This window comes from Clostridium drakei, from assembly GCF_000633595.2.
Taxonomy (GTDB): Bacteria; Bacillota; Clostridia; order Clostridiales; family Clostridiaceae; genus Clostridium_AM; species Clostridium_AM drakei.
On sequence record NZ_JIBU02000059.1, the window covers coordinates 1 to 45,935 of the forward strand.

Genomic DNA, 45,935 nt, shown 5'->3' on the forward strand with positions numbered 1-45,935 from the left:
GAGTTTTCCTTCACAGCATATATCAGCCGGAATACAGTTGAAAGTTACTTCGCTTACATATGCTTACGTCGTAATATGCTTATTCTATTACTTCAAAATTTGAGAAAATATATAAATAATTTTTAGTTATTATAATCTAATCCTAAGTTTTTATACTTTTGTTTATTTTCATACATTTTTGCATCTGCTTTTCGTATAATTTCATCAACGCTTAAATTACTATCATAATCCACTTCAAATATTCCATAACTGAAGGAAATATAATAAGGTTTCAACTTTTTTTCATTTTCCATACTTATATTAGATCTAATTCTTTCTACAATATTTTCTACATTTTTAACTTCACCATTTGAAAAAAGAACTAAAAATTCATCTCCACCTAATCTGCATAAAATATCCTTTTCTCTTACGGCTTTCTTAATAGATTTGCACATGGTTACAATGAGTTCATCACCTTCAAAATGACCAAAATTATCATTAACATATTTCAATCCATTTACATCTATATAACAAATGGAAAAAATACCTTTGTTCCTTCTTATACTTTTTATTTCATTCTCTAAAAGAGCTATTCCCATGCCCCTGTTGTAACAACCTGTAAGTGTATCTATAGCTGCAAAATATTTTAGTTTTTCTTCTGCTCTTATTCTATCTTCAATTTCTTTTTTTAAATCACTTTGAATTCTATGAAGATATTCTTGCTGACCATCGCTAATTTTGATTATCTTTTCAGCATCTCTTATCATCTTATCAAATCTTTCAATAACTTGTGAAAAATTTTCAATTAAAACTTTCTTATCATGTTTTTCACTTTTAATTAATTCTTTTGATTCTTTAATTAGTGTCTTTTCTGCTTCAAAAAAATCATAATCAATGGACACTACATTTTCCCTCCAATACTATAATTATTTGATTTTAAATGCAAAAACAGTAATGTCATCTCTTTGCTCATTATCATTCATATACTGTTGCAGAGTGTTCTCAAACTCAAGCTTCATTGAAGCTAAATCTTTAGCTTCACATTTTTCAATCATATTATACAAACGTTTCTTTCCAAAAGGGTAATTTTTTTGACCTCCATTTTGATGAATAAAGCCATCAGTAGTAACTATAAGTACGTCTCCTTCTTCAATTGATATATTTTCATTACATAAATTTTCTTTAAGTTCTATGTAATTGTACCCAACTCCTTTAGTTTGAGGTTTAAGAGTTTTCACTTCTTCACCATCTTTAATATACAGCTCTAAGTTAGCACTACAGTATAGCAAATTAGATTTTTTACTTATACAAAAAATTGCTATATCCAATCCATCATCAACACTTTCTGGATTAGAATTTTTGTTTAAAGTCTCCTTAAGCCTAATATGAAGTTCTTTTAATATTATACTAGGATCATCTTTATTTACATTACTAACTATATTATGAAGTATTGCATTTACTGTCATAGTCATAAGAGCACCTGGAACACCATGTCCTGTGCAATCTCCTACTGCTAATATAGTTACATCGTCAATCTGTCTTAGCCAAAAGAAATCTCCTCCAACTATGTCTCTAGGTTTCCAAATTACAAAACTATCTTTAAATGCTTTTTTTATTTCACTATTTAAAGGTAAAATAGATTCTTGTAATCTTTTAGCATATTCAATACTATCTCTTATTTTTTCATTAGACTCTTTTAACTCCTTAGTTCTAATATTAACCTTATAATCAAGTTCGCTATTCAACAACATAACTTGTTTATATGGATTTGCAATTTTTTTAGAAATAAAATAGTATAATAACATAAAAAATATTAAAACTAAAATTACAGTTATAATAGTATTTACTCTTAATGAGTCAATTAAAGAAATACTTTCCTTTCTTGGAATTTTATAAAACAAAGTCCAATCAGTTGAATTTAGCTTACTATAGGCATAATCTACAATTTCATTATTGGAATCATAATATTGTGCCACTCTAACTTTCTCTATTTCGCCCTTAGGCTCACTTTCAATCTGTTTTACAACATCTGTTGGTAAAATTCCTTCAACTTTTTTTCCTATATCTTTCCTTTTATCAGAAAGCTTAATTATACCTTTATCATCCACCATCCAAAGACTGCTTTTTTCTCCTACCTTAAAGTTTTTAAATTCTTTTGTTATGCTATTTAAGCTTAAAGCAACACCAGTTATTCCAACAGGATTTTCTACACTTCCCATAACAGTATTTACAAAAATGAAATCATCATTCATTGCTCTATCATAATTCACATTAAAGCTCATTTCTTTTTTTGATTTAAGCATTTCATAAAACCATCTATCTTCAGGATTATTTTCTGATAAAACTACATAATTTTTGTTATTTATCTTCTTATTTGTCTTTTCTCTAAAATAGTATTTTTTTGTCTTTACTTCTGCTAAAAAAAAGTAGTTATAATCATAAGAAGTTGCAATATTTTTTAGATTATTTAAAACTAAATTTCCAAGTGCTTCATCCTTTTCTTCTCCCTTTACCCATTCTATATTTAAAGGATCTCTTGAAAAAATATAAGAAGTTTCCACTGCTCTATTAATGCGCCCATCTATCTTAGCTGCCATTGATTTTACCATAAAAATAATATCCTGTGACTTAGCTTTCTTTATAAGAGAATTTTTGGTATTTACATATCCTAAAAAAGCTGTAATAATTACTGCAAAGGATATAATTATGTTAGATACAAGAAGTATTCTAGAAACATTTTTTATATAAGAACTGCTAAATTCCTTGGGTGCTTCTTTTCCTTTCATTTCTTATTCCTCATCACTAATTGAAATAAAATTAAAAGGAATATCTATATCCATTTTAAAATCTTGTCCCATATCATAATCGAATCCATTATCTTCATCATAATACCAATTTATAGTAATATCATTTCCATTATTATAATTAGTATTTAACTTGTCAAATAACATAATTAAACATTTTATGCTGCTAGTATTTATATAGGAAAGTTGAATATCTGCAGTCAGTTTTTCAAATTCAACAAAATATTCATCTATCAAATTATAAATAGGCTCGTAAAAACCATAAGCATTTTCTGGATAAGATTCACCTTTAAAAATCAATTTATTATGCTCCAGATCAACCTCCACATAAGGAGTACTTTTAGTATTTTCAATAACAAAATTATCCATTTTCCACCTCATATCCTAACAGTCATTGTATAATAAGAATATCTATCATCTATTTTTGCAAAGTTATATTCTATTTTTTCAGTAGATTTTCTTGCAATTTGGATCAAGCCAAGACCGCATGTACCTTTATTCATATCAATTTCTTTTCTTGATACTTCTCTAAAATAATTAGTAAGCTCTACATTGTCCATTGCTACTATTTTATCTAGTTTATCTTTCAAAACTGAAATATCTTCATTTAAAATAATATTTCCTGAATTTATACAATATCCAGATTCAGTTTTTGAAATAGCTATTACACCAGAACCAGCTATAGTCAAAAATTCTTCTGTATTTTCCTTTGATACTTCATATTGCTTAATATTTTGAGTTTGTTCAATAAATGTAAAAAAAACCGAGCTAATTTTACTCTTCTTGGCCTGCTGAAGCTGCATTCTCTGCTTTAATGCTAGTCCAAGTTCTTCTATTAATCCTTGAGAGAATGTTCCTGAAAATATGAATTCAATGTTTGACTGTCTCAACTTTTTTTGAAGCACATATATTGTATTTTCCAATGTGTTCACTCCTTTTTAATGAATATTTTACAAATTATTTACTATAACGATTTATCTTGATAAAGTTTAACACTATAAGTTTTTTATAATTTTTAATGGCTGTTTTTCTTATAGAATTTATCAAGAACTACCATTATAAATAATTTTTGAATTTATTATACCACATTTTTATTACAAACCTATTACATTATCAGCGATTTATTTATTTTAAAATTTAGATAACAAAAATTAACTTATGACTATTTCAAAATATATTTACAAATAAACTTGAAATAGTCATAAGTTATTAATTTTACCAACTTCCTGAAGAACCACCTCCACTAGAGCTTCCTCCTCCGAATCCACCTTGGTTACCTCCACCAAAGCCTCCACTGCCTCCTCTCGGGCCTCCCCCAAAAGAATTCCAAAACATCAAATAAAATAGGAATTTAGTTATCCTTGCTTTGTTAAATAAAACATCCAATGCAAAAGCACCTAGAATATAGTATATTATTAAAGGATTTATAGAAACTGATTTTTTCTTTTGTGTAATTTTATTACTTCCTTGTAAACTAATATTATATTCTTTGGCTATATCTGTTGCAAAGATTGAATATGCATTTTTTAAACCTTCTCCATATTTTCCCTCTTTAAAAAGTGGAACTGCTTCACTATTCATTACTCTAGAAGAATATATATCTGTAATTACACCTTCCAGTCCTCTTCCTACTTCCACTCTCCACTTTTTATCATTTATTGATAAAAATATTAAAAGCCCGTTATCCTTACCTTTTTGTCCAATTCCCCAATTTCTGAAAAGTTCATTAGAATAAGATTCTATACCTTTTCCTTCAAGTGAATTAACTACAACAATTACTGTTTGTGAACCAGTCTTATTTTCCAATTCACTACCAAGTGATACAATATAATCTTTAGACTCCTCATCAACAACACCTACATAATCATTTACATATTTTAATTTAGTTGGTACAGGTATATTTGCAGCTCCTTTTACAAAACAAGGCAAAATCAAAATTAGCACAGAAATTATTATACCTAAAGATGATAAAATCACCTTTAACTTATTACTTACTTTGTTCATTTAAATTTCCCATTTTAAATTATCCAAAATAGCTTTTTTACAACCTAGTCTATCAATCAATAAATCTTAGGTTGTAATCTAAACTATCTTGTAAAATTCACCTTTGGAACTTCCTGTGCTCCTTCACTAGCCTTATAATATGTTTTTTGAGAAAAACCAAACATACCTGAAATTATTGAATTTGGAAACCTTCTTATGGATGTATTATAGTTATTCACAGCAGTATTATAATCTTGTCTAGCAATTCCTATTCTATTTTCTGTGCCCTCCAAAGCAATAGATAAATCTTTAAAATTTTGATTGGATTTTAAATCTGGATATCTTTCAACAATTACCAAAAGTCTTGAAAGTGAGGATGAAAGCTCTGCATCTGCATTTGCTCTATCAGTAACTGTCTGTGCTCCAGCAAGCTTAGCTCGTGCATTTGCCACATCTGTAAATATTGTTTTTTCTTGAGCTGCATAACCTTTTACAGTTTCAACTAAGTTTGGTATCAAATCTGATCTTCTTTGCAGCTGAGTATCAATATTAGCCTGTGCTGCACTAACTTTCTGCTCTAATCCTACAATAGAATTATAACTACCTATTAAAGGTAAAAATATAATTAACAATATTCCTATGACAATTAAAGACGTTTTTAATCTTCTACTCATTTGATGCACCACCATTTTTTATAATAGTATATTTATTTTAAGGAATTCTTTTAATAAATATACTAGTGTATCAAATTTTAATTTCTTCAACCAAAATAAGCCCATATATTTAAAAAACATATGGGCTTGTAATTATTCATTATATCTAACTCTATCTATTACAGATTCTTTTCTAAGTGATCTTTCTCCAATATAGGTTATGACACCTTGAATACATACAAGTGCCATAACAACTAATATTACAGGCATGAATGGCAATTTATATCCGCTGCTTTTTGCAAATTCCATATTCAAATAAAGCACATAAGAAAGTGAAATTCCTAAAATAACAGATACTATTATGCTTATACCTGAATAATACAATCCTTCTATTTGCAGCAATTTTCTAAGCTGAGTGCTTGAAAGTCCTACAGCTTCCATCATTCCAAATTCTTTTTTCCTTGCCATTATGCTTGTAAACATAGTATTTATAGAATTTAAAATTCCTATTAAACCTATGATGGATATTAAACTGACAGCAGCAAGTCCCATCCCCTTATACTCTAAGTCCTGTTTTTGTTTATACTCTTTTCTATCAAAAAATATGGCATTATCATTTTCCTTTGATATACTCTCCAAGCTCTTTTTTACATTGCTATAACTTTCATTATTAATATCAATACATAGCTTTCCTATTCTATTATCATTAAGAATCTTTGAATAAGCTGCTTCATGGGTTATAAATTGTGGTCCAACAGCAATATAGCCAAGCCATCTTGTATTATAACTAACTATAGCTGATATAGTAAATTCTCTTTTTATTGAATTATTTTCATTTTTATCTTCTAATGTGATCTTATCTCCAACTTTAAGAGGATTTCCAGTAGTGTGATTATCTTTATTATAATTTACCATAACAACTTCATCTTTATTTTTTAAACTTTCTTTAGAAATTTCACCCTGTAAAAGATTGTTTTTTAACTCCTCTAGCATAGAGTCATCGAAACCAAAAAAGTCACAATTTATATAAGAAAAATTTTTCGTATCATCACTTTTAACTTCATTATTAACTTTATTTAGTATCCTCTTATCTGCTGTAAAAAGCTGTTCATGCTTAAGTATATTTATTTTTTCAATTCCCTTTATTGCCTTTACTTTACTTAATACATACTTATTTAAAGGATCACTGCCATCATCCCTGCCGTGAAGAGTTAATCTAGATGAAGTTAGCTCAAAGTCACTAGTTACATGATTATCTTGATTGTTCTTTAAACTAGAAAACATTGAAAAAAACACTATGAACAGTATCCCTGTTAACGACATTGACACTATAGTAGTAATGGTTCTCTTTTTACTTCTCCAAAGATTCAAATAAGCTAACCTTCTTAATGTAATTATTCCTTTAGACTTTCTTTCTTTTTTCTTTGAATTTAACTCTACTCCACTATACCGGATTGCTTCAATAGGAGATACTTTAGCTGCAATTTTACTTGGCTTTCTAAGAGATATTGCTACTGTAACTAAACTTACAAAAGCAGATAATATAACTATATATGGTGAAGTTTCTAATGTCAGCTTTACATTTAAAGGAATCAAAGGTATTATAAGCAAGCTTAAAAGATGTCCTAAAATAATACCTCCAGGAATTCCTATAAGTGCCAACATCAATCCTTCCCTAAATATAATCCTTTTGATCTGTTTCTTAGTTGCTCCTAAAGCGGATAATAATCCAAACTGAGTTATTCTCTCTTTAATGGAAATGTAAAAAATATTATATATTACAAGTACTGTTGCCAGCACTACTACAACTCCGGCAATACCTGCAGGTATAAGAACATCTTTAGATAGTCCTAATGCATTTATATACATTTTATTTACACTTATATTTTTGTCACTAAGTCCTACACTATGCCCTACTTCATAAGCAGTATTTGAAATGTTTCTTCCCTTTACCTTTGCAGTTACTTGATTAAATCTGTATTCAGATTTTACATTTTTTAAAATATAATTTTTTGAAACTACAGCTATTGCTTTATATAGCTCTGTTCTCATAAGTTCACTATCTTCTAAAATTCCACAAAGAACAAATTCTCCTTTGCCTTCATATTTATATTCGTTATTTTCCTGACTATAAGAAAGATTAACCTTCTCTCCAATTTTGGGTTTAACATCCATCTTTTCCAGCATCCATTTAGGCATAGCTATATCATTTTCTTTTTCAGGCCACTTACCTTCCTTCAATCTGAAATAATCGGTTGTATCTCCTGTAGACTTATCTACATAACACATTTCAATTGAATAAGGTATATACTTACTATTGAATCCTAACCCTATATATTCATTTACCGAGGTAAGTTTCTTATTATTTTTTAGCATTTCAATCTGCTTTTCACTGACATTCTCATACTCAACATGCAAATCACCAGTTTGAGCTGCAATTTGTTTTATTTCCATTTGCTGAATACTGTAAGATAAAATACCTATTGTAGCTATTAAGCAAGTAGACAGCATTATAGCTATAATAACTAGTACATTTTTTAACTTATTTACTTTTAAATTTTTTCTTGAAAGGTTTGATAAACTATTCATTTCTCAAACCTCCCACTATTTTTCCATCTTCTATTCTTATTACCCTATCAGCCATTTGAGCTACTTTATCATTATGAGTTATCATAACTAAAGTTTGATGATACTTTTTTACAGACAATTTAAGAAGATTCATAACTTCCTGTCCCGTTTTAGAATCAAGATTTCCTGTAGGTTCATCAGCTAAAATAATTGAAGGCTTAGTGGATAAAGCTCTTGCTATTGCAACTCTCTGCTGTTGTCCTCCTGACAGTGCATTGGTGAGCATATTCTTTTTATTATAAATACCTAAAGTCTCCATTAATTCTTCTATATAAACTTCGTCCACATCTTTTCCATCTAACCCTATTGGAAATACCACATTTTCCCATACATTTAACACTGGAATTAAGTTAAAGGATTGAAAAACAAAGCCTATTTTTCTCCTTCTAAATACAGCAAGCTTATCATCCTTCATTGAATAAATATCCTTACCATCAATAAACACTTTGCCAGCTGTTGGTCTATCCAGTCCTCCTAGCAAATGCAAAAGTGTACTCTTACCTGAACCTGAAGTTCCAACAACAGCTGTAAACTCGCCTTCATTTATATCTAAATTTACATTATCTAAAGCTTTTACTAGGCTTTCACCTTTTCCATAGTATTTCTTCAATTCACTTGTCTTTAATATTTCCATAGTATTACCTCCACTTTACATTATAGATTTGCAATCAATTTAGCCTATATCTATAATTAAAGCATAGCATCATATTCTTTCATTTTGCTTTCAACTTTCATAACAATTTTGTAAGAAAAGACTAAAGGTAGTTCCTATGTCCTTTTGGGATTGAACCGTTATGCAGCCTCCCTGTCCTTCCAGTATCTTTCTCGTAAGATACAAGCCTACACCAGAGCCTTCTGATGCCTGTACTACTTTCGATTTTCCTCTATAAAATCTCTTAAAAATATTATTAATTTCTTCTTCTTCTATCCCTATTCCATTGTCTTTTATGTCTATTCTTGTACAAGTTTCCATTTTATTTATAGTAATTTTTATTTTCCCTCCTTTTTTTGTGTATTTAATTGCATTTTCTATAACATTAATAATTGCTTCCTTTGTCCATTTACAATCATAAAAAGTAAAAATGCTTTTACTCTCTTCTAATCTTATGTCTATATCCTTTTCTTCCGCCTTTAAATACACATCATTAACTGCTCTAAATATAGTTTCTTTTATGTCCACTTTTTCCTTTTTCAAATTAATCATACCTGCTTCTAGTCTCGATAATTTTACTAAAGAACTAGTTAACCATTCCAATTTCTTTATATCTTCTTTACTTCTATTTAAAAATTCCATTCTTTCTAAATTTTCCACACCATCTTCTAATAAAAGTGAATTGAACATCTTTATAGATGATAGAGGGGTTTTCAATTGATGTGATATATCCGTTATTAAAGATTTTATATTTTCCTTTTCTTTTTCTAAGGACTCAAAGCTTATTTTAAGTCTTCTTGACATTTGCTCAAATTGAGTAGAAATTCTTGACAATATCCCTTCTTCTTCATCACATATATTTACTGAGTAATCTCCATCCATTAATTTATCTATATTACTTGAAAAAGCTTCTAATGTTTGTTCAAAACATTTGCTTCCTTTCAAAAATAAAATAACATTTAACATAATCATAATTAAAAAAGCTGCAATATTTAATTTTGCAAATTTATAAAAACTATCTCTAAAAATATCATCTTGAAAAGCTCTTGTATCCATATTATATCCATATTTTATCAAAGTTTCATTTCCTGTCTTTACAAACTTTTCATCATCTTTATTTATAACTGTTTTTACTATTTCTACTTCTTTATCTGGATATACACTTACAAGCTTTCCTACTACATTTTGATTTAACTGAATTTGATTTCTGTGGATTTGCTCTAAAAAATAATACTGTATAGCTAAAAAAATGAAACACATGGAAAATAAGCTTATTACTAATGTGATAAGCAGCCTTTTTAGTAAAGGTTCTTTTTTTATATAATCAATCATTTCACACCCCCCTCAGACCATATATATCCTATACCTCTCACAGTTTTAATATACTTAGGTTTGGAAGGATTTAACTCTATCTTTTCTCTAAGCCTTCTTATATTTACAGCAATTGTATTGGAATCCACAAAATCTCCATCTAAATCCCATAATTCATTCAAAAGCTGTTCCTTCTTGATAATTTGTCCATTATTAATCATTAAGTATTTTAAAAGCCTTAATTCTGTTTTGCTTAAATCAATTTGTTTTTCATCCTTTAACACCTTCATCTCCTCAGTATAAAAAGCTATATTCCCCGAAACAATTTTAGAGCTGCTGCTACTGATGTTTCTTCTAAGAAGTGCATTTATCCTTGACATTAAAACCATAAAACTGAAAGGTTTTGTAATATAATCATCTGCACCCATGTCAAGACCAGTAACTATATCCACTTCCTCATCACAAGCAGTTAAAAATATAATTAAAACTCCACTTTGCTTTCTTATTTCACTGCAAAATTCAAAACCATTTCCATCAGGAAGCCCTATATCTAATATAATCAAATCTAATGATGTGTTATTAAATATTTCTCTTCCTTCTTCTAAATTTTTAGCAGTAAAAACCTTCATACCTTCCTTATTCAGTTTAAAACTAATTCCTCTATTTAAGGATTCATCATCTTCCACAAGTAAAATATTCTTCATATAAACCTCCTAAGCACAAAACATTTTTTCAGAGGACAATTAACAGTGAAGGTTGATTTTTTGCTAACACAGAAAAATCCTCCTTCACTGCCCTCTGTTAATTGTCAAATGTCCTCTAAAAGTACTCTAGATAAATTTCTTAATGCAGCATCCCATATTATAATTAGCCTTTTAATTTATCTTTTAATTCTGAAGCTTTATATACCACAAAAGCAATAACTCCTATAGCCCAGTGTAATCCAAAGAACGCTCCACCAAAACCATACAATTTAAGTCTATTAAAATACTTTTTAGCAAAGGAATTAAATAAATCTTCTATTTCCTTAGCATTCATTTTGTTTATTTGTTTTTCTGTAATTCCTCTAAAATCAATACTATCAATTACATTTGAAAAGTTATCTTCTGCTGCATCTATACCTGATTTAATTATTATGCTAAGTATATCCTTCTTAGTATCACTATCTACAATATTTAAATTATTTTTTGTAATATCTTCAATTATATGTGCAATGGACTTTTTAAGCTCTTCATCAATTTCTTCGTCTTCCATAAGTTTTTCTATAACACACAATATAGAATTATTAAATTCCTTTAAATCAAAGAATTCACTAATACCTTTTTCAGTTATTGCACTGTTTGCCAATACTTCTATAAAGCTTTGCAAATTTTGTTGTACATCACTGCTTCTAAATGCTAGATTGCTTAAATTTTTAGCTATATCTTCTACATATTCAGTTTCAATTTTTCTTGTAAAATTACTAACTTTTCTTGATAAAATTAAATCTTCAAAAACTTTATAACCAAGACTACTATATTCATTTACTATTAAATCCTTGTGTTCATTTATACTGTTTGCCATTTCTTTATCTACAAATTTAATTTCTTCTTCAAACACACTGCATAAATCTTTTATATTGGTAATGGATATATCCTTTAAATAGCTTTCTATTTTAATTTCCGTTAAAGAATTAATCATTTCATTTGCAGTGTTCATAAAATTATTTTGTATTGCACTCATACATTCTTCGCTGTTAGCAATATTGAAAATTTCTTTGCTTTCAACAGTAACATTTAAGTCAGAAACTGTACTTCCTAAAACTTTGTCTCCTGCAAAGTTAGCTATTACTTGATATAACTCAACCTTTTTATTTTCTATAAAATGTGGAAATTGTTTATTTATCACATTGCTAACTACATCAGCTACTATTGCATCTCCACCTAGCATACTATATCCTAACTTTTCGAAAAAACCTAAGCCTTCTTGAATTGTAGCTGAAGCACTTTCTACTATGATTTGCTCATTATCTGTCAGCTTCTTTGAAGCATATGCAATTATACCTTCCACTATAAAATTAAATTTGTATCCTAACATTTTTACAAATAAACCATTAAATAATTCACTTATTTTTTTATCAGAAGAAATCTCCTTAGAAATAACAGCTTCAATAAAATTAAAAATCTTATCTTCAGTTTCCTTAGAATATAGTTTATCTTTTATTAATTCACCAAAAAATTCACTCCATTTTATTATATATTTAGATTCTATCACTTCATTAACTGACTTATTTGCTATTTCGTTGTACTCACCTTGAAATTGTTTCATAAAATCATTTTCTTCACTAAAGTAATTTGATAAATTATTTACTACTTCTTCAATCTTATAATTTAATTTATTTTGCAATGATATTTTAAAGCTATCTGGAATCACCTCTGAAATACTCTTTTCTGATTTTAAAAATTCTTCTAAGCTACTTCTTATTATTTCATGAGATTCCTTTATTTTTTCCAAAGCTTCTTTTACTAACTTCTCTTCAATATGAGTACAAAAAACTATAGAAGGAGTAAAATTACTTAATTCTCTTGCTAGCGAATTCGAGATTTTTTCTTTATTTTTATTAATAATCCCTTTAATATAATTGTAACTCATGTTATTTATGGTGTCTGAATATTTATTTAAAACATCTACAACTATCTTATAATCATTTTCAGAAACTTTTTCTTCAAGTTTTTTGTAAATAGTATCCTGATTTTTATTGAATAAATACTTCATGCTATCTTTATCCAATAAGCTATTATCAACAAAAGCACTCATGGATTTTGCAAATTTAGGTTTCCTTGCAGCTACTACACCAGGGGTAAAAGGTATTTTTATACCAAAAATTCTTTTTTCAGTATAAGGTCTAAAAAGCATTGCTATTGCCTGAACATTTGTAATCCAGCCAACAAATCCATATACAATTAAATTAATAATAGTTACAGTCAAAAAGTTATAGCCTACTGTAGATTTATCATAAAAGTACATTCCTATCCCAGCAATTGCTCCAAGAAGTGCACCAATTAATGTAATTGGCTTCATTTCTTTTCCCATAAACTCCTCAACAGCTACTTTAAGTTCCTCATCCTTTAATTTAGATAAATTTTTTGAAATTGTCTCCTTTATATTTCCTTTTACAACGTACTCCAAATTGTCATTTAGCCACAATTGAATATTATTGCTTAAAATTCCATCTATATTTTCTATTTTATTTATACCATCACAAAGCTTTTTAACTTCTAATTGTTTTAAATTATCAATGGCATCATTAGCTTTATCTAATATGTTATCTACAGCTTCATTTAATATGTTTTTTCTTTCGCCTTCATTTAAACTGTTGTATAAATTTCCATCACCTATGGAATTTACTAATTGTTTAGAAATTAAATTTACTATATATCCTTTATTATCATTTAGCTTTTCTATTATTGACTTTTTAATAATACTGCTATTTTCATGAATAATTTCTTCACTTATAAGATCACTGAATTTTGAAGCATTAATATTGTTTAACCCTTTAATAATTTCATTTTTTATTAATTTAGTAACATTATCTGAATATACATATTTATTTTTTATTGTGCTTAACAAAGGCTTCTTAATATATGTTTTAAAAGCACTCACTAAATCCAATTTACAAACATCCCCTATTTTTTTATTGGAAATTTCTAAAACATATGCCTGTAAACTTTCATTTAAATAATTAATAAAACTACAACTTATAAAATTTTCAATAGTCTCTCCATTAAATACGTTATTTTCTCTTAACATTTCTATAACATTAGATATTTTCTGTTCTTTAACATACCTAATTATTTTATCTGTTATTTCTGTGCTTACAGAATCTATATCCACATTGTTATCTAAATATCCTGTTATCTTTGATACCATACCAAATCTGCTTGCTGAACCACTTAAGAACTTATCTTTAAGTGAATTTAAAGTTCCCTTTTTCATTTCATCATCCATTGCATTTATAGTATCATTTAAAGCATTTTCCACTAGACCTTCTATATCATTCTTGTTATTTTGTATCCAAAGTATTAATTCTTTTACTCCATATTGAAGCTTATCCTTTATAAAAATTTCTATATTTTCTTCTGCATCTTCTGAAAGCAAATCATAAATAGATTTATCCATAGATTTTATAGCACTAAATAATTCAATAATAAAGTTATCTATTAATTTTTTTCCTTCATTCCCTTTTAAGAATTCTTCTATTTTAGCACTTAAACTTCTTGAAAATTTATTTATATCTTCACTTTTAACAAAATCTACAATTGTCTTTTTAGATACTTTTTCTTGTAATTTATTTAAAACTTCATCTACTTTTAAAATTTCAATTGTATTTTCAAAAGAACTATCTATAGAAGTACTAAAATTATTTTTTAAATCTATATGAAAATTGCTGAGATTATCTTCAAAGCTTTCACCTAAGCATTCTACTATTTTACTTCCAAGAAACTCTTCAAAACTTAAAGATCTATTTTCATTATAAAAATCTACTATAGCTTTTTCTATAAAATCATCAGTGTTTAATTTATCTAATGCATATTTAAATACATTTTCACTTATACTTTCAACTTGTTTATCATTTAATATATCTTTTAAACTAACATTCCTGCAAACACCTTCAAATATATTAGAAAAGTTTTCATCTGCATGTTCTCTTATATAATTTTCTGTTTTATCTATTGTAGAATTAACCCCCTTAATTTCACCTAAGGATAAATTCAAAGTATTTTTATAAATTTTATTTTTTAACAAATCATTAGAAAATCCTTTAATACTTTCTTTAAAAGACTCCTTTTCCAATTCTCCTTTTAAAGTATGAAAGTTTATTATATCATTTTCAACCAATGAACTCACATTGTCTATAAATTCATTCCTAGTCTTTACTACCATTCCTCCAACTTTAAATTTTCCAATACCATACTCCCTAAATATCATTTTAATTGCTAAAGCATTAGTTATATATCCTGTTATTGAACCTGTCAAAATTTCCTTTATTAAATTAAATTCCATAATATCCTCCTTACAACGCTGTTATCAATGTTTTTTGTCATACAAAATTATAACATAAATTTTATGTAATGAGCACATTACGACACAACTTTTTCATATGTCAGAAAACTCACCTTCATTGTCCTCTGTCCTCTGTCAATTGTCCTCTAAAATAATACTAGTCAAAATCAGACTATATAACCACATTTCCTCTTTTATATTATGTACTTCAATATTTTTAAAATTTTCTCATGAATTAATATCTTAACATTGACTAAAACTAGAATTAAGATTTATTTAAGACTTTATTTCCATATTTTGTGATATAATTTATATGCAGCGTATTAATATTAGAAAGGATGTGATGTTAAAATGAACCTTAAAAAAACAAAGAATATTATTTTTACCTTTTTTCTAAGTTTCTTCACTGTGTGCTTAATAAGCAGTGGAATTGTTAAAGCTTCAGGTCTTCCTGCAAAATATAATATGGATTTGGATTTTAATGCAAATACTAAAACTGTAACTGGAAGTGAAGAAGTTAAAATTAAAAATAGTACTAGTACAGACTTAAAAAACATGATATTCCACCTTTATCCAGATTCTTATAACAAAAAAGAAACTATGCCTTCTCAAGTTGGAATATCTAGCACTCAAAACTTAACCGAAGCTCAGAAGGGGGACATATCCATAAGTAAAGTTCTTGTTAATGATAAACAAGTAAACTTTACTCAAGATAACCAAGTACTTAAAATCAGCTTAGATAACAATTTTAAGAGCAATGAAGACATAAAAGTATACATGGAGTTTAAGTTAAAATTACCTATGAGTACTTCAAGACTTGGATACATAGATAATGATGTTTCATTGACTAATTGGTATCCTATACTTTCAATGTATAATGAAAAAGAAAATAAATGGGATGAAAATACTTTCAACGTAGTAGGAGAATCAAATTACAGTGATATAGGCGACTATAATGTAAATTTAAAAGTTCCTAAAAATTATGTTGTTGCATCTACTGGAAAAGAAAGTGAAAAATCCTCCGAGAAAGACACTAAAGTAATGAATTTAAATGCCAGTAATGTAAGAGATTTCATTATTATAATGAGTCCTAATTATAAAGTTTTATCTAAAGAAATAGATGGAATAAAAGTAAACAGTTATTATATCTCTAAATCAGGTGAAGATGATTCTGCTACAGCTCAAAATGTTCTTGATTCAGCTGTAGGCGCAGTAAAATTTTTTAGTCAACAATTTGGAAAATATCCTTATGATGAATTGGATCTAATGGAAACTCATCTCTCTGGTGGAGCAATGGAATATCCTCAAATAATTCAAATGCCAATGTACCCTCAAAAAATACAAAATTCTAGTAATGATGATGTTTCATACGAAGATTCTTTTATATCACAAGCTGCAGTGCACGAAGTAGGTCATCAGTGGTGGTATGTAACTGTAGGTAATAATGAATTTAAAGAACCTTTCTTGGACGAATCTATTACCTCTTTTTCTACAGCTTACTATTTTGAAAAAACTTCAGGTGAATACTCATCAAACAGTATAATCCCTATGATTAGTTCTTATAATGGTGCAAATGTTGCTAGAATTGCATCTCTATATAAGTTTCCAAGTATAGCTTCTGGAGTAGATAAATTCGATAATGATTCTACTGGTGCAGGATATAACTTAGTTATATATGGTAAAGGTGCTCTTTTAATACAAGATCTAAGAAAAAGAGTGGGAGATACTGCCTTTTTAAATATAATGCAAACTTACTTTAAAGAATATAAATTCAAAAATGCATCAATAGATGATTTCTTAGGTGTAATAGAAAAAGTATCTGGAAAAACTGTAAGTAATTCTATTCGTACTTGTCTAAATTCTGACAACTATACTGCAGACAATTTAAAGCTTACAGATGATCAAATTCAAAAAATATCAGACCAACAAAAAAAAGATAGGCTTAAAAGCTTGGAAAAAAATAAAGGATTGGTTCTTGGTAGTATTTTGCTTAGGCAATTAAATGGTGAAAAAACTATACTAGTAACACCATCTAATTTAACTAATGATGAAAAGAAGTCCATAGATGCTATTACCAAAAATAAAATATTTGACATCAACAAAATATCTTTAAAACAAGATAAAGATTTAACTGATAATGATATAAGCAATAACAACATAATACTTCTTGGAAATCCATGGGGAAATAAAGCTTTTAATTCTATAAAAAGCTCTCTTCCTGTAGCTATAAGCAAAGACGGTATTTCTTCCAATGCTTTTTCCTTTAAAAGCGAAAATATAAATGGAGCATTTACTATTAAAAATCCTAAAAATGCTAATAAATTGATATTTGTATTATTCTGGACAAAGGATAACTCAATTTATACAGATTTAGATTGGTACACAAGTTCTCAATTTACAATATCTATAGATAATAAACAATTTTTCAAAGGCAATTTTTAAAATAAGACATGCTTCTAATTTTTGACAAAACAAGCATAATGCAACAGTATTATGCTTGTTTTTTTCTTTTTTTTAAATTGCTAGGAAGAAATAATGCTAATATTAAACAAATTATAGAAATTAAAATAAATATAATAAATAATATATGAACTCCAGAAAATATTGAAGCTTTTATATGGCCGGAATATGCTGATAATGATGATGAAGTACTATATAAATTACTTGAATTTACTCCATTAATGCCTAAATTTTTAAAATATTTATCTATGTTTAAATTAAATACTACTCCAAGCACACTTATTCCTATAGTCTGACCTAATGTTCTAACTAGAGCATTAGAGGCTGTGGCTGCTCCTCTTTTATCATAATTAACAGATGTTTGTATTACTATAGTTAATATAGTAAAACATCCTCCAAATCCAAACCCCATTATAAATCCATAAACTATAACTGCAAATAATGATGAATTTATAGTTAATGTAGGTAATAGAGCAGTGCTTACTATTAAAATTATTGTAGATAAGCTAGTTATCACCTTTTCCCCATACTTAGGTATAGCCTTTGCCAAAACAACAGAAGATATTAGCCATGATAAGGACATTGGAGCTAATGCAATTCCAGCAACCGTTGGTTTAAAGCCTAAAACATTTTGTATATAAATAGGCATATATGCATCTATACCCATTAAAAAGGCAGAAATTAAAAAGCTGATTATATTAACAATAATGTTAGTTTTTGTAAAAATATCAAAAGGCATAATAGGTTCTCTTGCCTTCTTTTCTATAAAGTAAAAAGCAATAAAAAACACTATTGTTGCTATAACACACATTGCAATTATGTATAAAGAAACACCTTCACTTTTTCCCATTGATAAAAATAAATATAAAAGAGCCATAATAGCCAAACTTAATACCATTGCACCTGCATAATCTATTTTATGCTTCTTTTTTTCAAATTTCTCGACAAGATTTTTTTGAATAAGAATTATAGAAAATATACCAAAAGGTATGTTTATGAAAAAAATCCAATGCCATGAAAGATTATCTATTAAAAAACCTCCCAAAAAAGGTCCTATTAAACTTGCTATTCCCCAAACTGTTCCAAGCCATCCTTGAACTTTTCCTCTTTCTTCAAGAGTAAATACATCTCCTACAATAGTATAAGTAACAGTAAATATTGACCCTGCCCCCAATCCTTGAACTGCACGAAAGAATATGAGTTGGTACATGTTACCAGATAATCCACAAAGAAAACTACCAATTAAAAAAATTATTATACCAATAGAAAGAATATTTTTTCTTCCATATAAATCTGATAATTTTCCATATATAGGAGTACTAATAGCTGATGTAAGCAAGTACAAAGAAAAGACCCAACTTATAAGTTGAAACCCATCTAAATCTTTAACAATAGTTGGCATGGCAGTAGTTACTACAGTCCCTTCTACAGCAGCAAGAAACATAGAAACCATCAGTGCACTAATTATACTTTTTTTCTTAGAATCCATAATCAATAATACTTCCTTTCTATATTCCTTATGCTAAATAAACATCATATATAAATCAAGCAATTCTTAGAGGAACTTATCTAAGTACGCAGCAGTGCTTATCCCCATTTTAAAAAAGTGGAGTAGCTATGGGATAAACACAGTATTATTATTTTATCATTAATATATATTACTGCCAAGTTTTTAAATTTACGCAATCAATTAAAAAATACTGTACCAAAATCAAATTTACTGATTTTAGCACAGCATTAATATTTGTGCTTACTTATTCAAAAACTTAAACTTACTTATCACGTCTAAAAAAGCTTATTGATTTTTTCAATTCTTCAGATAACAATAAAAGATCTTCTGTTGAATTTGAAATATCCTGAAGGTTTGCAGCTTGTTCTTCTGATGCTGCATTTACTTCTTCCGTAGCTGCTGTAGCTTCTTCTGAAATAGCTGCTACTTCTTCTATTTTTGTAATTACAACTTTTTTATTTTCATTCATATTTTTTAATGCTTCAACTACAATGTTAATATGATTTTTAAGCTCATCTATATTTTTTTCTACTTGCACAAATCCATTATCTACTGTAAGCATATTTCCTTTTGTATTCATATTAGTTTCTTTTGTATTTTCTATCTTTTCTGTTACCATTCCTACACTATTTTTCATTTTACCTATTACTATTTCTATTTCACCTGCGAAAATGGTGGACTGTTCTGCTAAATTTCTAACTTCTTCAGCAACTACTACAAAACCCTTTCCGTACTCTCCTGCTCTTGCAGCTTCAATACTAGCATTTAATGCTAATAAATTTGTTTGTTCTGCTATATCTTTAATATTATTTATTATACCAACTATTTCTTGAGAATTACTATTTAACTCTTCTGCTTCTTTTATTAATTCTTCATTAACTTGAAATCCTTCTTCAAGATTGTTTTTTAAGTCGCCAACTAATTTCATACTATCTTCTATAACTTTATTAGCTTCACTTGAAGTTTTTTCCATGTTTTCAGCACTTTTTAATGTATTATCTACCAATTCTCCAAGATTTTCAGAACTTGTTAAACTTTCTTGCAAATGGTCAGCTTGATTTGAAGCTCCTTGTGTTATTTGGCTTATAGATCCAGAAACTTCTTCTGCTGATGAGCTAACCTCCTGAGTAACTGAAGCAAAATGCTTTGCAGATTCATTTAGCTTTTGAGAAACCTCTATAGTTTTATCTGTAATAGATACAATTTCTGTTTTCATTATATTAATTTCTTCTTTTATCATTGATACTTCTTTTAATTCGTTATCCTTACATTCTATTTCTACACTTAAATCTCCTTTACCTATTCTCTTAAGAATTTCCATAATTTCATAAATAGAACTTATCATATATTTTGATATTAATATTGAAATTATAATACCTAAAACTGCACATATCAAACCTACTATAATATTAGGTATAATTAAAGATTTAATTTTACCACTTAACTCTTGATTAGGCACAAAAGTAATTGTTAGCCATCCAGTTTCAGTATTTTGAGATTTTAATGTTAAGTATTTTTGTCCATCTATACTTACTATATTACTATTATCTTTTGATTTAATTATTTCATCAAGCCATTTTAAATCTTTACTTTTTTTGCTTACAAGTTTCTTATCCTTATGTGCAATAATAGTCCCTGTTTGATCTACAACAGCAGCATATCCACTACTTCCTATTTTTATATCAGAAATTTCCTTAGTTATAGTATCTAATGGTATATCTTGTCCTATTACTCCTAAAGTTTCTTTGGTATTAGGATCTTTAACAGTTTTTGCAAAAGTAACTACATAAGTCCCTGGTTTAACTACATCCTCATAAGGATCAGTCAAAACTACTTTTCCATCATCTTGTACTGCTTTTGTATACCATGGTCTAATTGTTGGATCATAGCCTGCTGGTGTTCCTGAAGTTGCATGATGAGTTTTTGAAGCTTCTCCATAGTAAATTACCCTTACTTCTTTATGATATTTTATGTAATCGTTAAAGGTTTTCATCATAGATGCTTCTAATTCTGGCTTTTGTTTTAATCTTACTACATCATCATTTGCAGAAAGCATATCAATAGTCTTTTTATTATTATTATACATATCTGCTATTATATTAGATATTTTGCCATTACTTGCACTCATTAAATCATAAAAATTCCTTGTTTGATTATCTTTAACCTTAATTCCATTAAAAGTAGAAATTATTAATATAGGAATTATCACGAATAATGGTATAAATGTCATAAGCAATTTTTTAACACTTAATTTAATCTTACTTTTCATACCCTGTTCCCATCCATTCATAATTAAAATTGATATTGATCAATACTATATCATAATATCACAATTTGTCATATCTTCCAATAATAATATTTAGTCCCTTAAAGTAGCTTTTATTCTAGCCTTTTTCATTATCATATTGAATACATCTTTTATATTTTTTACAGTTATATTGGAATTCATTATGGCTTCTGAAGCACATCCTTCTTCCTCAATGACTGCTATAGATAAAGCTGATACTTTAAACATTTCCACATCATTAAGACCATTACCTACAGTCATAGTAAATTTTGCTCCTATTTTTTCCACAAACTGTTTTTTATAAAAAGTTGCATTACCTTCTGAAAAGGTTTCTACTATAACTGGTAATCCTTCGCATTGACTTCTTACATTTCCATAGGTATCTGCTGTTATTATGTATATATTTAAATATTCACTTAATTCTTTAATCATTTCCTTAATTTTTACATTCATTACCCCATCCACTGCTACAGTACCATTATAATCAAAGACAACATTTTCTATTTTTAAATCTTCTCTTCCAGGTATATCTATTTCTATCATCTGTATTTCTCCTCTCAAAATTTTTAAATTTCACTAATAAATTTATCCAATTAATCCTCCAATATATTTTTGTGTACTTTCTTTTAAAGGATTTTTAAAAATTTCTTCCGTTTCACCATATTCTTCTATGTTTCCATCCATCATAAAAGCTGTATAATCTGATATTCTTCTGGCTTGAGCTAAGTTATGAGTTACTATTACAATGCTATAATCACCACTTAATTTTTTAAGTGTTTCCTCTATTTTCATAGTATTATTTAAATCTAATGCCGAACAAGGTTCATCCATTAAAATGATCTCTGGATCCATAGTAAGAGTTCTTGCTATACACAGTCTCTGCTGCTGCCCCCCTGATAGTTTAAGTGCTGACATATTTAAGTGATTCTTTACTTCCTCATAAAGGCCAACCATTTTTAACTTTTCTTCAACAATACTCTTAATATCATCATTACTATATGTATCATGGTATTTCAATGCATATATCATGTTTTTATATATAGAAAAAGGAAATGGTGTTGGTGCCTGAAAAACACATCCTATATTTTTTCTTAAAATATTCTTGTCCATTTCTTTAATATCTTGATGCTTAAATTCAATAATTCCTTTCACCTTAGAATTCTTTTCTTCATCTATTATCCTATTTATAGATTTTAATAATGTAGACTTTCCACATCCTGAAGGACCTATTATTGCTGTTATCTTACACTTTTTTATAGAAAGATCTATATTTTTAAGTATTAATTTATCATCCAGCCACACATTTAAATCATGGATTTTTAATATGTTATCCATAGCTATCCTCTCTTTCTTTTACCTAAAAAACCTGCTAAAAGGTTTAATAATACAAGCATTATAACAAGTATAAGAGCAGTTCCATAAGCCTTTTCCAGTGAAATTCCTTGGCTTATTAATATATACAAATGATAAGGTAGTGCCATTATCGGAGAAAAAAGGGAGTCTGGATTAGGTGCAGATACCACAGCTGAAGTAAGCATAACTGGTGCTGCCGCTCCTATGGCAAATCCTCCCGACATTATAATTCCTGATATAATTTCTCCCTTGCACTGCTGCAATATTATGTGAATAAAAGTATATGATTTATCTATTCCAAGTGCATAGGACGAAAGTATTAGATTTTTGTCCACTTCCCTTATAGACTTTTCAGTTAACACTTCTATATATGGAAAAATCATTATTCCAAGAGTAATGCCTCCTGATATAAGACTTACTCCAAAATTACAAAAGTAAACTAAAAAAGAATATCCAAAGAGCCCTAAAACAATTGAAGGCACTCCTGCAATAGAACTCACCATCAAATGTATAAAATTCTCAATTCTTTTATTACTACAATATAGACACAAGTATACAGCTGTGCCTATTCCTAAAATTGCAGAATTTATACAAGCCAAAAACATTAAACAAAGACTACCAAGTATAGCTGGTAATATTCCTCCCTCCATACCTAGTGGAGTACCTTTTGGACTATCAAATATAAATCCAATATTTACAGAAGTATATCCTTTAATAAATATGTAAGAAAATATAAATATAATTATGGAAACTACAATAAAACTACTTATAAAATACCATAATCCAAGCATTATATTTTTAAAAAAACTATTCATGTACACTCCTTCTTTAAACTTGAATTTTTCTATTTATAGTATAAAAAATTATATTTATCAATAGAATTAGCATCATAAGTACAAACCCAGAAGCAAAAAGTCCATGATAATGAAAACTACCTATTTGAGCTGAGCCCATTTCCAAAGCTATTAGTGCAGGTATTGTTTCTCCTTTCCCAAATAAGGTTGGCATTACAGGGCTATTTCCTATAACCATCATAACCGCCATAGTTTCCCCCATTGCCCTTGCTGTAGCAAGTATAGTTGAACATAATATACTTTTTTTACAAACGGGCAATATTAAATTGCTTATCATATACCACTTTGATACTCCAAGTGCCTTTGAATAAACTTCATATTTTTCATAAGCTTTACTCATAGTTTCATCACAACTTGAAACTATATAAGGCAATATCATAATGCTTAAAAGTATAGCTGCACAAAGTATAGATTCCCCTGTAGAAAAGAAAAGATATTTTTCGAAAAATTTTACTATAACTGAAAGTCCTATAAATCCATAAACTACAGAAGGTATACCTGCCAACATATTTACAAAAGCTTTTAACACATATTTTAATCTTTGATTTACTAAAATGGACATAAATATAGAGAAACCTATACCTATAGGCATAGCAATTAAAACTGCTATAAAGGATACATATAAAGTTGATAAAAGAAATGGCATTATTCCAGCCTTATTAGAATTTAATGGCTGCCATTCAGTTCCAAAAATAAAACTTATAAAAGATACTTTGCTAAAGACTCCTATACTTTCTTTTAGTATAAATATTAGTATTAAGCTTAAAATACTCACAGCCGCAAAAGCTATAAATTTTACTAAAACACAAAAGGTTTTCTCCATTCTATTTCTTCTATTTTTCATTTAACTCACCTTTTAATTAAAACAACTCCTCAGGTAATAATCCCGAGGAGCTTGTCCATTTATTGTTTAGAATTACTTACAGGTACAAATCCTAATTCCTTAACTACTTTTAATCCTTCCTCCGAAGTTACATATTTTATGAAAGCGTTTTCTTCTAGATTTAAATCTCCATCCTTCACTATTAGAAGAGGTCTTGCTATTTTATATTTTCCTGATAGTATATTTTCAGATATTGGAGTCACTCCATCAACATCCATAGGAACTATTTTTCCTTTATTTTGATCTACTATACCTACTGATGCATATCCAATAGCATCTTTATTCTCCACAATTTTTTGACCTAATGCTCCCATAGAAGGTGCTTGTATCGCTTCTTTACTTATTTTTTTACCATTCATTATGCTTTTATCAAATACCTCACCTGCACCACCACCTGCATCTCTTACTACAATTACTATTTTATTGCCAGGTAATGATGAATCTATATCGCTCCAAAGCTTCGCTTCTCCTGAAAATATTTTTTGTATTTCTTCTTTAGTTAAACCTTTCTTCTTTTGCAAAATAGGATTTTGTGAATTAACAGATATAGTAAGTGCATCCATACCTATTTTAAATTCCTTATATTTATTCATTTTAGCCTTTTCATCTTTAGACACTTCTCTAGATACCAATCCAAAATTACTTGTCTTTTCAACTGCAGCTTTAACTCCGGTTCCTGAACCTCCAGAAGACACTGTTATTTGTATAGGCTTATCTGGTAAACTGCTATCAACTTTATTCCAAGTCTTATTTTTCTCTGTAAAATTATTTGCTATCTTAGATATAGTTGGTGCCATTGTTGAAGAGCCATTAAACATTATTTTTGTTTCTTTAGAGTCTCCGCCATTTTGTGAAGCCTGCTTGCTTCCGCATCCTACAAATGCCATACCTGCAGCTAAAAATAAGCTTAACAGTACACTTGAACTTTTTTTCATAAGTTGATCCCCCTTAATATATAGTATATTACTTATGGTACCATTCTATCATTTAATGCAATTATATGCTCTATATATTACTTTTTTTAATAAATATGCTACATTTAATAGGAATTTGTTATACATGACATACATACAAAATTCTTCCTTAATATCAAAATTTCTATTGCAGTACACTTAAAGTATGAAATTTAACCAATTAAAAAACTGTAAGAATAATTCTTACAGTTTTTTTTAAGATAATATTATCTTTGATATCCTCTTTGTTGTTTTCTAGCTTTTCTGCATTCTGGGCATCTTACTGGTTCATTTTCGAAACCTTTTTCCTTATAGAAAGCCTGTTCTCCTTCAGTGAAAACAAACTCTTTTCCGCAATCTTTACATACTAAAGTCTTATCTGCCATTTTAAACATTTCTCCTCTTTGATTCAGATTAAGATTTAATTACATTAAATCTCTTATTTCATTGGCTAATCATATTTTGATTCCAACATGTGTAATTATAGCATACATATGATTAGTAAGCAATAATTTTTATATTAATTTTTTAAACATTTTTTAATATTTCTAAATTTTAAATCTATTTATTGTATCCTTAAATAATTTTTTAATTGAAGAATACATTTTTTCGATTAACTACATATTAATACTTATTTTAATTATGAGGCATAAGCATTTTCAAATTGACTATTGTAAAGTGAAGCATAAAAACCATTTGCCTCTAATAATTCTTGATGACTACCTTGTTCTACAATATCTCCATCATTCATTACAAGTATCAAATCTGCATCACGTATTGTTGATAATCTATGAGCAATAATAAAGCTTGTTCTTCCTTTCATTAGGTTTTCCATAGCCTTTTGAATAAGCACCTCTGTACGAGTATCAATAGAACTTGTAGCTTCATCAAGTATTAATATTTTAGGATCTTTTAAAAGTGCACGAGCAATGGTTAATAGCTGCTTTTGTCCTTGAGATACATTGCTTGCTTCTTCATTTAATTCCATGTTATATCCCTTTGGCAAGGTTTTTACAAAATGGTGAACATGAGCTGACTTAGCTGCTTCAACAACGTCTTTATCCAAAGCATCAAGTTTACCATAACGTATATTCTCCATTATTTCACCATTAAATAACCAAGTATCTTGAAGTACCATACCAAACATACTACGCAAATCTTCTCTAGTAAAATCTTTTATATCATGTCCATCAATTAATATAGATCCACTATTTAAATCATAAAAACGCATTAAAAGTTTAACTATTGTGGTCTTTCCTGCTCCAGTTGGTCCTACTATAGCTACTTTTTGACCAGGTTTAATATGAGCTCCGAAATTATTTATTATCATTTTATCAGAGTTATATCCAAATTGAACATCCTTAAAAGTAACTTCCCCTTTAACCTCTTGAAGTTTAACTGGATTTTCTGATTCTTTTACTTCTTCTTCCTCTTCTAAAAATTCAAAAACCCTTTCTGCAGCAGCTGCTGTGGATTGAAGTACATTAGCTATTTGAGCTACTTGAGATATTGGCTGTGTAAAACTTCTAACATACTGAACAAAGGATAAAATATCTCCAACTTCAATAGTTTTCTTTATTGCAAGCCATCCACCTAAAATGGATACAGCTACATAACCTATATTACCAATGAAAGTCATAATTGGCATCATCATCCCAGATAAAAATTGAGATTTCCACGCTGAACTATAAAGTATATCATTAACTTCTTCAAAGTTTTTAACCGCTTCCTCTTCTCTATTAAAAGCTTTTACTATATTATGACCACTATAAATTTCTTCTACTTGTCCATTAACATGTCCTAAATATTCCTGTTGAGATTTAAAATACTTTTGTGATTTTTTTATTACCCATGTAATTAAAATCATTGATACTGGCAATATTAAAAGTGCAACTAACGTCATTTGCCAACTTATTGATAACATCATAATTAATACACCTATTATTGTAACAACTGATGTTATTATTTGTGACATACTTTGATTTAATGATTGACTCACAGTATCTACATCATTAGTAATCCTAGATAGTACTTCTCCATGTGTCTTCTTATCAAAGTACTTAAGTGGCATACGATTAATCTTTTCATCAATTTCTTTTCTGAAATTATAAGATACCTTTTGTGCTACTCCTGAGACTATATATCCTTGTATAATTGAAAACACAGCACTAACAATATATAATACAAGAAGCAAGATTGCAATATACCCTATATAACTAAAGTCAATGGCTGCACCTTCTACCCCCATTACCTTATTTACCAATCCTTCAAAGAGCTTGGTCGTTGCCTTACCTAAAATTTTAGGACCTATTATAGAAAAAGCTGCACTTCCTATTGCAAAAATAATTACAATAATTATTGATAACCTATATGGTTTTAAGTATTGCAACAATTTATTCATAGTAGTTTTGAAATTCTTCGCCTTTTCACCATTTCCCATACCTCCCATATGACCACCGCCAAAGCCACCTTGTCTCTTATTTTCTATTTTTCTATCACTCATGCTGAAAGTTCCTCCTTTGAAAGTTGAGATAAAGCAATTTGCTTATAAACCTCACAATTTTCCATAAGCTCCTTGTGAGTACCAGTTCCTACTATTTTTCCCTCATCAAGTACAATGATTTTATCTGCATTCATTATTGTACTTATTCTCTGTGCAACCATTATAATAGTACTTGCTGAAATTTCATTTTTAAGAGCCTTACGTAATGCTGCATCAGTCTTAAAATCAAGAGCTGAAAAACTATCATCAAAAATGAATATTTCAGGTTTCTTAGCAAGGGCACGAGCAATTGAAAGCCTTTGTTTTTGTCCTCCTGAAACATTAGCACCACCTTGTGATATTTCTGTATTAAAGGTTTCAGGTCTAGTATTAATAAATTCTATAGCTTGAGCTATTTCTGATGCTTTTATTATTTCCTCTTTAGTTGCATTTTCCTTACCATATTTAATATTACTTTCTATGGTACCTGAAAATAAAACTCCCTTTTGTGGTACATAACCAATTTTTTCTCTCAATTCCTTTTGAGATACTTCTTTAACATTAGTACCATCTATCAATATTTCTCCACCTATTGCATCATAAAAACGTGGAATTAAATTTATTAATGTTGATTTTCCACTTCCTGTACTTCCAATAAAGGCTGTAGTTTCCCCTGGTTTTGCTGTAAAACTAATATTTGAAAGTACATCTTCTTCTGCCCCTGGATATCTAAAGCTAACATTTTTAAATTCAACATAGCCCTTCATGTCTAAAGAGAACTTTTTAGTTTCTTCTAAATCAGTAATTGTAACTTCAGTATCTAAAACTTCTGCTATACGCTGAGCTGACACGGAAGCTCGTGGAAGCATAATTGATACCATAGAAATCATCAAAAATGCCATAATTATTTGCATTGTATACTGCATGAATGCCATCATATCACCAACTTGTATACGTCCCATATCAACCTGATGGGATCCAATCCAAATTATAAGTAAAGAAACTCCATTCATTATGAACATCATTAATGGCATCATTAATGTCATCAAACGACTTATAAATAAATTTGTTTTTGTTAAGTCCTTATTTGCTTTTTCAAATTTACTTTCTTCATATCTTTCATTATTAAAGGCACGAATTACTAGCATACCTGTTAAAGATTCACGAGTTATTAAATTAATCTTATCTACTAGCTTTTGTACACTCTTAAACTTAGGCAAAGCTATACTAAATAAGATAATAACTAAAGTTAAAATGGCCATAACTGCAACTGCTATGATCCATCCCATAGAAAGATCTGTGTTAAGCACCTTAATAACCCCACCTATACCTAATATTGGTGCATAAAATACTATTCTGAGCAGCATAACCATAAGTGTTTGCACTTGCTGAATATCGTTTGTACTTCTTGTGATTAAAGAAGCTGTTGAAAATTTATCAAATTCTGTATTAGTAAAACTTGTAACTTTTCTAAATACTTTTTTTCTAAGATCTTTTCCTAATCCTGCTGCTACTCTTGCTGCTAATAAACTAACTATTACTGTAGCAATCATACTAACTAAAGCTAGAAGAAGCATTTTCGCCCCAGCCACAAAAATGTAATTAGATTGAAGCTTGTCTGTATTTATTCCTATAACTTTATATTCATTATGAATAAAACTGACTGCTGATTGGGTTATCATACTACCTGGCATATCCTTAAATTTTTCATCTGACTTTTCCTTTATTGCACTTATTTGACCTTGTGGCAACTTAGAAATTATTACAAAAGGATCTGTATTTGCTGGAAGCTTTGTTTGTGGTTTGCTTTCTTTACTTCCTGACATACTAGAGTTCAAAGCAGATATTCCACCTTTTTCAATTCCCTGCGTAATTAATATGGGTTTCCCAAAAATATTATTAAGTTCACTAATTGTATTTTTATTTTTTGTATTTAACTTATAAAGTGCCTCTTTATCAAGCTTTGGATAATCCTTTAAATAGTCATCTAACTCACTTTGAGAAAGATTTTCCTTATTTAAAAGAACATAATTTTCATCTATTTCTTTTTTCTCATTTTCATTCATAAATAATTTAAGTTTATCAAGTTCACTTTTACGAATTACACTTGGAACTGCATTTTCCACTCCCCCTTGTTGAATCCCTACATTAACAATATTGGACATATAGTCTGGTAGTGATAAATCGCATACCGCTTGTACAAACAAAAGGCATACCACTACAACTATGGATGTTATAAAAGGTTTTAAATGTTTTATTATTTTTAACATTAAACTCATTTCTCCATTCTATTTTTATAATTTTATTTAGTTTCTTCTTTATTCTTTAAATTTTTCAATAACTAATTACAAATACATCTTAATATACCTCCAACTATAATTTAGTTATGATTTTATAACTATTATATTATGATAATTTTTATATGTCAATAACTTTTATATTAATATAACTTTTCATATTGTATAATAATTATAAATGTATTATAATATAGGAAATTATATTATTTACCTATGGAGGATAAAATGGATAATGATCAACTAAATAATATATCCGGAAACTTATATAATTTAATGTTATATTTACATAGTAAAATTTTTCATCCAAACGATATTTCAAAGACTCTTCCCATACCCCATTCTCATTTTAGGGTTATAATTTACCTTGCTCGTACAGGAACATCTTCCATTTCTGAAGTGGCAAAAAAACTTACGATATCAAAGCCTAATATGACTCCAATCATCGATAAGTTAATTGATGAAGGAATGCTTAGTAGGTATAATGATGAAAACGATAGACGAATCCTTAGAATTGAATTAACAGATAAAGCTTACGATTTTATAAAAGAACAAGAAGAAATAATTAAAATTAATTTAGCTAAAAGAATATCTTCTCTTACTGATGAGGATTTAAAATCTCTTGGGGAGCATGTAGTAGGTATTACAAAAATAATTTCAAAACTAGAATAACTTTTCAACCTATATCAAGATACTCTAGGAAATAAGAAAACAATGAACTTTATAAAAATTGTTTCATTTATCCAACTAGTATGAAAATGTTTTCAAATTAGTAATGTGAATAAAATTAATACTCTATTATATAAAAATTTTAAAGAATGTAGAGAAAGGAAGTGAATACTTTAGTGAGTTTAGTACTTATTATACACTGAACCACTAAGAACTATAAATGATTAATAATGATAATATCAATAGTAAACTTCCTGCAATTAAAGTTATAGGCATAGAAAAATGTACAAGCTGTTTTGGATGTGCTAATGCTTGTAAATTTAATGTAATTGAAATGAAAATTTCTGAGGAAGGATTTTTTAAGCCAGAAATTATAGAAGATAAGTGTGTAAATTGTGGTCTTTGCTCTAAAAATTGTCCTGTTATAAGCTTTGAGTCAAATAATTTTACAAAAGAAGAAATAAAAACTTATGCTGCCTTTTCTACAAATGATACTACAAGGCTTGCAAGCTCTTCTGGTGGAATTTTTACTGAAATTGCAGAAAGCTTCATTGAAGAAAGTGGTATTGTATCTGGTGCTGCCTGGGGAGAAAATTTAACTGTAAAGCATATATGTATAGATAATAAAGATGATCTTTCAAAGCTTAGAAGTTCAAAATATATTCAAAGCAATTTAGATACTATTTATTCAACAATTGTAGACTTAGTTGAAAATCAAGGCAGAAAAGTGTTATTTACAGGTACCCCTTGCCAAGTAGCTGCATTAAAAACTTTTACTAAAAGTGAAAATTTATTTACAGCAGATGTACTGTGTCATGGTGTTCCTTCTAAAATCATATTTGATGAATACATAAATTCCATTGCTAAAGGACATAAAGTAAATTCATATACCTTTAGAGATAAAAGTAATGGCTGGTCAAAGTACAAAGTAAAAATAAATATAGATAAGATGAAGTCTTATGAATGTATTACGAGACAAGATCCATTTTTCCATGGCTTCATATGTGATCTTTATTCAAACTTATCCTGCTACAACTGCAAATTTGCAGCTGTTCCACGCACTGGTGATATAACTATGGGGGATTTCTGGAAAATATCTGAAGATTTAATGGATGAACGTGGAGTTTCCGTAGTACTTGCAAACAATGTTAAAGGCCTTTCACTTTTACATGAACTTGAAAGACAAAATAAAATTAAGCTTTTTAATAAGGATTTAAAGGATGCAATAAAAGGTAATCCCCGTATTCACGATGGCTTCTTAAATATGCGTAAAAAAAGATCTGAAATTTTATCTAAAGTAAAAGAAGAAGGCTTCCAGTACATTTATGAAAATTACATAAAAAATACTGATAGATATATACCTGATTAAGCATTAATTTGGCATATAGTTATTGTTTATTGAGCATTTTAAACACATTGCGACGCAAAAATGCAGTGAAAGTTTGGATTTTAACTTTTACTCCGTGATATATGCTGTTAAGGAAGATGCAAACAAATTTTAGAAGTTCTTTGCTTGAGATATTGAAAAATTTCGTAATTTTTGCCAGGACGGCAAAAGCTCCAAAAGCGACAGGACGTCGCATTTGAGGAGGTAAAAATTTTTCAATATCTCAAGCATTATAACTTCTTAATGAAGTGAGTTTTCCTTCACAGCATATATCAGCCGGAATACAGTTGAAAGTTACTTCGCTTTACATACGCTTAAGTCGCAATATTTTTATATCACTCATTTAAAATGTTTTTCACTGTATAAATTAATCATATCTTTATCCAATACTTTCATTTATAGGTGCTCCTGGAGGTACTATTGGGAATACCTTTTCATCTCTATTTATAGCACACTCTATCAACACTGGTTTGTTCATACTCAATGCCTTTTTAAGTGCATCTTCTACTTGTGAATCTTCAGTTATTTTAAATGCTTCTATATCATAAGCAGCTGCAAGCTTCACAAAATCTACATCAGGCCCCAATTTTGTATTGCAGAATCTTCCTTGATAAAATAAATCCTGCCATTGATGTACCATACCTAAAGCTTGATTATTAAGTACTAATTGAACCATAGGTACTTGATATTTTGCTACAGTTGCTAATTCTGTAGAATTCATTTTAAAGCTTCCATCACCTGCTATGTTTATAACCTTTTTATCTGGATTGCCTATAGCTGCCCCAATTGCTGCACCCAGACCAAAGCCCATAGTTCCAAGTCCGCCAGAAGATACAAAAGTTCTTGGCTTCAAATATTTAAAATATTGTGCAGCCCATATTTGATTTTGACCTACTTCTGTAGTTATGATACAATCCCCTTTTGTAAGTTCATAAAGCTTTTCTATTATAAATTTTGGACTCAAGCTTCCAACTGGAGCATTTATAGGTTTTATATCTTTCCATTTGCTAATTTGAGAAAGCCATTCTTCATGTTCTTGCTTTTCAAGTTTCTCATTTAGCAAAGTTAAAACTTCTTTTATATCACCTTTTACTGCTAAATTTATATCTACATTTTTTCCAAATTCTTTAGGGTCAATATCAATATGAATTATTTTTGCATTAGGTGCAAAAGCTTCTACCTTGCTTATTACACGATCACTGAAACGAGCACCTACTGCAATTAAAAGGTCACATTTAGTTACTGCATAATTTGAACAATGACTTCCATGCATACCTAGCATACCCATATAGTTTTCATGATCTCCTGGAAAAGCCCCCATTCCCATAAGCGAACATGATACAGGCGCATCTATTTTTTCTGAAAATTCCCTCAATTCTACGTTTGCCCCTGATATTACAACTCCTCCACCAGCATATATTACAGGTTTCTGGCTATTTTTAATCATATCTAATGCTTTATTTATAGCATCTTCATCTATTTGTTCTTTTTCTCTATTTAAAGCCCCCTGGTTATTTACAACATGTTCATATTCAATTTCAGCCACCTGAATATCTTTAGGCAAATCTACAACTACTGGACCTGGACGCCCACTGCTTGCTACTTTAAATGCTCTTCTTATTGTATCTGTAAGTTTATCTGGATCTGTAACTATATAATTTTCTTTTGTTATAGGTACTGTAATTTCAGTAATATCTACTTCTTGAAATGAATCCTTTCCCAAAAGACTCTGAGGTACCTGTCCTGTAAACACTACTAAAGGCACTGAATCCCTATAAGCTGTAGCAATACCTGTAACTGCATTTGTAGCTCCAGGCCCAGAGGTTGTGATTACAACCCCTATTTTACCTGTGGATCTTGCATACCCATCTGCTGCATGAGTTGCCCCTTGTTCATGAGCAGTTAGTATGTGAGTTAATCCTTCTGTAGAATACAGGGCATCATAAATTGGTAGAACTGCACCACCTGGATAACCAAATATTGTGTCTATACCCTGTTCTTTTATACATTCCAATAGTACCTGTGCACCCTTTAACTTCATAATGATAGCCCCCTTAAAATTTATTATTTACTTTGAACCCATGGCATCATGGCTCTTAATTCTTTTCCAACTGTTTCAATGAGTTGATTTTGTTCTTGCCTTCTCTTAGCATAGAAAGATGGTCTGTTAACCTGATTTTCAAGAAGCCAGTTCTTTGCAAATGTTCCATCTTGTATTTCCTTTAAAACTTGTCTCATTTCTTTTCTTGTTTCCTCTGTTATAAGTCTCTTTCCTACACAATAATCTCCATATTCAGCAGTATCACTTATAGAATATCTCATACGGCTTAAGCCACCTTCATACATAAGATCTACAATTAGTTTCATTTCATGAAGACATTCAAAATATGCATTTTCAGGAGCATAACCTGCATCAACTAAAGTTTCAAAGCCTGCTTTTATAAGTTCTGTTACTCCTCCACAAAGTACTGCTTGTTCTCCAAATAAATCTGTTTCAGTTTCATCTTTAAAAGTAGTTTTAAGTACTCCTGCTCTTGTTCCACCTATACCTTTTGCATATGCAAGTGAATAGTCCATAGCTTTTCCACTATAATCTTGATGCATTGCAATTAAGCAAGGTACTCCTTTTCCCTGTTGATATTCTCTTCTTACAAGATGTCCTGGTCCTTTTGGTGCTACCATAATAACATCTACATTTGCTGGTGGAACTATTTGATTAAAATGAATGTTAAATCCATGAGCAAACATCAATACTTTTCCTTCTGTAAGATTTGGTTCTACACTTTCTTTATAAAGTTTGCTTTGTTTTTCATCTGGAACTAGCATCATTACAAAATCTGCTGCCTTCACAGCATCAGCAGATTCCATTACTTTAAGACCTGCTTCTTCTGCTATCTTCCATGATTTACTTCCCTTATATAAACCTACTACTACATCTACTCCACTTTCCTTTAAATTTAAAGAATGAGCATGACCTTGACTTCCATAACCTATAACAGCTACTGTTTTTCCCTTTAATAATTCTAAATTAGCATCCTTATCATAATAAACCTTTAATCTTTCCATTTTATATTCCTCCTAAATTTCCTCTTTAATTATAATATTTTTGAATTTATTGAATTTATTTACTGTAAAAGTTTAAAAAATTTTTTGTAGGTGCCCTTTGAAGGCACCTAGAGCTAAAATTCTTTTAAAACTTTACCTAGTCTCTTAATTCCTTCTACTATTTTTTCATCCTGCATACTTGAAAAGTTAAGTCTGAAATTATTCTTATGTGTTTCATTTGCATAAAAAGCTACACCTGGTACAAATCCAACCTTTTCATCCATAGCTTTCATTAACACTTTAGAAGCATCCATTTCTTCGGGTAAAGTTACCCATATGAAAAGTCCTCCTTCTGGATGTGTAAAGGAACAATTCTTAGGAAACTCCTCTTCCATAGTCTTTATCATTAAGTCTCTTCTTACCTTATAAACTTTATTTATTTTCTTTACATTTTCATTGATGTCATACATCTTCATATATAATGCTGTTTCTTTTTGTGACATTGTATTAGTTTGAAGATCTACAGATTGTTTAACTAAAACATATTGATTGAAGGTTTCCTTATCATTTGTACAAACCCATCCAAGTCTAAGTCCTGGACAAAATATTTTAGAAAAAGTTCCATGATAAATTACATGTTCACTTTTATCAAAACTCTTTATAGCTGATAGTCTTTCTCCTTCAAATCTTAAGTTTCCATAAGGATTATCCTCTAATATAAGTACATCATATTTTTCAGCAAGTTCTACCATTTTCTTTCTTCTCTCTACTGGAAGAGTTCTTCCTGTTGGATTTTGAAAATCTGGAACTGTATATATGAATTTTGCTTTTGGATTTTCTTTTAAAGCTTTTTCTAGATCTTCCATGATCATTCCATCTTCATCCATTGCTACTTCTACAAATTTAGGACCATAAGCTTTAAATGCCATTATTGCTCCTAAATAACTTGGACTTTCGCAAATAACTACATCATCTTTATCTAAGAAAATTCTTCCTGAGAACTCTAAAGCTTGTTGTGAACCACAAGTTACTAGTATGTTTTCTGCTTTAGTTTCTACTCCTGAAGCTTTCATAATTTGATCTGCAATTGCTTCTCTTAGTTCCATCTGCCCCTCTGTGGAACTATATTGAAGAGCATTTTTTCCATCTTGCTCTAATACCTTTTTTGAAACTTCTTTCATTTCCTCTATGGGAAACAGCTCCCCAGCTGGTAACCCCCCTGCAAAAGATATTACATCAGGCATCCCAGTTAGTTTCATTATAAGAGCTATACTCTCATCTGATTCACTTGGACCATCGCCCTTCATTCTACTTGCAAATTTGTTTTTCATTTATAGCACCCCTTTTTATGTATAATTTTAGGTCATATGCATTTTTTATACAGAAAAAAGTATAAAAAAAATCAAACCTCTTCCCATTTGGGGCGAGGTTTGATCGCGTTACCACCCATATTTATAACTTAATTTTAATAACGACTTCACGCCGGCATAGCTTACTAATTTCAGCTCGCTGCTCCTGGGTGATTTTCAACAGCTTCCAATTTGTGAGCTTTCACCTACCCTCACTCTCTAAAAAATCTTTCACTATTTACTCTTCCCATATCATAGCATTTAATTTTAAGTTTCTCGTTGAAACCTTTTTTATAATCTACTATATTTTTTTGAACTTGTCAACAGTTTTTTTATTGTCCAAATTTTTTATCTTTCGTATTCTTAAAAACTGCTATGTCACATATCATAAGTTTTAATTTTATATTTGTCAATAGCTTTTTTAAATTTTCAAAAAATATTTTTTATTTCATCCATAACATTGCTAATACCACCGCCTTCTTTGTATGAAACTCCTCATACTAGTATCCAAGGAGTAAGTGATTCGCAGAAAATCATAGATTTTGTCTCTCTACTTAACTGTGAGATAAGCACTACTACGCACCTGAATAAGCTTTTATAAGACTCACTTGATATATTATTGTTTTGAATATAAAAAATTTGATGTATGTATATATTATCTAAAATTCACTTGAATTAAAAAAATCATTTTTTAAATTTATGATTTTTTTAATTCTTTTTTCTGTTAAAAACATTTTATAGATCACATGCTTAAATGCAATTTTTAATTCAAATTGTCTATAAAAATTATAGACTCCGTTAGCCTATTTAAATTCAAATATTAAAATGAAAAAATAACATTTTTTATTTTATCTAAATAAAAACCATGTACAATGGTATAAACAATAAACTTAATACTGTAGTAATTACAGTCATTACTGTACCATATTTATGATCTGCATTATAGGCTCTAGCTACTATGGCTGTATTTGTCATAACCGGCATAGCTGCTTGTATTACGAATACTTGTTTCATCAACAAAGGTACTGGATAATAATAAGCCATAACAAAGATCAATAATGGAGATATTAGAAATCTTCCTAAAATTATAGCTATCATATCCCTGCTTATTTTTATTTCACTTTTATCAACAGAATAAATAGTTATACCTATAAATAGCATGGATAAAGGCGTTGTAAGATTGCCCATATATTTACAAGTATCCAATATGAATTTAGGTAATTTAACATCAAGTAGTATAAGTACAATGGATACTATAAATCCCATTAAAGGAGGTGACATTATCCTTTTCACTGTTTCCATGGAAAATATACCTGATGCAGAGTTTCCATTAGAAGTTTGTCCATCTTTACAAATTCCATAAGCTCCAATGGTCCAAAAAAATGTAGTATTTGCTATATAGTACAGTAAAACATAAGGAACACTTTTGCTTCCAAAAAGAGCCATATTTACTGGAAGCCCAATAAAAATTGAATTTGAAACAAAGAACATGGATCTAAAGGTACCTACTCTACCTTTTTTCACCTTTATTATTTTACTTACAACTATAGCTATTAAGTAGCATAGTGCCATTGATAAAAAAGGAATTATTAAACCTTTAGCCAAATGACCTAGTTTTTCTTTATCAAAATTGCTCATTAAATCCGATAACATAAGACAAGGTAATGCTAAGTTACAAACTAACTTTGCAAAAACCTTAGATATTTTTTCATCCAGCCACTTTTTTGAAGTCAATATATATCCAATAGATATCATAATAACTATACTTAATACACTTCCTACTGCATTCATTGCTACCATACTTTCTCCCCCTTTGATGTCTATTATATTATGTCACACAAATTAAATTTTTGAAAGTTTTTGTATTATTTAGTTTACTTTAGAAATTAATTTACATAATATAAGAATAGTTAACCATATATAGCAACTTAAATCTAATAACATTATTAAATTTCAAGTATTCGTAAAGATCAACATAATATAATTACATAAATGTATTCTATTGTATTTTATCATAAATTATTGTAAATTTTGCATTACAATTACTTGTTTTTACGTTTCTAATAGCTATAATGGTATTTATGAATAAATTCTAATACTTAAAATATGACAACTGGTACAATAAAAAGTATAAGTTGTCGTCTAAATATTTATTTTGCAAGCAATAGTTAATATTATAATGATTATTAACTTAACATTATCAATTTAATCACATTAAATGAAAATTATATATGAGAAATATAAGTTATTAGTATAAAAGAAAGGTAGGCAAGACAATGATCAAAGTTCAGGCATTAACTAAAATATTTAAAAATATTTCAGCTGTAGACAATATTAACTTTGAAGTTAATAATGGAGAAATAGTTGGACTTTTAGGAGAAAATGGAGCAGGAAAAACAACTACTCTTAGAATGCTAGCAACTATGCTGAGGCCAACATCAGGTACAGCCTTAATAAATAATTATGATGTAAACAAAGATTCTGAAAATGTAAGAGGAGAAATAGGAATACTTTTTGGTGGAGAAGTTGGACTTTATGACAGATTAACTGGAAGAGAAAATATACGCTATTTTGCAGAACTTAATGGTATGTCAAAAGAAGAAACTATAGAAAGTATAAAATATTTAGCTAAAAATCTTGAAATGGAAGAATATTTAGATAGAAGAGTAGGAAAATTTTCAAGAGGAATGAAACAAAAAATTTCTATAGCTAGATCTATAGTTCATAACCCTTCCGTAGTGTTATTTGACGAACCTACATCAGGCCTTGATGTTACTGCATCTAGAATAGTACAGGACTTCATAAAAAAGTGCAAATTAGATAATAAAGCTGTTATATTTTCAAGTCACAGCATGGCTGAAGTGGAAAAACTTTGTGATAGAATTATAATAATTCACAAAGGAAAAATTATAGAAACAGGAACCATAGAAAATTTAAAAAGTAAATATAACAATAATGATATGGAAGAAATATTTATGCATTTAGTAGGTGATTCAAATGAAAAATAATGTTATAAAAATAGTACTAAAAAAAGAATTATTAGATATGTTTAGAGATAAAAAAACAATAATTATGAGTATATTAATTCCAATTTTAATTTTGCCTATACTTTCATTTGTTATAGGTCTCGCTACCAATGATAGTCAAAAAAAGGTACAAAATAATTTAAAAGTAGCCATAGTGGATAAAGGAACCAGTAACTTTAAATCCTTTTTAAAATCACAAAAAAATATTAAAATAACGGAATCCAGTAATATAGCACAAGATGTAAAAGATGGTAAAATTTTAGCAGCAGTAACTATACCACAGGGCTTTGATGAAAATATAAACAAAGACTTGAATGAAAATATTACATTAACTTATGATAACTCCAGCAGTGATGGCACACAAGCTTCTGAAATATTAAATTCTTATATAGAAAAGTATTCAAAGGATATAGTTTCAAAAAGATTAGAAAAAAGAAATATTGATTCTAAAATATTAAATCCAATAAATGTAGTGCAGGATACCATAGAAAAAAAGGAAAGTGGTATGGGAATGCTGCTGCTTAATGTAGTAGTACCTTTACTTTTAATATTAGGAAGTGTAGGTAATACAGTAGCACCAGCATTAGATTTAGGCGTAGGAGAAAAAGAAAGAGGTACTTTGGAGCCACTTTTAACTACAAAGGCAAACAGAATGTCTTTACTTTGGGGTAAATTTCTTGCAATTACCATAATGGGACTTATAGTATCCTTAGCAAACATTGCAGGATTGCTTATTGCAATAAATCAAACCGGGGGAATTTTTCAAAATGCAAAAAATGTTAATATTGGTGTTGGAACCATTGCTTTAATAATGATCTTACCTATAATGTTAACGATGGTTTTTGGAGCTTTAGGTTTATCCATAAGTATTTATGCAAAATCCTCAAAGGAAGCTCAAACATATTTAAGTCCTATTTCAATAGTAGCAATGATACTAGTTTATGCAACAATGATGAAGGATGGCAAAAGCATAGAAACTTATTTTTTTAATATACCTATTGCCAATGCTTCCTGTCTTATGAAGGAATTTCTAGTTGGAATACACAATTATACACACATAGGTATAACATTTGCTTGGATGATATTATATATAATTGGATCGATTTTATTTGCAAGATATATGTTTAGTAAAGAAAGTGTTGTTTTTAGAGCTTAATGCTCTAAAAACAACACTTTTTTAAAGTCTTTTCAATTTCATGCTGCAAATGACACTTTTCAAACAATATATCAAGAGCTTCTTTTTTAGTTTTACTATTATTTAAATCAAGCATATTATTTGACCTTCCCTTCCAAAGCGCTGTCATTTCTATGACCTATATTAGGTCCATAATGTGCTAACACTATATCATTCTTAAAATATGGTTTAATATCTAAAACTTTAGTTCCATTAACTGCATCTAATCCAGTAACATAAAGTACTTTTTCTTCAACCTTTTCCAATTTCACCAAAGTTAATGCAATAGGATTGGGTCTAGCAGGACATCTAATTGCAAATACACCAAACTCCTTCGACAGAGGATCAACTTTCTTAGGTACAACCTTCATTAAATCCCGAGGTGCTTCGTTAAACCATGACAAAATCCATAAATGTGAGCTCTCCTCAATGCATTCCAGTGCTTCTGAAAACTCAGGAAATACTTCTATCTGAGCTGCAATTCCTCCTAGTGGCATGACTTTAGTATCTTCTATTTCAGATTTAACAATTCCTATAGGAGTGATTTTAATACTATCCTCTTTCATAATTTAACATCCTTTCATAGCTATTGCCTATTTAGCTGAATTTTTTAATAATGCCTTTGCATCATCATCAGATATGTTAATATGATAAAAAAACGAATAAAATTCCTTTACTTCTTTAACTATGTCAACTTTATAAACCTCTGGATATAAAGTTGCAGCTAACCACTTCAACCTTTCTTATAGATTAATACATATCATTTCACCTCCACTTTTAAATATATTCATTTTTTTACCTTCTTGAACTGCCTTCCAAATTAGATCTTGTTCAACTACAACAAAGCTTGCTATAAGCTTAACTCCATAATTAAATAGAATTTTAGAAATTGGCACACTTGGACCTACTAAAACAATATCAGCTTTTTTACATAGTTGAAGCAGTCTAGGCATTGTTTTATTTGTAAATGCTGTCCCTGTAATAAATACAAAGTCTTGTTCTGGAAGTAAATATTCACAGGCAGAATCAGGATAGTCACCTGGTTGAGGATCTCTTTCAAGTATAGATAACTCACATATTTCATTAAGCTTGTCAATACCAGGAAAATGACCAATAACCGCTACTTTCTTATCTTTCATATTTGGCTCTAATATTTTAAAGGCATTGTACTTTTCTGGATCATTTGATTTGCCTATTTGATTGCCTGTAATATCCATAACTTGTGAAGAATTGTTAAATGCTGAATTAATTGCTGCCATACCAAGCCCTTTTTCTGAACACACCAAAGTCCATGAGGCTCCAACCATACATTTGTGTATTCATATCAATGAAACTAGCACCCATTTTCCCATAATCCCACTTAAGCCTTCTCTTTCCTAATGAACATCCTGTTACTGCTTGTACAGCATCTGTCAAACACCTATCTGTTTCTATAAAAACTATAAAATCATTTACAATATTAACAGTCTTTAATTTTGAAATTTTTATATATAATTATGTCATAAAATAAATCTAAACATAACTAAACATAACAAAAACATATAAAAATAAATACAAATCAACAAAACACAATTTAATTATTTAAATAATACCAAAATTAATATTTTTATGTCAATAACTCAAGTAGCATATTTTTATTAGGTATTATGATAGTAAAAATCTAACAAATGCACTTGTTAACAATAAATTTACAGTTTTGTAATTAAATCGCCATAGAAATGACATATTGATTTGTTATAAATTTCAAGTGGAGTAAAAATACTGAGAGGTGATAATATTGATAAAAATTGATAACCTATCAAAATTTTATGGTGATCATACAGCTATAGAAAACATTAGCTTGAAAATAGAGAAAGGTGAAATTGTTGGTCTTTTAGGTCCAAATGGTGCAGGAAAATCCACCACCATGAACATAATAACTGGCTACATATCTGCTACAAAAGGTTCAGTGTTAATAGATGGATTTGATATATTAAAAAATCCAGTTCAGGTAAAAAAGAGAATAGGATATTTACCAGAAATCCCTCCTCTATATATGGATATGACCGTTGAAGAATATTTAAATTTTGTAAGCAAGCTTAAGAAGGTTGAAAAAGACAAGATCAAAGAACATATAGATGTAATTTTAGAATCAATCAAATTGAGCGATGTGCGTAAAAGGCTTATTAAAAATCTTTCTAAAGGTTATAAACAGAGAGTTGGCCTTGCACAAGCTATAGTGGGAAATCCTGAAGTTCTTATATTGGATGAACCAACTGTGGGATTAGATCCAAAACAAATTATTGAAATTAGAGACTTAATATCAAAACTTGGAAAAGAGCATACAATCATTTTGAGTTCCCACATACTTTCAGAAGTAAGTGCAATATGTGATAGAGTCATAATTATAAATAAAGGCTCTATTGTTGCAGAAGGTACTCCTGAAGATTTATCCCATAAGCTAAGCTGTGGAACAAAGATAGCCTTAAGGATAAAGAGTTCAAAAGCTGAAGCAGATGAAGTTATAAAGGGTATACCTTATATTAATTCTATAACTGATGATGGTATTAAAGAACCTAATACTATAGATCTGATAGTTGAAGGTAAAGAGGATTATGATTTGCGAGAAGACTTATTTAATATCTTTAGCAAAGCAAATATTCCTTTACTTATGATGAAACCATTAAATCTAACCTTAGAGGAAATATTCTTAGAAGTAACAGATGAATCAAAGGAGGTATCTTCTAATGCTGCAAATATTAAGTAAAGAATTAAAATCATATTTTCATTCTTCTGCTTCTTATATTTTTTTATTTGTTTTTTTATTAATATCAGGGATATTTTTTACGTTATCAAATCTAATGCCTGGAAATGGATATTATACTGATATAGTGTATTCAATGATATTTGTATTTTTATTTCTTGTACCTATTTTAACTATGAAGATAATTGCAAGTGAAACCCATGAAAAAACAGATCAATTACTATTAACTTCACCATTAAGAATATGGGAAATAGTTGTTGGTAAATTTTTAGCATCTACTATAGTTTTTCTTATAGGTGTAATAATAACTTTTATATATCCTTTAATACTAAAAAAATTAGGCTCTTTTCCTGTTGGCGAAACCATTGGTGCATATATAGGCTTTGTTCTAGTAGGACTTTGCTTTATTTCAATAGGCATTTTTATTTCAGCTTTAACTGAAAATCAAGTTACTGCTGCAATAGCTACTTTTGGTACCTTGTTTATAATATGGATACTTGACTGGATAGGCAGCGGATTGCCTACTTCTACTATGTCTGGAGCTATCTTTGCAGAAATTTTAGTTTTAATTATAGCCTTATTTTTACATTATAATGCTCAAAACATAATTATGAGTGCCTCTACTTTAGTTGTGGGTTCTTTAATAGTTGTTGGAGTTTATATAAAAAATAAAAGTTTATACGATGGTTTTATAGTAAAATTTGTTGATTGGTTTTCATTAATAAGACGCTATGAACCTTTTAATATGGGTATGCTCAGTGCAGGCTCAATAGCATACTATATATCATTTTGTGTATTTTTCATACTTCTAACTATAAATGTTATTGATAGAAGAAGATGGAGCTAGGGAGGTGAAATAACATATGAAAAACATAAAAAATTTTTTTAATAATAAAAAATCTAAAAAAGGCAGCATAGCCGTGCTAGCATTAGCTTTAGCTTTGGCTATTTTAATAGGAATAAATTTAGGTATTGGAAAATTAAATTGGAATAAAGATTTAACTAAGAACAAAATGTTTACCTTGTCCGATCAAAGTTATAAAATTTTAGATAACTTGAAGCAAGATGTAACAATATATGGATTTTATAAATCCGGTCAGGAAAACTATACTGTAAAAACTATTTTGGATCAATATGCTGCTCACTCAAAACACATTAAAATACTGTATAGAGATCCTTCAAAATATCCTCAGCTTGCTCAAAAATTTAATAAAGATAATAGTAAAGTTGATGTTGGTTCTATAGTTGTTGAAAATGGATCAAAATTTAAGGTTTTAGACCAAAATTCTTTTTTGAATTCCAGTGCCAGTGATACTTCTAATCCATCTGCTTCAACAATTCAATCTCTTGCAGTAGAACAAAACATAACTTCCGGAATACTATATGTTACTTCTGACAAAAGCACTATTGTATATACACTACAAGGTCAAGAGGAAGGTGATGTCTCTTCAGAAATATCGAAACAGTTATCCCTTGAAAATTATACTGTGCAATCTATTAATTTATCACTTAAAGATGCTAGCATGAAAGAAGATTCAATATTACTTGTAATATCTCCAAAGAGAGATCTGTCTCAGCCAGAAACAACTACAATAAAAAACTATCTTTCTAAAGGTGGTAAAGCTTTATTTTTAATGGATGTAACTGAAAATGATTTGCCAAACTTTCAATCAGTACTAAATAGCTATGGTGTATCACTACAGAGAGCTGTTTCAGTTGAAGGTGACAGCAGTTATGTTTCTCAAAATCCTATATATCTTTTGCCTGAACAAAAAAATCATGACATTTTGACTTCATTGATCAGTGGCAATTTAAGAGTGCTCATCCCTGGTGCTCAAAGTATACAAATATCCAGTAATAAAAAGAGTTCATTAGCCATTGATCCACTGCTTACAACTACCAGCAATTCTTGGGGTAAAACTAATTTGAAGAGTGACACATTGGAAAAGCAATCTGGTGATTTAACAGGTCCTTTTAATATAGCTGTAGCTGTAACTGATAAATCCAGCAACCCTAAAGTTAGTGATACAAGATTAGTTGTTGTTGCTAATGCAACCTTTACTAACTCACAGGTAATATCTTTAAGTAATAATGCTAACTTGGATTTTCTTATGAATTCAATCAGCTGGGCTCAAGGAAAAAAAGACAGCATATCAGTTAGACCTAAAGCCCTAGACAATTATACACTGCAAGTAAGTGCATTAAGCAGATTAACAGCATCAGCTTTTACAGTTGTTATTATACCTGGTCTAATTCTAATAGCAGGAATTGTTGTATGGGCTAGAAGAAGAAAATTATAAACATAATGCGACACAAGGATGCAGTGGAAGTTTGGATTTTAACTTTTAGTCCCTGATATATGCTAAGTGTGTCATCACGGCTAAATGTTTTAATTATTCTAAAGCTCGAAATT

General features: G+C 29.1%; 37 protein-coding genes and 1 other annotated feature. Of the genes, 8 read left to right on the forward strand and 29 right to left on the reverse strand.

The annotated features are described in order from the left end of the window. Nucleotides 1–122 precede the first annotated feature (122 nt). The 11 genes from EG57_RS0222545 to EG57_RS0222595 form a co-directional block, all read right to left on the reverse strand. Nucleotides 123–881 (reverse strand): GGDEF domain-containing protein, encoded by a 759-nt coding sequence (locus EG57_RS0222545; protein ID WP_032079346.1) that lies wholly within the window; start codon nt 879–881, stop codon nt 123–125. A 24-nt stretch (nt 882–905) separates the two neighbouring features. After that, nucleotides 906–2,765, reverse strand: a complete 1,860-nt coding sequence (locus EG57_RS0222550) for a SpoIIE family protein phosphatase (RefSeq protein ID WP_032079347.1) — start codon at nt 2,763–2,765, stop codon at nt 906–908. A gap of 3 nt (nt 2,766–2,768) precedes the next feature. Then, the gene (locus EG57_RS0222555; RefSeq protein ID WP_032079348.1) at nt 2,769–3,152 is read right to left on the reverse strand and encodes a DUF1987 domain-containing protein; all 384 of its coding nucleotides are present in this window, start codon (nt 3,150–3,152) and stop codon (nt 2,769–2,771) included. Between the two features lie 8 nt (nt 3,153–3,160). Continuing rightward, on the reverse strand, nt 3,161–3,706 hold the full coding sequence (locus tag EG57_RS0222560; protein ID WP_032079349.1) for a SiaB family protein kinase: 546 nt from the start codon (nt 3,704–3,706) through the stop codon (nt 3,161–3,163). 292 nt (nt 3,707–3,998) lie between these two features. Then, nucleotides 3,999–4,787 (reverse strand): TPM domain-containing protein, encoded by a 789-nt coding sequence (locus tag EG57_RS0222565; protein ID WP_032079350.1) that lies wholly within the window; start codon nt 4,785–4,787, stop codon nt 3,999–4,001. 83 nt (nt 4,788–4,870) lie between these two features. Further along, complete coding sequence (locus tag EG57_RS0222570; protein ID WP_032079351.1) at nt 4,871–5,440, reverse strand: LemA family protein; 570 nt, start codon at nt 5,438–5,440, stop codon at nt 4,871–4,873. A gap of 132 nt (nt 5,441–5,572) precedes the next feature. Then, complete coding sequence (locus tag EG57_RS0222575; protein WP_032079352.1) at nt 5,573–8,008, reverse strand: ABC transporter permease; 2,436 nt, start codon at nt 8,006–8,008, stop codon at nt 5,573–5,575. Further along, nucleotides 8,001–8,681 carry an ABC transporter ATP-binding protein gene (locus tag EG57_RS0222580; RefSeq protein WP_032079353.1) on the reverse strand — a complete coding sequence of 227 codons (681 nt, stop codon included), beginning with the start codon at nt 8,679–8,681 and terminating at the stop codon, nt 8,001–8,003. Before EG57_RS0222580 ends, EG57_RS0222575 begins: the two co-directional genes overlap by 8 nt. Nucleotides 8,682–8,771: 90 nt before the next feature. Beyond that, nucleotides 8,772–10,031 carry a sensor histidine kinase gene (locus EG57_RS0222585; protein ID WP_032079354.1) on the reverse strand — a complete coding sequence of 420 codons (1,260 nt, stop codon included), beginning with the start codon at nt 10,029–10,031 and terminating at the stop codon, nt 8,772–8,774. Next, nucleotides 10,028–10,714, reverse strand: a complete 687-nt coding sequence (locus EG57_RS0222590; RefSeq protein WP_029163448.1) for a response regulator transcription factor — start codon at nt 10,712–10,714, stop codon at nt 10,028–10,030. Before EG57_RS0222590 ends, EG57_RS0222585 begins: the two co-directional genes overlap by 4 nt. A gap of 163 nt (nt 10,715–10,877) precedes the next feature. Continuing rightward, nucleotides 10,878–15,053, reverse strand: coding sequence for a DUF445 family protein (locus EG57_RS0222595; protein ID WP_032079355.1), 4,176 nt, complete (start codon nt 15,051–15,053; stop codon nt 10,878–10,880). 351 nt (nt 15,054–15,404) lie between these two features. On the opposite strand from EG57_RS0222595, the gene EG57_RS0222600 reads away from it, so the two are divergent. After that, nucleotides 15,405–17,495 (forward strand): M1 family metallopeptidase, encoded by a 2,091-nt coding sequence (locus tag EG57_RS0222600; RefSeq protein WP_032079356.1) that lies wholly within the window; start codon nt 15,405–15,407, stop codon nt 17,493–17,495. Nucleotides 17,496–17,544: 49 nt separating this feature from the next. On the opposite strand, the gene EG57_RS0222605 is transcribed toward EG57_RS0222600, so the two are convergent. From EG57_RS0222605 to EG57_RS0222650, 10 genes are all read right to left on the reverse strand, one after another. Continuing rightward, nucleotides 17,545–19,002 (reverse strand): MDR family MFS transporter, encoded by a 1,458-nt coding sequence (locus EG57_RS0222605; protein WP_032079357.1) that lies wholly within the window; start codon nt 19,000–19,002, stop codon nt 17,545–17,547. A gap of 283 nt (nt 19,003–19,285) precedes the next feature. Further along, complete coding sequence (locus EG57_RS0222610) at nt 19,286–21,292, reverse strand: methyl-accepting chemotaxis protein (RefSeq protein ID WP_032079358.1); 2,007 nt, start codon at nt 21,290–21,292, stop codon at nt 19,286–19,288. 90 nt (nt 21,293–21,382) lie between these two features. After that, complete coding sequence (locus EG57_RS0222615) at nt 21,383–21,853, reverse strand: HAD family hydrolase (protein WP_032079359.1); 471 nt, start codon at nt 21,851–21,853, stop codon at nt 21,383–21,385. A 42-nt stretch (nt 21,854–21,895) separates the two neighbouring features. Next, a complete protein-coding gene (locus EG57_RS0222620) occupies nt 21,896–22,645 on the reverse strand; it encodes a phosphate ABC transporter ATP-binding protein (protein WP_032079360.1) in 750 nt (249 codons plus the stop codon). Between the two features lie 2 nt (nt 22,646–22,647). Further along, a complete protein-coding gene (gene pstA, locus EG57_RS0222625) occupies nt 22,648–23,478 on the reverse strand; it encodes a phosphate ABC transporter permease PstA (RefSeq protein ID WP_032079361.1) in 831 nt (276 codons plus the stop codon). Nucleotides 23,479–23,491: 13 nt separating this feature from the next. Beyond that, nucleotides 23,492–24,361 carry a phosphate ABC transporter permease subunit PstC gene (gene pstC / locus EG57_RS0222630; RefSeq protein WP_032079362.1) on the reverse strand — a complete coding sequence of 290 codons (870 nt, stop codon included), beginning with the start codon at nt 24,359–24,361 and terminating at the stop codon, nt 23,492–23,494. Between the two features lie 59 nt (nt 24,362–24,420). After that, nucleotides 24,421–25,335 carry a phosphate ABC transporter substrate-binding protein gene (locus tag EG57_RS0222635; RefSeq protein ID WP_032079363.1) on the reverse strand — a complete coding sequence of 305 codons (915 nt, stop codon included), beginning with the start codon at nt 25,333–25,335 and terminating at the stop codon, nt 24,421–24,423. 245 nt (nt 25,336–25,580) lie between these two features. Continuing rightward, nucleotides 25,581–25,739 (reverse strand): zinc-ribbon domain-containing protein, encoded by a 159-nt coding sequence (locus EG57_RS0222640; RefSeq protein ID WP_007061385.1) that lies wholly within the window; start codon nt 25,737–25,739, stop codon nt 25,581–25,583. A 254-nt stretch (nt 25,740–25,993) separates the two neighbouring features. Then, the gene (locus EG57_RS0222645; protein ID WP_032079364.1) at nt 25,994–27,856 is read right to left on the reverse strand and encodes an ABC transporter ATP-binding protein; all 1,863 of its coding nucleotides are present in this window, start codon (nt 27,854–27,856) and stop codon (nt 25,994–25,996) included. Next, nucleotides 27,853–30,105 (reverse strand): ABC transporter ATP-binding protein, encoded by a 2,253-nt coding sequence (locus EG57_RS0222650; RefSeq protein ID WP_032079365.1) that lies wholly within the window; start codon nt 30,103–30,105, stop codon nt 27,853–27,855. Before EG57_RS0222650 ends, EG57_RS0222645 begins: the two co-directional genes overlap by 4 nt. Before the next feature lie 252 nt (nt 30,106–30,357). Between EG57_RS0222650 and EG57_RS0222655 the strand changes: the two genes are divergently transcribed. Further along, nucleotides 30,358–30,801, forward strand: a complete 444-nt coding sequence (locus tag EG57_RS0222655) for a MarR family transcriptional regulator (RefSeq protein ID WP_032079366.1) — start codon at nt 30,358–30,360, stop codon at nt 30,799–30,801. Between the two features lie 217 nt (nt 30,802–31,018). Continuing rightward, nucleotides 31,019–32,167 carry a Coenzyme F420 hydrogenase/dehydrogenase, beta subunit C-terminal domain gene (locus EG57_RS0222660; protein ID WP_052038052.1) on the forward strand — a complete coding sequence of 383 codons (1,149 nt, stop codon included), beginning with the start codon at nt 31,019–31,021 and terminating at the stop codon, nt 32,165–32,167. A gap of 397 nt (nt 32,168–32,564) precedes the next feature. Here the strand turns inward: EG57_RS0222660 and ilvB are convergent, their stop codons facing one another. The 4 genes from ilvB to EG57_RS0222680 form a co-directional block, all read right to left on the reverse strand. Then, complete coding sequence (gene ilvB / locus EG57_RS0222665) at nt 32,565–34,226, reverse strand: biosynthetic-type acetolactate synthase large subunit (protein WP_032079367.1); 1,662 nt, start codon at nt 34,224–34,226, stop codon at nt 32,565–32,567. A gap of 23 nt (nt 34,227–34,249) precedes the next feature. Beyond that, nucleotides 34,250–35,251: a ketol-acid reductoisomerase gene (gene ilvC, locus EG57_RS0222670; RefSeq protein ID WP_032079368.1), complete on the reverse strand. Its 1,002-nt coding sequence runs from the start codon at nt 35,249–35,251 to the stop codon at nt 34,250–34,252. Between the two features lie 113 nt (nt 35,252–35,364). Next, on the reverse strand, nt 35,365–36,561 hold the full coding sequence (locus tag EG57_RS0222675) for an aminotransferase-like domain-containing protein (protein WP_032079369.1): 1,197 nt from the start codon (nt 36,559–36,561) through the stop codon (nt 35,365–35,367). 85 nt (nt 36,562–36,646) lie between these two features. Beyond that, nucleotides 36,647–36,844 (reverse strand) — a binding site (T-box leader). A gap of 587 nt (nt 36,845–37,431) precedes the next feature. Beyond that, nucleotides 37,432–38,379 carry an AEC family transporter gene (locus EG57_RS0222680; RefSeq protein ID WP_032079370.1) on the reverse strand — a complete coding sequence of 316 codons (948 nt, stop codon included), beginning with the start codon at nt 38,377–38,379 and terminating at the stop codon, nt 37,432–37,434. Between the two features lie 476 nt (nt 38,380–38,855). On the opposite strand from EG57_RS0222680, the gene EG57_RS0222685 reads away from it, so the two are divergent. Together EG57_RS0222685 and EG57_RS0222690 are read left to right on the forward strand one after the other, a co-directional pair. Beyond that, a complete protein-coding gene (locus tag EG57_RS0222685) occupies nt 38,856–39,587 on the forward strand; it encodes an ABC transporter ATP-binding protein (RefSeq protein WP_032079371.1) in 732 nt (243 codons plus the stop codon). Then, on the forward strand, nt 39,577–40,761 hold the full coding sequence (locus EG57_RS0222690; protein ID WP_032079372.1) for an ABC transporter permease: 1,185 nt from the start codon (nt 39,577–39,579) through the stop codon (nt 40,759–40,761). Before EG57_RS0222685 ends, EG57_RS0222690 begins: the two co-directional genes overlap by 11 nt. A 116-nt stretch (nt 40,762–40,877) precedes the next feature. On the opposite strand, the gene tsaA is transcribed toward EG57_RS0222690, so the two are convergent. From tsaA to EG57_RS26085, 4 genes are read right to left on the reverse strand one after another with little or no spacing between them, the layout of a single operon-like run. Then, entirely contained in the window at nt 40,878–41,345 is a 468-nt protein-coding gene (gene tsaA / locus EG57_RS0222695) for a tRNA (N6-threonylcarbamoyladenosine(37)-N6)-methyltransferase TrmO (protein WP_052038053.1), read from the reverse strand. Between the two features lie 27 nt (nt 41,346–41,372). Beyond that, on the reverse strand, nt 41,373–41,516 hold the full coding sequence (locus EG57_RS26600; protein ID WP_161782735.1) for a hypothetical protein: 144 nt from the start codon (nt 41,514–41,516) through the stop codon (nt 41,373–41,375). A 6-nt stretch (nt 41,517–41,522) separates the two neighbouring features. Then, nucleotides 41,523–42,038, reverse strand: coding sequence for a Rossmann-like domain-containing protein (locus EG57_RS0222700; protein ID WP_052038054.1), 516 nt, complete (start codon nt 42,036–42,038; stop codon nt 41,523–41,525). Then, nucleotides 42,025–42,267 (reverse strand): formylmethanofuran dehydrogenase subunit E family protein, encoded by a 243-nt coding sequence (locus tag EG57_RS26085; protein WP_084572305.1) that lies wholly within the window; start codon nt 42,265–42,267, stop codon nt 42,025–42,027. The genes EG57_RS0222700 and EG57_RS26085 overlap by 14 nt, the downstream gene beginning before the upstream one ends. Nucleotides 42,268–42,547: 280 nt before the next feature. Here EG57_RS26085 and EG57_RS0222705 point away from each other — a divergent pair, with 280 nt between their 5' ends. Genes EG57_RS0222705 through EG57_RS0222715 form a run of 3 tightly spaced genes read left to right on the forward strand, consistent with a single transcriptional unit; the run spans nt 42,548 to nt 45,822 of the window. Continuing rightward, on the forward strand, nt 42,548–43,525 hold the full coding sequence (locus EG57_RS0222705) for an ABC transporter ATP-binding protein (protein WP_242859915.1): 978 nt from the start codon (nt 42,548–42,550) through the stop codon (nt 43,523–43,525). Continuing rightward, entirely contained in the window at nt 43,506–44,369 is an 864-nt protein-coding gene (locus tag EG57_RS0222710) for an ABC transporter permease (protein WP_032079374.1), read from the forward strand. The genes EG57_RS0222705 and EG57_RS0222710 overlap by 20 nt, the downstream gene beginning before the upstream one ends. Nucleotides 44,370–44,385: 16 nt before the next feature. After that, nucleotides 44,386–45,822 carry a GldG family protein gene (locus tag EG57_RS0222715; protein WP_032079375.1) on the forward strand — a complete coding sequence of 479 codons (1,437 nt, stop codon included), beginning with the start codon at nt 44,386–44,388 and terminating at the stop codon, nt 45,820–45,822. Nucleotides 45,823–45,935: the final 113 nt, after the last annotated feature.

Bases quoted from the DNA above. Each gene is read 5' to 3' on its own strand.
- EG57_RS0222710 (WP_032079374.1), top strand. From the start codon at position 43,506: ATGCTGCAAATATTAAGTAAAGAATTAAAATCATATTTTCATTCTTCT.
- EG57_RS0222645 (WP_032079364.1), bottom strand. From the start codon at position 27,856: ATGAGTGATAGAAAAATAGAAAATAAGAGACAAGGTGGCTTTGGCGGT.
- EG57_RS0222600 (WP_032079356.1), top strand. From the start codon at position 15,405: ATGAACCTTAAAAAAACAAAGAATATTATTTTTACCTTTTTTCTAAGT.
- EG57_RS0222555 (WP_032079348.1), bottom strand. From the start codon at position 3,152: ATGGATAATTTTGTTATTGAAAATACTAAAAGTACTCCTTATGTGGAG.
- EG57_RS0222655 (WP_032079366.1), top strand. From the start codon at position 30,358: ATGGATAATGATCAACTAAATAATATATCCGGAAACTTATATAATTTA.
- EG57_RS0222640 (WP_007061385.1), bottom strand. From the start codon at position 25,739: ATGGCAGATAAGACTTTAGTATGTAAAGATTGCGGAAAAGAGTTTGTT.
- EG57_RS0222550 (WP_032079347.1), bottom strand. From the start codon at position 2,765: ATGAAAGGAAAAGAAGCACCCAAGGAATTTAGCAGTTCTTATATAAAA.
- EG57_RS0222595 (WP_032079355.1), bottom strand. From the start codon at position 15,053: ATGGAATTTAATTTAATAAAGGAAATTTTGACAGGTTCAATAACAGGA.
- EG57_RS0222685 (WP_032079371.1), top strand. From the start codon at position 38,856: ATGATCAAAGTTCAGGCATTAACTAAAATATTTAAAAATATTTCAGCT.
- EG57_RS0222690 (WP_032079372.1), top strand. From the start codon at position 39,577: ATGAAAAATAATGTTATAAAAATAGTACTAAAAAAAGAATTATTAGAT.
- EG57_RS0222565 (WP_032079350.1), bottom strand. From the start codon at position 4,787: ATGAACAAAGTAAGTAATAAGTTAAAGGTGATTTTATCATCTTTAGGT.
- EG57_RS0222675 (WP_032079369.1), bottom strand. From the start codon at position 36,561: ATGAAAAACAAATTTGCAAGTAGAATGAAGGGCGATGGTCCAAGTGAA.
- EG57_RS0222615 (WP_032079359.1), bottom strand. From the start codon at position 21,853: ATGATAGAAATAGATATACCTGGAAGAGAAGATTTAAAAATAGAAAAT.
- EG57_RS0222660 (WP_052038052.1), top strand. From the start codon at position 31,019: ATGATTAATAATGATAATATCAATAGTAAACTTCCTGCAATTAAAGTT.
- tsaA (WP_052038053.1), bottom strand. From the start codon at position 41,345: ATGAAAGAGGATAGTATTAAAATCACTCCTATAGGAATTGTTAAATCT.
- EG57_RS0222605 (WP_032079357.1), bottom strand. From the start codon at position 19,002: ATGGATTCTAAGAAAAAAAGTATAATTAGTGCACTGATGGTTTCTATG.
- EG57_RS0222575 (WP_032079352.1), bottom strand. From the start codon at position 8,008: ATGAATAGTTTATCAAACCTTTCAAGAAAAAATTTAAAAGTAAATAAG.
- pstC (WP_032079362.1), bottom strand. From the start codon at position 24,361: ATGAAAAATAGAAGAAATAGAATGGAGAAAACCTTTTGTGTTTTAGTA.
- EG57_RS0222620 (WP_032079360.1), bottom strand. From the start codon at position 22,645: ATGGATAACATATTAAAAATCCATGATTTAAATGTGTGGCTGGATGAT.
- EG57_RS0222680 (WP_032079370.1), bottom strand. From the start codon at position 38,379: ATGGTAGCAATGAATGCAGTAGGAAGTGTATTAAGTATAGTTATTATG.
- ilvB (WP_032079367.1), bottom strand. From the start codon at position 34,226: ATGAAGTTAAAGGGTGCACAGGTACTATTGGAATGTATAAAAGAACAG.
- EG57_RS0222635 (WP_032079363.1), bottom strand. From the start codon at position 25,335: ATGAAAAAAAGTTCAAGTGTACTGTTAAGCTTATTTTTAGCTGCAGGT.
- EG57_RS0222585 (WP_032079354.1), bottom strand. From the start codon at position 10,031: ATGATTGATTATATAAAAAAAGAACCTTTACTAAAAAGGCTGCTTATC.
- ilvC (WP_032079368.1), bottom strand. From the start codon at position 35,251: ATGGAAAGATTAAAGGTTTATTATGATAAGGATGCTAATTTAGAATTA.
- EG57_RS0222580 (WP_032079353.1), bottom strand. From the start codon at position 8,681: ATGGAAATATTAAAGACAAGTGAATTGAAGAAATACTATGGAAAAGGT.
- EG57_RS0222610 (WP_032079358.1), bottom strand. From the start codon at position 21,292: ATGAAAAGTAAGATTAAATTAAGTGTTAAAAAATTGCTTATGACATTT.
- EG57_RS0222570 (WP_032079351.1), bottom strand. From the start codon at position 5,440: ATGAGTAGAAGATTAAAAACGTCTTTAATTGTCATAGGAATATTGTTA.
- pstA (WP_032079361.1), bottom strand. From the start codon at position 23,478: ATGAATAGTTTTTTTAAAAATATAATGCTTGGATTATGGTATTTTATA.
- EG57_RS0222715 (WP_032079375.1), top strand. From the start codon at position 44,386: ATGAAAAACATAAAAAATTTTTTTAATAATAAAAAATCTAAAAAAGGC.
- EG57_RS0222650 (WP_032079365.1), bottom strand. From the start codon at position 30,105: ATGTTAAAAATAATAAAACATTTAAAACCTTTTATAACATCCATAGTT.
- EG57_RS0222590 (WP_029163448.1), bottom strand. From the start codon at position 10,714: ATGAAGAATATTTTACTTGTGGAAGATGATGAATCCTTAAATAGAGGA.
- EG57_RS0222700 (WP_052038054.1), bottom strand. From the start codon at position 42,038: ATGGCAGCAATTAATTCAGCATTTAACAATTCTTCACAAGTTATGGAT.